This is a genomic window from Burkholderia sp. PAMC 28687, from assembly GCF_001577465.1.
Lineage (GTDB): Bacteria > Pseudomonadota > Gammaproteobacteria > Burkholderiales > Burkholderiaceae > Caballeronia.
The window spans coordinates 2982829-3039205 of the sequence record NZ_CP014505.1; the positions used below are offsets into that span (position 1 = coordinate 2982829).

Sequence of the window (56377 nt, forward strand, 5' to 3'; positions counted from 1 at the left end):
AAATCCTGATTGTGCTTGGGCAAGCCCGCGACGCTCGCCACGTCGAAGAGACCCGCCACGCCGAAGATCGAGTTCATCACGACGCGCATGATGTCCGACACGCCGTCCGCAATCCGCAACTGCACGAGATTGTTCGCGGCCGTGTAGATATCGCCGATATTGCCAAAGAAGTTCGTCACGCTGTCGCGCACCGGCTGCGGCGTGATGAACACATAACCCTTCGCAATCGGCTTGAGCGCGACCTGGTCGATCTTGTCGTTGATCGTGAACATCGTCCGGTTATAGCTTTCGAACGGATCGCCCTTCGTGGGCGTGGTCACAGTCGCGCACCCGGCAAGCACCGCCACCGCGAGCACCACGGCCGCGTTCTTTACGCGCATTGCCTGCATTTTGTTCTTCTCCTTATTGTCGCTGACCCGAAGGCTGGCTTGTACTGCGAAATATGCCTGCCTTCGGCTGCCTGAATTTTGCCGGATCAATAAGTCCGGATCATTGACCTGCGGCGCTTGCGCCCATTGCGCTAGCCGCGCCCGGGAACGCCGGAGCCGCGGGCGTTGCAGCGGCTGGCGCTCCAGCGCCAGGCGATGCCGGCTTGGATGCGCCCGAATCCGCCGCCTTGTTGTACAGGAACTGCCCGATCAGGTTCTCGAGAACCACGGCCGATTGCGTCATCGAAATCGTGTCGCCGCTCTTGAGCATCTGGTCGTCGCCGCCTGGCTCGAGCCCGATGTACTGTTCGCCGAGCAAGCCCGACGTCAGGATCTTCGCCGACGAATCCTTCGGAAACTGATACTGCTTGTCGATATCGATCGTGACCTGCGCCTGATACGTATTCTGGTCAAAGCCGATATTCGCAACACGGCCCACCGTCACGCCCGCGCTTTTCACCGGCGCACGCGGCTTCAATCCGCCGATATTGTCGAACTTCAGCTTGACCGGATAGGTCGGCTGAAACGACATTGCGTTCATATTGCCGGCCTTCAGTGCAAGGAATAACAGCGCCACGAAACCCAGCACCACGAAGAGGCCGACCCAAAAGTCGAGAGCAGCAGTCTTTTTCATCGTCTTCCCAAAGAATCTTGTCGCAGTTTTTTGCGTGAAGGTCTGTGCCCTTCACAACGTCTGCGACCCGGTAATCGGGCCGCAGGCCGAAACGTCAGTTGAACATCAGCGCGGTCAGCAAAAAGTCCAGTCCGAGCACGGCAAGAGACCCGTACACAACCGTTTTTGTGGTCGCGCGCGATACGCCTTCCGGCGTGGGCTGCGCTTCGTAGCCCTGGAACAGCGCGATGAACGTGACCGCAAAGCCGAACACAATGCTCTTGATCACGCCGTTGCCGACGTCGCTCCAGACATCCACGCCGCCCTGCATCTGCGACCAGAACGCACCGGAATCCACGCCGATCATCAGCACGCCCACTACATATCCGCCGAAAATGCCGACCGCGCTGAAAATAGCCGCCAGTACCGGCATGGCGATGATCCCGGCCCAGAAACGCGGCGCCACGACCACCTTGAGCGGATCGACGGCCATCATTTCCATGGCGGTGAGTTGCTCACCCGCCTTCATCAGGCCGATTTCCGCCGTCAGCGACGTTCCCGCGCGGCCGGCAAACAACAGGGCCGTGACCACGGGACCCAGTTCACGCACGAGCGACAGCGCCACCAGCAGCCCAAGTGCTTGCTCGGAGCCGTACCGGTTGAGGGTTAGATAGCCCTGCAAACCCAGCACGAAGCCGACGAACAAGCCCGACACGCCGATAATCAGCAGCGAATAATTGCCGACGAAGTGGATCTGTTTCGTGACAAGGCGCGGGCGGCGCAGCAACGGAAAGAATTCGACGACCAGGCGCAGGAACATGCGCGTCGCGTATCCGATCGTGCCGAAGCTGCCGAGCACCGAGCGTCCGATGGCGCTGATCATGCCTTTGCTCCGATACCAAAGTCCGCCGCGAGCGGCGTCGTGCTTGGATAGTGAAATTTGAAGGGACCGTCGGGCGCGCCGTCGATGAATTGCCGCACCGAGGGTTCCTGCGACGCCCGCAATTCCGCCGGCGTGCCTTCCGCCAGAATCCCGCCGTTCGCGATGAAATACACGTAATCGGCAATGGCGAACGACTCCGGCACATCGTGCGTGACGAGAATGGACGTCGCGCCCAGCGCGCTGTTCAACGTGCGGATGAGGTTGGCCGTAATGCCGAGCGAAATGGGATCGAGGCCGGCGAACGGCTCGTCGTACATCATCAGTTCGGGGTCGAGCGCGATCGCGCGGGCAAGCGCCACGCGGCGCGCCATACCGCCCGATATCTCCGATGGCGACAGATCCCGCGCACCGCGCAGCCCGACCGCATTGAGCTTCATCAGCACGAGGTCACGCAGCAGTTCCTCGGGAAGATCGGTGTGTTCCCGTAACGGGAACGCGACATTGTCGAAAACAGTCTGGTCGGTGAAGAGCGCGCCGAACTGGAACAGCATGCCCATTTTCCGGCGCAGTTCGTAGAGGCCGTCGCGCGTCTGCGCGCCGACGTCCTTGCCGCCGAAAAGCACCTGGCCTTTTTGCGCCTTCACAAGTCCGCCGATCAGGCGCAGCACGGTCGTCTTGCCACAGCCGGAGCCGCCCATGACGGCCACGACCTGACCGCGCTTGAAGCGCATGTTGAGTTTCGACAGGATGAGCCGGTCGCCGTAGCCGAAATCGACGTCGCGAAGCTCTAGCAAAGTCTCGGGAGAAGCTAACACAGGGGCTGACAATCCTTTTACGCAAGAGGCCGAATTATAGGGCCTGTGCGCTTGCAGCGACGTGACGGTCCCTTTCGACTGATCAAAACATATGAAGTATTTTCCGATTCGGCTGCATTATCGCGCGAATTCCTGTTGCAGCGCAGAAATGGCGGACGCGAGCTCTGGCGCCTCTGTAATGGCGCGAACGACTGCTGCGCTTCCTACACCGGTCGACAACACTTGCTGCAGCACGGAACAATTCACGCCGCCAATAGCAACAAGCGGAACAATGCCGTCGAGCAAGCGCACATATCGTGCCAGACGTGACAAACCTTGCGGCGCGGTTGGCATGACCTTGGTCGTTGTCGGAAATACCGCACCAAGCGCAAGATAGCTCGGTTTGAAATGCAGCGCCTTCAGCATTTCGTAGTAACCGTGCGTCGACAGCCCGAGGCGCAGCCCGGCTTCTGCGATGGCGTTCAGGTCGGCCGTATCGACGTCTTCCTGCCCAAGGTGGACGCCGTAAGCGCCGGCGCGGACCGCTGCCTGCCAATGATCGTTGATGAACAACTGGGCGTCATGTTTGGCGCCCGCAGCCACCGCACGCTCGATTTCCTGCTTCAAATCACCAGAATCGGCCGATTTACGGCGCAATTGCACCGTCCTCACTCCGTGGTCTAGAACCTGTTCAACCCATTCCGCGCTTGGCAGCACGGCGTACAGGCCCAGCCGGTCCGGGCAATGCGGGAAGGGCTTCGACGGTGCGGACGGCAAATTTGCCACCTTCGGGAAGGTGTAAAAGTCCACGGGCCAGGCATCGAGTTCGTCCAGGTTCGATGGGCGCCAGGCGAGCGCCAGCACAAGCGCGTCGTGCGGTTCGAATCCGCAATCCAGGAACGCGGCCAATGCTGCGAGCCAGTCGTCCGACCATTCGCCATCGAGCGCGTATTCCACGCCATCGAGCTGCAGCGTCGCGTGGCCCGCGGTGGCGGCCAGCAAGCCCACGCCATCCGCCGCCTCTGTGGAGGAACCGCCGCCCACGATCAAATCCCCCTTCAGCGGACGATCCGGCGCGCTCAAGCAAATCCGCCATTGCTTCGATGCCGCCGGCCAGTCCCCCAGGCGCCGGCGAATTCGCTCGGCGGCTTCCAGGAGTTCGTCGGCGGGTGGCCAGAATATTTCTCGATCCTGCGACAACAAACTCATGCAGCACTCCCGTCTTGATGCCAGAACGGCATGCCGACAACCGGCGTGCTCGCCTGCGCGCTATCGCGCTCGGCCATTGGACCTGCCAGATAGGCCATCCGCCCCGCCTCGACGCCCAGCGCAAACGCGCGGGCCATCTGCGGCGGAAACGTGGCCTGCGAGACGGCCGTGTTCAGCAACACGCCGTCGAAACCCCATTCCATTACCTGACACGCATGCGACGGCACGCCCAGACCGGCATCGACGATAAGCGGCACATCCGGCAACCGCTCACGCAACGTGCGCAATCCGTAGGGGTTCGTCACGCCCTTCCCCGTGCCGATCGGCGCGCCCCACGGCATCAGCGCCTCGCAGCCGACATCGAGCAGACGCCGGCCGATCACCAGGTCCTCTGTGCAATACGGCAGCACCTTGAAGCCTTCGCGGATCAGTATTCCGGCGGCTTCGACCAGGCCAATCGGGTCGGGCTGAAGCGTGTAGTCGTCGCCGATGAGTTCGAGCTTGAGCCAAGGAGTATCGAAGAGTTCGCGCGCCATTCGCGCTGTGGTGAGCACTTCGTCCACCGTCTGGCAGCCCGCTGTGTTCGGCAGCAATGCGACGCCGTGGCGCTTCAAGACATCGAAAAAACCGGCTTCACCCGTGTTCGACTGGCGCCGCAATGCGACGGTGACCATGCCGGGACGGGCGGCATCGATGGAATCCGACAGCGATTGCAACGACGGATAGCGCGAGGTCCCCAGCAATACGCGGCTCGGGAAAGACGTGCCGTAGAGCGTGAGGGTATCGGCGGTGGTGATCGTGGAGGTCATGATCGATCCTTTTATGAATGCTCAGCCGCCGGCGACCGGCGAGACGATATCGAGCTTGTCGCCGGCATTGAGCGCCTTCGATGCATGCTCGCCGCGCGCCACGAACTGGCCGTTCAGGGCCACGGCGAACGGCGGCTTCGCGCCGAAAGCGGCAAGCGCGTCGGTGACGGTGGCGGCATCGGAGACGGAAAACGGCTGCTGGTTGATGTGAATGTTCATCATGAATCTCAAAGCACGGACGCCGCGTGTTCGCAGCGCAGCAACGCGGACCAGCGGGCCTGCTGGCGCCAGTCATCGAAGGAATCGGGGTTATTGATCGCGCCGCCGAGCAACGCTTCGGCGAGCGCGCGGGCGGTGTCCGCGACTTCGGGCGCGATCATGTAGCCGTGCCGGTATAAACCATTCACGCGCAAGGTTCGTGCGCCGTCCCAGACAACCGCCGGCCGGTGGTCCGGCAAGGTCGGGCGGCATTGCGAATTCAGCTCGAGAATGCGCGCCTCGCCAAAACCCGGATGCACCGCGAACGCGGCGCTCAGCAGTTCCAGCGCGGATCGCACGGTGACCGGCGACATGTCTTCGCCCTCGACTTCGGTCGCGCCGATCACGTACAAATCGTTTTCCTTCGGCGCGATGTAAAGCGGATAACGCGGGTGCAGCAAACGCACCGGCCGCATCAGGCCGATACCCGGCGCATGCACGCGTGCGACTTCGCCCCGGATGCCTCGCAACGCCGGCCACGCGGGTTTGCCGCCGAGACCACGGCAATCGATGACAAAACGCGCGTCCGGCATCGTATCGATCGTTGTGTTCCAGTGAAGCTCGACGTTGCGCTCCGCGAGTCCTGCCGCGAGTGCAGTCAGGACCTGGCGGTTATCGAGCTGGCCTTCATTGGGGAGCAGCCAACCCTGCGGGAAACGTGTGCCGAGCGATGGTTCGGCGGCCGCGACCTGAGCGCCGGACAGCTTGACGAAGCCGTCCTGAAACAACGCCGGTGGCGCATTCGCCCGCAAGCGGCGTTCGAACAGCGGCGCCTCGGCGCGATCGCCAGCATGCCAGACGACCAGCGTGCCATTGCGCTGGAAGAACACCGGTTGTGGCAATTGCGCGATCAACTGCGGCCAGCGCTCAAGCGACGCCGCCCCGAGTTCCGTGATCAGCAATTCGGCGCTGGCCGCTTCGGCGAGCGGCGCGAGCATCGCCGCGGCCACCCAAGCCGCCGACTGGGTGCCCGCTGCATCGCCTCGTTCGTACAACGCCACGCGATGCCCCGCGCCCGCCAGCAGCCACGCGATCAGCCGCCCGCACAGGCCGCCGCCGACGACGGCAAAGTCGGGCTGGGCAGACACGAACGGATTGGATCGCATAACAGTATTCACGATGACGATGCCTCCTCAGCAAACGCTGCAGAACGGACAGGCGCGCACGAAGCACAAGGAAGTCGATGTCGGGAGAAATGCCCGTTTCGAGCCCTGACTGAACGCGCGGCGCATCAAACATGTTCAGGGACGAAACCACGGCGAGAATGCAGCCGGCGCGCACGAAATGCGGATTGCGGGCCAGCCAGAACTGGAAGAAACAGAAAACCCCATGCGGGTTTCCGGAAACTTCCCTCGCCGGTATTACCCGGATCGGGTGCAAAGGGACTCTCTCAGCCTCGCCGCGCGTTTCTCCACTTTTTCAAACCCGGAGACGCGTGCCGAAGCACCCCTGTTTCGTCAACAATCATTAAAACATAAAAACGAAACGACCCGCAAACAAGCGGCTCTCATACTAGCGACCCGAACAGGGAAAAAGCCCGCCTTTCTTCCCTTTCGTTGGAGCCCGGCGCACTCTGGCACAATGCCGCGAACGCCGATGCATGTTGCAATTGCACGGATACAGCGAGAATTAAGGAGCAGTTAAGGCGCGCCCGAAACAATGCTCCGGCGCGCGCCGCCTTTGCTGATTGCGTACGATCCCAGGCCACCGCCAAGTTACAAACCTGCCGCCGAGCCGGCACGTCCTCAGGAAGCTCATGACCATCACACCTCCAGGCAACACAGAACAAAACGCCGACAAAGTGTCGGCGTGGAGTCTCATCAAGCCTTATTGGGTATCTGAAGAACGCGGCATTGCGTGGCTTTTGCTGGTTGCGATCATCGCGATCAACATGACGGTCGTGTACATCAACGTCCGCCTGAACAAGTGGAACGGGGACTTCTACAACGCGCTGCAGACCAAGAACGTCCACGACTTTCCGCACCTGCTGATGATCTTCACCGGTCTTGCGTTTGCGTACATCCTGCTCGCGGTTTACGGCCGGTATTTGCGGCAGATGCTCGGCTTCCGGTGGCGTCAATGGCTGACACATCGCTACCTCGAACAATGGCTCGGCGACAAAGCCTTCTACCGCATAGAACGCGATCGTCTCGCCGATAACCCCGACCAGCGGATCAGCGACGACCTCCAGTCGTTTGCCACGACGACGCTGGCGTTATCGCTGGATTTGCTGTCCACGCTCGTGACGCTCGCCACGTTCATCACCATCCTGTGGTCGCTCGCCGGCGCGTTGAGTTTCTCCGTGTTCGGCACGGCCGTCACCATTCCGGGCTACATGGTCTGGGCCGCTGCGGGATATGCCGTCATCGGGTCGCTCCTGATGCAACGCTTCGGCCATCCGTTGGTATCGATCAATTACCAGGCGCAGAAAGTGGAAGCAAACTTCCGCTTCGGCCTCATCCGCATTCGCGAAAACGCCGAGCAGATCGCGTTCTACGATGGCGTCGCGACCGAGACCACGACCGCCAAGGGCATCTTCCAGACGATCCGCCAGAACTACTGGCAGATCATGAAATACACCAAGCGGCTCACCTTCGTACTGGCGTTTTATAGCCAGGTAGCGAACATCTTCCCGATCATGGTCGCCGCGCCCCGCTACTTCGCCGGGTTTTATTCGCTCGGCGTGCTGATGCAGATCAGTTCGGCGTTCGGCACGGTCAGCGACTCGTTTTCGTGGTTCATCAATAGTTACTCGACCTTGGTCGAATGGCGCGCGACCGTGAACCGGCTGCGCGAGTTCAAGCGCGTGATGCGCTCCACGCACATCAAGGAAGCGATTTCGCCGGCAACCGTGCATGGCGGCATCAACCTGCATTACGCGAGCACGGATGCGCTGATAACGAAGGGATTGAAACTGGCCTTGCCCAATGGCAAGCCGCTCGCCAGCGTCGCCGATGTCACCGTCAAGCCGGGTTCGCGATGGCTCGTGCAGGGTCCATCGGGTTCAGGCAAGAGCACGTTGATGCGCGCGCTGGCCGGCTTGTGGCCGTTCGGCGATGGCACCATCGATGCGCCCGTCGATGCAAAGCTGATGTTCATCCCGCAGCAAAGCTACTTGCCGATCGGCACGTTGAAGGCGGCGCTGAGCTATCCGTCGGAGGCGTCCATTTTCTCCGATGACGCCTGCCGCGAAGCGCTGCGCGTCTGCAATCTGGCTGCGTACGGCACGCGGCTGGAAGAGTCCGGTCATTGGGCGAAGATGATGTCGCCGGGCGAACAGCAACGGCTTGCTGCGGCTCGAGTGCTGCTGCACAAGCCGGACTTCATCTTCCTCGACGAAGCGACCAGCGCCCTCGATGCCGAGAACGAGATGCTGATCTATACGGCGTTCATCGACGCCTTGCCGAACGCCGCGATTGTCAGCGTCGCGCATCGGGAATCGGTCTCCGGGTTCCATGAAAACCGGATCGATATCGAGCGCGCGGCGGTGGAAAGTATCCCGGCGTAGCGCACCGGTTATTGCGTGTTTGGAAAAGCGGGCGCTTGCTGACCCGCTTTTCGCATTTTTGGACGCCGTAGAATGTCTCGCCGCCCTTGCAGAAGCGGGCATTGAACAGGAGACGGGATGCGAGCGTTCGAGTGGTTCACCGAGTTGACGACGCGCGAGCGCCGCACGCTTTACGCCGGGTTCGGCGGCTATGCAGTCGATGCCTTCGACTTCATGATCTACTCGTTTCTCATTCCCACGCTGATCGCCACGTGGGGCATGACCAAGAGCGAAGCCGGGATGATCGCGACGAGTTCGCTGATTTCATCGGCGATTGGCGGATGGCTCGCCGGCATTCTCTCCGACCGATACGGCCGCGTGCGTGTGCTGCAGTGGACCATCGGCTGTTTTGCGTTCTTCACGTTTCTATCCGGCTTCACCCATTCGTTCGGGCAGTTGCTTGTCACGCGTACGCTGCAAGGCGTGGGCTTTGGCGGCGAATGGTCGGTCGTGACCGTGATGATGGCCGAGACGATCCGCTCGCCGCAGCATCGCGCGAAAGCGGTCGGGACCGTGCAGAGCAGCTGGTCGTTCGGATGGGGCGCGGCCGCCATTCTCTACTGGGCGTTTTTCGCGTTGCTGCCGGAGGATACCGCGTGGCGTGCGTGCTTCTGGATCGGTATCGTGCCGGCGTTGTGGATACTTTATATTCGCCGCAATGTCAGCGATCCCGATATCTTCCTGGCGACGCGTCGCGCCCGCGATGCCGGCACTGAAACGGCCACGTTCTCCGATATTTTCAAAGGCCCTTATCTCAAGACAACGATACTCGGCAGCGCGTTATGCACCGGCATGCTCGGCGGTTATTACGCGATCACCACGTGGCTGCCCACCTACCTGAAGACCGAACGGCATTTGTCCGTGTTCAACACGAGCGGTTATCTCGTGGTGCTGATCGTCGGCTCGTTTCTTGGCTATGTGTTCGGCGCGATTCTTTGCGACAGGATCGGACGGCGTGCGTCGTTCGTGCTGTTTGCCATCGGCTCATTTTTGCTCGGCATGATCTACACGATGATCCCCATCACCGATCACGCCATGTTGCTGCTCGGCTTTCCGCTCGGCATTGTCGTGCAAGGGATTTTCGCGGGCGTGGGGGCGTATTTATCAGAGTTGTATCCGAATGCGATTCGCGGATCGGGACAGGGATTTTGCTACAACCTCGGACGCGGGCTTGGATCGTTCTTTCCGATTCTTGTCGGCGTGTTTTCGCAAGGCATGTCGCTCGTCAAGGCAATAGGCGTGGTCGCGGGGACAGGGTATTTGCTGGTGATCGTCGCGGCGTTGTTGTTGCCGGAGACAAAGGGGAAGGCGCTGAGTTGAGGCCGCCTTTTTTTCTTTTTGCGCGGCCTCGTTCGGCTTGGCTGCTTAATCCACCTCGAAGATCTCGCGTCCGTTCGTCGGCTGCACCGGGCGTTGATTTCCATTATAGAAATGATGCATGGCATCGAGTTGCTGCTTTGTGATCGTCATCGGTTCCTTGAACTCGATCCACGTCACACCTTCCGTGCAAGGCGGCGTTGTGAGTGATCCACTGTAGGTGTAATAACCCTTGTTTTTAGGTAGCAAGTCGAGTGGATTTACCGTCACGGCAGTCACTTTCATCTCAGCACCCGCCTCGTTTGGGACGCGATCGAGCATCGCCTGGATGACAGGGTTCGCGCGCTCGCCGAGCTTGAATTGCACGGCTAATACGAGCAGCCTGCCATCGGCGGAACTGTGCACAAGGTGAGCGTCCATCACGCTTTCCTTGCCAGCGAAACGCTCTTCGCCTGGCGAGTGGAAGTGGAATTGAACGAGTTGATAGGCGTGATCGCCGAGGGTGATGCTGTCAGTGCCGGGCGTTGCGTTGAACTGAACCGCGTGACCGGTATTGACGATATCGATGGGAAGCGGCGCATAGTTGATCTTGAGGCGCGGCATGTCGGCGGGCGCCTTTTTCGCGCCTTCGATGTTGATCGGCGATTCAGCGCGGCCGCTTTCGCATGCGTGGAAGGCTTCGCTCAAAGCGCCCCAGTGCGCGGGGCCGTGGTTGCCGGTATAGGTCCAGCCGTGGTTTGTTTCTGCCGCGGATGTCGTTAGTGAAACGAAGGCGGTAATTAGGATTGCGCCGCTGGACTTCCACTTGATCTTGGTCATGCCGTACCCCCGGAAATGTGAGGGCGTTAGCATGCGCCGGGGTTAGAGCGGGGGATATCGGAGAAGTCGTAATAGCGGGTTGTGGAAATGGAAACGGTGCCGACCGCCAATAAAAAACCGGGCTCACCCTCGAGCCCGGTTTTAACAAACCGCAACGATAAACCAAACCCTTATCGCGGCAATTCGCTAGACCCCATCAAAAATGCATCGACCGAACGTGCGCACTGCCGGCCTTCGCGGATCGCCCACACGACCAGCGACTGGCCACGGCGCATGTCGCCGGCGGTGAAGACCTTCGGCACCGACGTGAAGTACGCCTTCTCGCCTTCGGTCAAAGCCTTCACGTTTCCACGCGCGTCTTTATCGACGCCAAACGCTTCAAGAACCGGCGAGGTAGGCTGCGTAAAGCCCATTGCGAGCAGCACCAAATCGGCCTTCATTTCGAACTCCGATCCCGCCACTTCCTGCATCTTCCCGTCCTTCCATTCCACGCGCACGGCAATCAGCTTCTCGACCTTGCCGTTCTTGCCTTCGAAGCGCTTCGTCGCTACAGACCAGTCGCGCTCGCAACCCTCATCATGCGACGACGACGTACGCAACTTGATCGGCCAGTACGGCCAGACGAGCGGCTTGTTCTCGACTTCAGGCGGCTGCGAAAGCAACTCGAACTGCGTCACGCTCTTCGCGCCATGCCGGTTCGATGTCCCTACGCAATCCGAACCCGTATCGCCGCCGCCGATCACCACGACATGCTTGCCCTTGGCAATCAACTGATCGGCAACCGTATCGCCGGCGTTGACCTTGTTCTGCAGCGGCAGGAATTCCATCGCGTAATGGATGCCCTGCATTTCGCGACCCGGCACCGGCAGGTCGCGCGGCGTTTCGGAACCGCCGGCAATGACGACGGCATCGAATTGTTCGCGCAGTTCGTCGGGCGTGATGGTTTCACGCGCCGTGTTCGCAATATGCCCCGGCAACGGATCCTTGCCGATAAACACATTCGTCCGGAACGCCACGCCTTCGGCTTCCATCTGGCGCATGCGGCGATCGATGAGCCATTTCTCCAGCTTGAAATCAGGAATGCCATAACGCAGCAACCCGCCAATGCGATCGTTCTTCTCGAACACCGTCACCTCGTGACCGGCGCGCGCAAGTTGCTGCGCAGCGGCCAATCCCGCAGGACCCGATCCAACCACGGCCACCTTCTTGCCGGTCTTGTGCTTCGACGGCAAAGGTGCAACCCAGCCTTCGGTCCAGGCTTTATCGATGATCGCGTGTTCGATCGACTTGATGCCGACGGCATCGTCATTGATACCGAGCGTGCACGCCGACTCGCACGGCGCCGGGCAAATGCGGCCCGTGAACTCGGGAAAGTTGTTCGTGGAATGCAGCACTTCAATGGCCGACTTCCAGTCCTGACGGAATACCAGATCGTTGAAATCCGGAATGATGTTGTTCACCGGACAGCCGTTGTTGCAGAACGGAATGCCGCAATCCATGCAGCGCGCGCTCTGGATCTTCGCGTTCTCGTCCGACAGTGCGTGAACGAATTCCTTGTAATGCTTGACGCGGGCGAGCGGCGCTTCATACGTCTCATGCTGGCGCTCGAACTCGAGAAAACCGGTTGCCTTGCCCATATGGTTCTCTTTCTCTGTATTGGGGGTTGATCCACCCCTCGGCGTCTGGCGCCGAAGGGCCGTACTAAGGATTAAGAAAGCTCAGGCGGCGATCGCGTCTTTCGCTTTCTTCGCGCCCAGCTCGCCGAGCGCCCGCTTGTATTCCGTCGGGAAGACCTTCACGAACTGACGGCGCGACGCATCCCAGTTCTCCAGCAAAGCCTTCGCGCGCGGCGAACCGGTGGTCTGGAAGTGCCGCTCGATCAGCCCCTTGAGCAACGCTTCGTCGGTCTGGCCGGTATGCCACAAAGCGCGGTCGACCGTACGCTCCTGTTCGGCTTGCTGCAGGACCGGATCGAGCGCGACCATCGCCTTGTTGGCCTTGCCGCCGAACGTGCCGTCCGGATCGTAGACAAACGCCACGCCGCCCGACATGCCCGCCGCGAAATTGCGCCCCGTTTCTCCGAGCACGACAACCGTGCCGCCAGTCATGTATTCGCAACCGTGATCGCCCGTGCCTTCGACAACCGCCGTCGCGCCCGAGTTACGCACGGCGAAACGCTCGCCCGCGACGCCGCGGAAATACGCTTCACCTTCAATCGCGCCGTACAGGACCGTGTTGCCGCAGATGATGTTTTCTTCCGACTTGCCACGGAAATCGTTCGTCGGGCGAATGATGATGCGGCCGCCCGACAAACCCTTGCCGACGTAGTCGTTGCCATCGCCGACGAGATCCAGCGTGATGCCCTTCGCCAGGAACGCGCCGAAACTTTGCCCAGCCGTACCCTTCAACTGGATATGGATGGAGTCATCGGCGAGACCGTCATGGCCGTGCTTGCGCGCGACGAGCCCCGACAACATTGCACCGACCGTGCGGTTCACGTTGCGTACCGGCTGGATAAACGAGACGTGCTCGCCCTTCTCGATCGCGGCCCGCGACTTCTCGATCAACACGTGATCCAGCGCCTTCTCAAGACCGTGGTCCTGCGTCTCGACGTGCTTCGTCGCGATGCTGCCGTCGTTCGGCACTTGATAGAACACCTTCGAGAAGTCCAGACCCTTCGCCTTCCAGTGCTCGACGCCCTTCTTCGTATCGAGCAATTCGGCGTGACCGATCAGGTCATCGAACTTGCGGATGCCCAGTTGCGCCATGATTTCCCGCACTTCTTCCGCGATGAAAAAGAAGAAGTTCACGACGTGTTCCGGCTGTCCCGTGAACTTGGCGCGCAGAACCGGATCTTGCGTTGCAACACCGACCGGGCACGTGTTCAGGTGACACTTGCGCATCATGATGCAACCCTGCACGACGAGCGGCGCGGTCGCGAAACCGAATTCATCGGCGCCGAGCAGCGCACCGATCACCACGTCGCGGCCGGTTTTCATCTGACCGTCGGCCTGCACGCGGATACGCCCGCGCAGACGATTGAGCACGAGCGTCTGCTGCGTTTCAGCCAAACCCAGTTCCCACGGCGTGCCCGCATGCTTGAGCGATGACAACGGCGAAGCGCCCGTGCCGCCATCGTGGCCTGCGATCACGACGTGATCCGCCTTTGCCTTTGCAACGCCAGCGGCGACGGTTCCAACGCCCACTTCCGACACGAGCTTCACCGACACGCTCGACGACGAGTTTACGTTCTTCAGATCGTGAATGAGCTGCGCCAGGTCTTCGATGGAATAGATATCGTGGTGCGGCGGCGGCGAGATCAGGCCCACGCCCGGCACCGAATAGCGCAACTTGCCGATGTAATCGCTGACCTTGTGGCCCGGCAGTTGTCCGCCTTCGCCAGGCTTCGCGCCCTGCGCCATCTTGATCTGGATCTGATCAGCCGACGACAGATACTCGGCCGTCACGCCGAAACGTCCCGACGCCACCTGCTTGATCTTGGAGCGCAGCGAATCGCCATCCTTCAGCGGGATGTCGGTGACGACTTCGTCGCCGATGACCGAGCGCATGGTGTCGCCGTTCTTGATCGGAATGCCGCGCAGTTCGTTGCGATACCGGTTTGCATCTTCGCCGCCTTCACCCGTGTTCGACTTCCCGCCGATACGGTTCATGGCCACAGCCAGCGTCGCGTGCGCCTCCGTGCTGATGGAACCCAGCGACATCGCGCCCGTCGCAAAACGCTTGACGATTTCCTTCGCCGGTTCCACTTCATCGAGCGGAATCGCCTTGGTGGGATCGACCTTGAACTCGAACAGGCCACGGAACGTCATGTGACGCTTCGTCTGGTCGTTGATCAGGTGCGCATATTCCTTGTACGTCTGGTACGAATTGCTGCGCGTGGAATGCTGCAGCTTGGCGATGGCATCCGGCGTCCACATGTGCTCTTCACCGCGCACGCGATACGCATATTCACCGCCGGCATCGAGCATGGTCGCGAGGACCGGGTTCTCGCCAAACGCCTCACGATGCAAACGGATCGCTTCCTCGGCCACTTCGAAGATGCTGATACCGCCAACCTTCGATGCCGTGCCCTTGAAGTACTTCTCGACCAGATCGCTCGACAAACCGACGGCTTCGAAAATCTGCGCGCCCGTGTACGACATGTACGTGGAGATGCCCATCTTCGACATGACCTTGTACAAGCCCTTGCCCACGGCCTTCGTGTAGTTGTAGATGGCTTTGTCGGCGGAAAGATCGCCTTTCAGGCCTTCCGCCATTTGCGCGAGCGTTTCAAGCGCCAGGTACGGATGCACGGCTTCCGCGCCGTATGCAGCCAGCAACGCAAAGTGATGCGTCTCGCGCGCCGATCCCGTTTCCACGACCAGGCCCGTGCTCGTGCGCAGGCCATGCTGCACGAGATGCGTATGAATGGCGGACGTGGCGAGCAGCGCCGGAATGGCGAGATTGTCGCGATCCATCTTGCGATCCGACACGATCAACATGTTGTAGCCGGACTTCACTGCATCCACGGCTTCCGCGCACAGCGAGGCGAGGCGTGCTTCAACGCCTTCGTTGCCCCACACGACCGGATAGCAGATGCTCAGTTCGTACGAGCTGAACTTGCCGCCGGTGTATTTGTCGATGGCGCGAATCTTCGCGATGTCCTTGAAGTCGAGCACGGGCTGCGAGACTTCGAGACGCATCGTGGGGTTGATGTTGGTGGTGTCGAGCAAGTTCGGCTTCGGGCCGACGAACGACACCAGCGACATCACCATGTTCTCGCGGATCGGGTCGATCGGCGGGTTTGTCACTTGCGCGAACAACTGCTTGAAGTAGTGATACAGCGTCTTGTTCTTGTTGGACATGACCGCCAGCGGCGAGTCGTTGCCCATTGAACCGACGGCTTCTTCGCCCAGTTGCGCCATGGGGGCCATCAGGAACTTGACGTCTTCCTGCGTGTAGCCGAACGCCTGCTGACGATCCAGCAAAGCCGCGGCTTCGCGACGCTGGGTATCGACTTCTTCCGCCTTAGGTTCGATCTCGTCGAGCTTGATGCGCACAGCGTCGATCCAGCTCTTGTACGGCTTGCCGTTCGCGAGGTTGTCCTTGAGTTCCTTGTCGTCGATGATCCGGCCTTGCTCCATGTCGATCAGGAACATCTTGCCCGGCTGCAGACGCCACTTCTTCACGATCTTCGATTCCGGCACAGGCAGCACGCCCGCTTCCGATGCCAGGATGACGAGGTCGTCGTCCGTGATCACGTAGCGCGCCGGACGCAGGCCGTTACGGTCGAGCGTGGCGCCGATCTGGCGGCCATCGGTGAACGCGATTGCGGCGGGGCCGTCCCACGGCTCCATCATGGCCGCGTGATATTCGTAGAACGCGCGACGGTTGTCGTCCATCAGCGTGTGCTGTTCCCAGGCTTCGGGAATCATCATCATCATGGCGTGGACGAGCGGATAACCCGCCATCACGAGCAATTCGAGGCAGTTATCGAACGATGCCGTGTCCGACTGGCCCGGATAGATCAGCGGCCAGAGTTTCGGCAGGTCGTCGCCCAGCACGTAGCTTGCGATCGCGCCAGTACGCGCGTTCAGCCAGTTGACGTTGCCCTTCACGGTGTTGATTTCACCGTTGTGCGCAATCATGCGGTACGGGTGCGCGAGTTCCCACGCAGGGAACGTGTTCGTGGAGAAACGCTGGTGCACGAGCGCAAGCGCCGACACCGTGCGGTCGTCCTGCAGGTCGCGGTAATACACGCCGACCTGGCCGGCCAGCAACAGACCTTTATAAACGATGGTGCGCGCTGACATCGACGGCACGAAGTATTCCTTGCCGTGCTTCAGCTTGAGCGCCTGGATGCGGTGGCTGGCGGTCTTGCGGATCACGTACAGCTTCCGCTCGAGCGCGTCGGTCACGACAATGTCCTTGCCGCGGCCGATGAAGATCTGGCGGATCAGCGGTTCGCTTGCTTTCACGGTCGGCGAAATCGGCATGGTGGCGTCGACGGGGACATCACGCCAGCCGAGCACGATCTGGCCTTCCGCCTTCACCGTGCGTTCGAGCTCCTGCTCGCACGCCAGACGCGATGCGTGTTCTTTCGGCAAAAAGATCATGCCGACGCCGTACTCGCCTTCCGGCGGCAACGTCACGCCCTGCTTCGCCATTTCCTCACGATAAAACCCGTCGGGGATCTGGATCAGGATGCCCGCGCCGTCGCCCATCAGCTTGTCGGCGCCAACAGCGCCCCGATGGTCGAGGTTTTCAAGGATCTTCAGACCCTGCTGGATGATTTCGTGGCGCTTCTTGCCTTTGATATGCGCAACGAAGCCAACGCCACACGAGTCGTGTTCGTTCTCAGGGTCGTACATGCCCTGAGCGGCGGGAGCGGAACCGAGAGTCGGCGGCAATTGATCGTTCATGGGTCACCGTGTTCTGTGGGGGGCCGAGAGCGGCCGTTGAACATGCTTTATGCGTTGCTCGTGCCACGGTCAGGGCAAGACCTGGAACCTGACGATCGACACGAAGCCGGTCGTACAACGGACGCAATGCGTCCCGAACCGCCGGAAAACGAAATATACGCGATCAATCAAACAGTTGGCAATGAAAACGCTATGATCTGGCACCTATTATCGAGTTGGTGCATGAAAACTTGATTTAATTGGTGTCACATCAAGTTCGATGAAAATAAAACGGCATGCCGATTTTTATCGTCATGCCGTTGGTTCATTCTTCAGTTCTTGCTCAAAAGTCCGTTATTGCGTCTGTGGTGTTTCGCGAATCTTGCGGGGCCGGCCACGGGGCAGCGGCGAGACGCGCCGGTTGGCTGCGCGCGCCGCCCATTCGCGGTAAGAATCGCTGCCGAGCACCCAGCCCTTGAGTGTCGCTTGAAGGAGACGGTTGGCTTCGCGTTCATCGAGCGGTTGCTCGCACAGCTCGAGATAAGCGCGCTGGCGCTCGAACGGAGTGTTGCCGAGCTTCCAGAAAAGCGCATGGTCGGTGATCAGGCTGTCGAGCGTCAGGCCGATGTGATGCCGGTAGCTCGACCACTTGTAGTCTTGCGGCGTGCCCGCGAGACCCGCCTGCACCGGCGCCATCTCGACCACGCGGCTTGCGAGCAGGAAGTAGGTTTCACCTTCGATCACCGTTGCGCGGTAGCGGCCCTCCCATAGCGTGCCGCGACGGGCGTACCGTCGGTTGAAGTGCGCGACGTAGCGCCTGCCGACCGCCTGCATCGCTTTGGGCAGACTTGCTTCGTCGCGGGGCGTGACGAGCAGGTGCACCGCGCCGGGCATGAGCGCGTAGGCGTGGATGGCGAGATTGTGGTCGCGGGAAGCCGTGCGCAGACATTCGATAAAAAGCTCGTAGTCCGGAGCATCGATGAAAGCGGGCTGCTGGTCGAGACCGCGCAAGATGACGTGCTGCGGCTGTTCGGGAACGTAGAGTCGTGCAAGCCGTGCCATTCTGGATTTTCCGTTGGTCGGGCGTTGATCGGTTTCGGGGAGTTCCGGCGGCGCTCCGGGGGTCCGTCTAAACGATATTCTGGGCCACCTTGAATTTTTTCGTTGAGATGCCGGCGATTCGCATCGACGAGGGAACTCAGGTGTACGAGACAGTTTTACGTATAGCGCTAACCCATTTGGAGCCGGCATTCCTCTTAGGGAAAACGCTTTGCGGTGAAACGTGGTTTGTTTCAATTGTTCTGTTCATAATTAGCGTGCTTTCTCGGAGGAGCACTCAATGAAAATAAAACAGGTAGTGACGGGGGTTGCAGCATTTACCTGCATCACGGGCGCAGCACATGCCCAGTCGGCAAATACTTTTTACTTCACCACAGGCTGGTTCCACTTTGCACCGCTCTCGAGCAGCGGTCCGCTCAAGGAGACCAGCGTGGGTGGATCGCCGGTTGGTATCGAGGTGCCCAACACGGGCGCCAGCCTCTCGAATGGTGATACGGCAGGTTTCACTGCGGGCTACTTCGTCACCGACCATATCGCCGGCGAGTTCGTACTCGGCATTCCGCCCAAGTTCGATCTCAAGGGTGACAAGAGTTACTCCGGTTACGGCACGATCGGAACGGCCAAGCAATGGAGTCCGACGTTTCTTCTGAAGTATTACTTCATGCAACCACAGGCCAAACTGCGCCCGTACGTGGGGATTGGCGTAACGCGGGTGTGGTTCACCGACGCCAAGATCACGAATACGGGATTTGAAAGCAACGTGCTGCATGGTCCGACCGACGTATCCACGGATCGTTCCTGGGCTCCCGTGTTTAATGCAGGTCTTACTTATTCGTTTTCGGAACACTGGTTCGCTGGCTTCTCACTCTCCTTCGTGCCCTTGCATGCCACTGCCAAGCTGACCACGCAAGCCCAGACGCCCGTTGGACCGCTGACCGTCAAGACCGAGGCGAAGCTCAGGCTGAATCCGATCGTGACGTATTTGAACGTTGGATACCGGTTCTGACGCTCCGGGTTGAAGCCATAGCAAGCAATAGCAAGAAACAAGCGCCGTCGCGGGTGAAACGCGGCGGCGCTTTGTATTCATCGGCTTGTAAAAATGACCCGGATATTGTGTCAGCAGGTAGGTGCCAGCGCACTTTCTACCCTTTCGTCCTCTTTTCAATTGATCAAACGCCTTGTGCGGCAAGGCTTCAGCGCGCATTGTTGAACCCGACAAGTGAACCGGCATCCAACTTGCTCACCTCTAGCGTTTCCGCCAACTTAAGGTTGCGGCCCATCCACGATTCATCCATCGACGGAGCGATCCTATGAACGCCTTTCCCAATACGCGAGACGCCATCGGAGATTCATGGAACTCCACCAGCCGCCGTGCTCGCCGGATTTCACGGCACAGCAGCGACGCGGCGCAGGATATCGGCGGCGAACTTCGCACGCTGATTTCAAAGATTGAAGAAACGTTGTCAGAAGGGACATCGGCGGATGTCGCCGCATTGCGTACTCAGTTGAGCAAAAGCGTGGATTCGGCGCGCGCCCGCTTGAACGACACTCAAGACGCAGTACGCGCCCGCGCCAACGCAGCGCTGACCGATGCGGACACCTATATTCACGAAAAACCCTGGCAGACCATTGCCCTGGTCGGTGGCCTCGCGCTCGTCGCGGGCGTGCTGCTGGCTCGCGCCCGATAAGTTTCAGCGATGCGAAAAAACGCGCCGGGAAATTCCCGGCGCGCGTTTTTATTTGTCGTCTGCTGACGGAATTATCCGAGGAAGTCCACGCCAATCACATCGATACGATCCGTACAGATCGCATCCACGCCCCACTGCGCGAGTTCGCGAGCGCGGGCCGGTTCATTGACCGTGTAGGCGAGAATCCGCAAGCCTGAGTCCTTGATCTCGCGGACCAGGGCCTCATTGAGCGTCGTGTGGTCCGCATGCAACGACACGCATGACAGCGCGGCGGTCTGCGCGCGCCAATCGGCGGGAATCTCCTCGTAGAGCATTCCGCGCGGCAAATCGGGCGCGGCTTCGGCGGCGGCCTTGAGTGCATCGTACGAAAACGATGACAACAGCGGCGCCGGCTCGGCATTGGCCCATAAGCGCGCCGCCTCTTGCGCGACCAGAACGCCGGTTTCCACGTCGCGCCCTTCGCACGGCTTGATTTCGATGTTCGCGGCAAGGCCGTGCGAGAAACAACGCTCGGCGACCTGCGCGAGCGTCGGCATGCGTGCGCCGGCGAAACGCGGATCGAACCACGTGCCGGCATCGAGCAGCTCGATTTCCTCATAGCGCATCGCTTTCGCGGGTCCGCGACCATTCGACGTCCGGTCCACCAGGTCGTCGTGCAGCAGGAACACGACGTTGTCAGCCGATAACTTCGCATCGAATTCGATCATCTTCAGGCCGAGCCGTGCGCCGGTATCGATTCCGTCCAGCGTGTTTTCCGGCGCGACCTTGCCGCCGCCGCGATGCGCGACGATGCGCGGATAAGGCCAGATTTTCATCGTAATTCGTCCTTTTTCAGTTCACGCGCCGCCCGGTCTGCGGATCGAAGATATGCAGGCGATGCGCCGGCAGCGCCACTTCCAGCGCCTCGCCACGTGCCGGCCGATGCTCGTGCGGCAAACGCACCGCGACGTCGTGATCGCCCCAGCGGCCGTGAGCGAGGTTGTCGGCGCCAAGCAGCTCACAGGAATCCACGGTAAGCGACACATGCGCGCTCTGCTGCTCCGGCAGCATGTGTTCCGGCCGGATGCCCAGCGTCCACTCGCGGCCCTTCAGGTCCTGCGTCAGCGCATGCATGCCGGCGAGCGGGAGGCGCGGCCCATTGCCGGCGACATCGAAAGTCGAACCGTCATCCGACACGCGTCCTTGCATCAGATTCATGGCCGGCGAGCCGATAAAACTCGCCACGAAAACAGTCGCCGGGCGTTCATAGACTTCGGTCGGCGGTCCGATCTGTTCCGCGTAGCCGCGATTCATCACGATCACGCGCTCCGCGAGCGTCATGGCTTCGATCTGGTCGTGCGTGACGTACAGGCTCGTGGTCGAGAGCCGGGCGTGCAGCCGCTGAATCTCCAGCCGCATCTGCACGCGCAGCTTTGCGTCGAGATTGGAGAGCGGTTCATCGAACAGAAACACGGCCGGTTCGCGCACGATCGCGCGGCCCATCGCCACGCGTTGCCGCTGCCCGCCCGACAACTCGCGCGGTTTTCTCTGCAGCAGCGGTTCGAGCTCCAGGATCTTCGCCGCGTTCTGCACACGCCGGTCGATATCCGACTTGCCCACGCCGCTGATCTTCAGCGCGTACGCCATGTTCTGCGCGACGCTCATGTGCGGATACAGCGCGTAGTTCTGGAACACCATCGCGATGTCCCGATCCTTCGGCTCGAGCTTGTTCACCACCTTCTCGCCGATGGAAATCGTCCCTTCGGACACGCTTTCGAGTCCCGCCACCATCCGCAGCAACGTGGATTTTCCGCAGCCCGACGGACCGACCATGACGACGAATTCGCCATCGGCCACTTGCACGTCGATGCCGTGCAAGACGAATTGCTTGCCATCGTATGTTTTCTTGACGCCTTGAAGGCTTAGTGCAGCCATCGACCCGCCTTCATTTCAGTGCGCCCGCGACCGTCGCAAAATGCGCGACCGCGATGCCCGGTTCATAGAATTTGTGCAGCAACTCGCGCCATTTTTGATAATCGGCGGAATTGCGAAAGCCGTCCTGATGCGCCGCGACGGTTTCCCAGCGGACCAGCAGAACGTATTGCGAACCGTTGCCGGCGTCGGCGCCGCGCACGAGTTCATGCGAGAGGTATCCCGGCTGCGCCGAGATGATCTTCGCGGCTTGCGCGAACGCTGCTTCGAACGCAGCTTCCTCGCCGGCCTTGACCGGCAATTGAGCGACTTCAAGGATCATTGAGTGAGCTCCATTATTTTTCGGAATCGACAAGACCACGCACGAACCAGCGCTGCATGCTCAGCACGACAGCGAGCGGCGGCAACATGGCGAGCAACGTCGCGGTCATCACGAGATGCCACTCGGTGGCCGTGTCGCCCGAACCGATCATGCTCTTGATGCCGACGACCGCGGTTTGCATCGACTGGTCGCTGCTGATCAGGATGGGCCACAAGTACTGGTTCCAGCCGTAGATGAAGGTGATCACGAAGAGCGCGGCAATGTTGGTCTTCGAGAGCGGCAACACTACGTCCCAAAGGAAACGCAACGCGCCGGCGCCGTCGATGCGCGCCGCCTCCATGAGTTCATCGGGCAGCGTCATGAAGAACTGGCGGAACAAGAACGTCGCCGTCGCCGATGCAATCAGCGGCAGCGTCAACCCCGCGTACGTATTGCTCATGTGCATCGATGAAACCACTTGCACCGTCGGAAAGATCCGTACTTCCACCGGAAGCATGAGCGTGATGAAGATGAGCCAGAACGCGAGGTTCTTGAACGGGAAACGGAAGAACACGATGGCATACGCGGACAGCATCGAAATGACGATCTTCCCGATGGAAATCACGAGCGCCATGACCAGGCTGTTCATCAGCATGCGGCCAAACGGACTTGCCGCGCTGCCGCTGCCATGCGTCCAGATGTGCGCGACGTTCTCGAACAAATGCGTACTTGGCACGAGCGACAGCGGCACGTTGAAAACTTCCGCTTCGCTCATGGTGGCCGCGCAAAACGCGATGTACACCGGAAACACGACCAGCACCACGCCCACGATCAGCACCGCGTGGCAAAAGAGGTCGAAACCGCGACGGTTTTCGATCATGAGTACTGCACCCGACGTTCAATGAAACGGAATTGCACGACGGTCAGCGCCACCACGATCACCATCAGCACGACGGACTGCGCGCCGGAACTGCCGATATCGAGGCCCTGGAAACCTTCGGCAAAGATCTTGTAGATGAGGGTCTTCGTGGATTGCGCAGGGCCGCCGCCGGTTGCCGCATCGATGACCGGGAAGGTATCGAAGAAGGCGTAGACCACGTTCACGGTCAACAGGAAGAAACTCGTTGGCGACAACAACGGCAACGCAATTCCGAAGAAACGCCGGACGGGACCTGCGCCGTCGATAGCCGCCGCTTCGATCAGCGAGCGCGGAATGGCTTGCAGCCCGGCGTAGAAGAACAGGAAGTTGTAGCTCACCTGTTTCCACACGGATGCCAGCACCACGAGGAACATGGCCTGCGAGCCGTTCAACGCATGGTTCCAGACAATGCCGTATTTCGCGAGCGCATACGTCACCAGTCCAATACTCGGATTGAACAGGAACGACCACAACACGGCGGCAATGGCCGGCGCCACCGCGTACGGCCAGATCAGCAGCGTCTGATAAGTCTTGGCGCCGCGCGTCACGCGATCGGCGCATGCCGCAAGCAGCAGCGAAATGACGAGCCCCGATACGGTGACGAGCGTGCAAAAGATGATCGTCGTGTTGAACGACGACAGATACAGCGGATCCGTGAAGATCTGCTTGAAGTTCGCCAGCCCGACGAACTCGCTCGACGTCCCAAAAGCATCCTGCGTCTGCGTGGCCTGCCACAACGCTTCACCCGCCGGCCACAGGAAAAAGATCGCGGTGATCGCGAGTTGCGGCGCGACCAGCAGGTAAGGCAGCAGGCTTGTATTGAACCGCGATCGTTTTTCCATGGCGCGCTCTTAGCTTCCTGCCTTTTCGAATCGGCGCAGCAGATCGTCGCCGCGCGATACGGCTGAATCCAGTGCGTCCTTCGGCGTCTTCTTTCGCGCCCAGACTTGTTCGAGCTCCTCGTCGACGATCGTGCGGATCTGCGGCATGTTGCCAAGACGCAGGCCTTTCGTGAACGGTAACGGCGGCTTGTTCAACATCTGCTTGATGGCGGTATCGGCGCCGGGATTCTTGTCATAGAAACCCTGCTTTTGCGTCAGCTCGTACGCGGCTGTCGTGACCGGCAGATAACCCGTGTCCTGATGCCATTTGGCCGCAACCGCCGGCGACGTCAGATACGCCAGGAACTTGGCGACGCCCTTGTACGTTGCCGCGTCCTTGCCCGACAGCACCCAGAGACTCGCCCCGCCGATGATCGCGTTTTGCGGTGCGCCCTTCACGCTTTCGTCGTACGGCATCATGCCCGTGCCGAAGCTGAACTTCGCGTACTTCTTGATGTTGGCAAGCGAGCCCGACGAGTTGGTCACGATGCCGCAATCGCCGCTGTAAAACTTCGATACCGCTTCGTCCTTCCGGCCAACGTAGGTGAACGTGCCGTCCTTGGCCATGTTCTGCAGGAATTGAATGTGCGCGATCTGCAGCGGCTTGTTGAATTCGAGCACGGCGTCGGTGCCGTCAAAACCATTGTTCTTCGATGCAAACGGCGCACCGTGCCACGCGCTGTAGTTTTCAAGCTGAATCCAGCTCTGCCAGCCCGACGAATAACCGCACATGCCGGCCGCTTTCAGCTTCTTCGAATCGGCTTCGAGTTCGCCCCATGTTTTCGGCGCATGCGTCGGATCTATGCCGGCCTTCTTGAACGCGTCCTTGTTGTAGTACAGCACGGGCGTGGAGCTGTTGAACGGCATCGAAATCAACTGGCCCGTCTTGGCGTCGCTGTAATAGCTGGCGATGGTCGGCACGAATGCTTTTTCGTCGAGCGGAACGCCGGCTTGCTTGAAGACATCGGACACGGGAATCACGGCTTTCTTGGCCTGGATCATCGTGGCCGTACCGACTTCATAGACTTGCAGGATGGCCGGCGCGTTGCCGCTGCGGTACGCCGCGATCCCGGCCGCCAGCGTCTGGTCGTAGCTGCCCTTGAAGACCGGCACGATCTTGTAGTCGCTTTGCGACTTGTTGAAGTCGTTCGCGATGTCGTTCACGCGTTCGCCGAGCGCGGATTCCATTGCATGCCAGAACTGGATTTCTGTTGCGGCCTGCGCCTGGCTTGCGCCAAACGTCAAAGCGGCAGCGAGGGAAATGGCGCTGACCAGCAGCTTGCGACTACTCATGAGTTACGTCTCCTTGGACCCGGGTGAAGTGTGCGTGTCTTGCGCGTGAGGGAAGCTCGAAAAACCCTCGAATGCGCGATTCTAGTTATCGTCGATGACGAACAGACGTCCGTATTCCTTCAGCGCGTACCGGTCCGTCATGCCCGCAATGTAATGCGCGATCAGCCGCGCCTGCGTTGTGTTCCCGGCGGCCGCGCCGCCGTGAGTATCGTTCGCCGATTCTTCCGTGACCAGCGCACGCGCCTGGTAATCGGGCGGCAACAGGCGCGGGTCGTCAATGAACGCCTTGAACAGGCCGCTCACCACGCGCTGCGCCTTGTTCGCCATGCGCATCACGCGGTAATGGCGATACAGGTTCTTGTACAGGAAGCGCTTGAGTTCGGCAGCCTGTGCCGCGACGGCGGCCCCGTGCGTGACGAGGGCGGGTGCATTGCGAACGTCTTCGATGGATTGCGGATTGACGCGCGCCAGGTTCTCGCTCGTCGATTCGATCAGGTCCACGATCAGCGTGTTGATGATCCGCCGAATGGTCTCGTGAATCAGCCGGCGTCCTTCGATATCCGGATATTCAGCGCGCGCCGCTTCGTAATGCGTCTGCCAGAGCGCCACGTTCGAGAGCTGCTCGAGCGTGATCAGGCCGGAGCGCAGGCCGTCGTCGACATCGTGATTGTTGTACGCGATCTCGTCGGCCACATTCGCGATCTGCGCTTCTATCGACGGCTGTTTGCGCTTTAAAAAGCGTTCGCCCAGTTCGCCGAGCTTCAGCGCGTTTTCACGCGAACAATGCTTGAGAATGCCTTCGCGTGTTTCGAAGCACAGGTTCAAGCCATCGAATGCGCCATAGTGTTCTTCGAGTTCGTCGACAACCACGAGGCTTTGCAAGTTGTGTTCGAACCCACCGTGCTCGCGCATGCATTCGTTCAGCGCGTCCTGTCCTGCATGGCCGAACGGCGTATGGCCGAGATCGTGCGCGAGCGAAATGGCTTCCACCAGATCTTCGTTCACGCGTAGATTGCGCGCGACCGAACGCGCGATCTGCGCGACTTCGAGGCTGTGTGTGAGGCGTGTGCGAAACAGGTCGCCTTCGTGATTCACGAAAACCTGAGTCTTGTATTCGAGCCGTCGAAAAGCAGTCGAATGAACGATGCGATCGCGGTCGCGCTGGAATTCACTGCGTGCGACGGGCGCTTTTTCTTCGAAGCGGCGGCCGCGAGATTCGGCGGAATGCGCGGCGTACGGCGCGAGATGCGCCTCGAGTGCGAATGACGTCGGTGTGATGCTGGAAACCTGAAATGTCTTGTCGCTCACCGGCTGCTCCGAATCATCGTCATGTCCTGCCTGGCAATCGCCGCGCTTGAACGCAGCATCAACCGCGTCCGATCAGCGGCCATTGGCCCGAGTCGATCTCTTGCCCTTTCGTTCGTTGGTTCTTTGTTCTTCTTTAGCCGCGGTCAAGACTCGCGCGGCACTGGGGATGTCGCGGAGCGTGGCCGCTCAGATGCTGGCCGCGAGTGTCGCACGCACGGCGTCGTCCGGGGCGCCGGTGATCTCGGTTTCACCGAAATGCTTGAGCAGGATGAACTTGATCTCGCCCGCCTCAGCTTTTTTATCGACTTTCATCAAGTCGATATATCGTTGCTCACCCAGCGCCGGGGCCTTCACCGGCAATTTGGCGTCTGCGATCACGCGAACCAGGCGCGCACGCGATTGTTCGTCCAGCCGGCCAAGCCGCACCGACAGATCCGCAGCCATCACCATGCCCGTACCGACCGCCTCGCCGTGCAGCCATTCGCCATAGCCGAGGCCAGCTTCGATCGCGTGGCCAAACGTATGGCCGAAGTTGAGAATCGCGCGCAGGCCGCCTTCGCGTTCGTCGGCGGCAACCACCGACGCCTTCACCTCACACGAGCGCTTGACCGCATGCGCGAGCGCGGTGGCGTCGCAGTCGTTGAGCGCAGGCGTGTTCGCCTCGATCCAGTCGAAGAATTCGCTGTCGGCGATCGCGCCCGTCTTGATCACTTCCGCGATACCGGCAGCAAGTTCGCGCGGCGGCAGCGTGCCCAACACGCCGATATCCGCGATCACCGCTTGCGGCTGATAAAACGCGCCGATCATGTTCTTGCCAAGCGGATGGTTGATGCCCGTCTTGCCGCCCACCGACGAATCCACCTGCGAAAGCAGCGTGGTCGGCACCTGGATGAACGGGATGCCGCGCATGTAGCTCGCCGCAGCAAACCCGGTCATGTCGCCGATCACCCCGCCGCCCAGCGCAATCAGCGTGGTCTTGCGGTCGGCGCGCTCGGTCAGGAGCGCGGTGAAAATCTGATTGAGCGTGTCGAGATTCTTGTGCGCCTCGCCATCCGGAAGAACGACGGTCGTGACTTTCTTGCCAAGCGGCGCGAGCGCGGCGCGCAGCGCGTCGCCATGAAGCGGATCAACGTTGGTGTTGGTGACGATGGCAACCGATGACCCCGCAATATGCGGCGCGTACAGTTCCGTTTGGCCAATCAGTCCTGCACCGATATGGATGGGGTAGGCGCGATCGCCCAGTTCAACGTTGACGGTAATCATGGCCGACATTATGACGTAGCCGGCTTGGCGATGCCGGCCATCTCCAGTTGCATCAACACCATGTTGACGAGGTTGTTCACCGTCGGCCGCCCCGTTTCCACGATGAAATGCGCGCACTCCTGATACAACGGATCGCGCGTCTTGTAGAGCGCTTCCAGCTTGCCGCGCGGGTCGTCGGTTTGCAGAAGCGGCCGGTTTTTATCGCGGCGGGTGCGCTGCCAGAGCTCGTGCGGCGTCGCGCGCAGGTAGATCACCAGGCCGCGATTCTTCAGATGATCGCGATTTTCGGGGCGGAGAATCGCGCCGCCGCCCGTGGCGAGGACGATATTCTCGCGTCGTGACAGCTCATCGATCACGTCCGCCTCCCGCTGCCGGAAGCCTGCTTCGCCCTCGACTTCCCAGATCACGGGAATGCGCGCGCCCGTGCGCGCCTCGATTTCGAGGTCGGAATCGATGAACGAACGCTGCAAGCGGCGCGCAACCGCCCGCCCCACGGTGGTCTTGCCTGCTCCCATGAGTCCGACGAAAAATACGTTCGAGTTCGTTTGCCCGGCTTCCAACTCGCTTACCTTTGCATTGATTCCGGTCCCGATTCTGGTCCCGTTCGTGCGGGAGCTTAAAGGCAAAAGGGCCGCTTTGTCGAGCCGGAAAGCCTCGCCGAAGGCTTGCCACAGGCTTTGCGGCGACCTTCACAAGCGCGCCGGGACGATGTGCGGGGTGATAAAAATGACCAGTTCGCTGCGCGAATTCCGGCGCGCGGTGTGACGAAAAAGCCAGCCCAGTCCCGGGATTTTACCGAGCAACGGGACGCGGGTGACGTCGTCGCGCTCGTCGCTCGAATATATTCCGCCGATCGCCACCGTGCCGCCGTCCTCCACTTCCACTCGGGTCTGCACGTGTTTTGTGTTGATCGCAGGCCCCGCGGCAGTCTGCTCGCCGACACTATCCTTCGATACATCCAGGTCCAGGATCACATGCCCATGCGGCGTGATTTGCGGTTCGACCTCCAGTTTCAGCGCCGCGCGGCGAAATTGCACGCCCGACACGCCGTTGCCGACCTTCGCCTGATACGGCAATTCCGTGCCCTGCTCGACAATCGCTTTCACGCGATCGGCCGTGACCACGCGCGGGCTCGACACGATCTCGCCGCGCCCTTCCGTTTCGAGTGCGCTCAGCTCGATGTTCAGCAGCCGCGTCGCCTGGGCGGCGAAAAGCGTGAGGCCGGCGGTGGCTGCATCGAATCCGCCGATAGGCCGCGCCGACAGATCGAGCACCGCGCCGTCCGTACCCGCTACCAGCCCGCGCGCGGTGCCCTCGCCGGTGGCTATCATCGACAGCCTCGCGCCCAGGTTGCGCGAAAACCCGGTTTCACCTTCCACGATGCGCGCCTCGATCATCACTTGTGGCGTCGGCTGGTCGATCCGCGCGATCAGCTCGGCGATCTCCGCGACGCGTGCATCAAGGTCCGTGACGAACAGCAGGTTCGTGCGTGCGTCGGCCATGACGGAACCGCGCTTCGACAACACCCGCTGGTTGCCCGAGCCGGTAAGCAGCTTCCTGACGTCGTCGGCGCGCGGGTAGCGCAGGACAAACGTACGGCTGCCAAGCGGCTCCAGGTCCGCGGCACGCGCATGGGCCTCGTAGCGCAGACGCTCGCGCGCCGCGAGTTCGGCCATCGGCGCGACCCAGATCACGTCGCCGTGGCGCTCCATTGCAAGGCCGTGGACGTCGAGAAGCGTATCGAACGCGCGCCGCCAGGGGACATCGATCAGATTGATCGATACTTGCCCGCGAATCTTGTCACTCGCCACGATATTCACCCCTGAGAACTTCGCGAACGTCTGCAGTACCGCGCCGAGGTCCGCATTCTTCAGGTTGAGCGAGATCGGTTTGCCATCGTCGTTGGCCGCATCTGCGCGATCAGGCGCGCTACGGCTCATGCGCTCCATGGGCGGCAAAGGCGTGGGCGGGCCTTCGAGCGGCGGGGCATCGGGGGTGGAAGGGGCTATGGCGGGCGCAGCGCCCTTCGCCGGAGCGAGCCACGCGCCATCCTCCCCGGACGGCTCCGCTGGAACGTCCGCCGATGTGTCCTCGGCGAACTGATCGGTGGGCAGCGTCAACGGAAAGCTGGCCGGCAAGGGCGGGAGCGGAGCAATCGCGGCGTCCACGCCAGCAGACTGCAGCAACAGGATTGACGCGCTGCTCCAGGCAATCATCCGGCGACAAACCCCGCGCTCCGCCTGTGCCATTACACGCATGCACCTCATGGCCGATCCTCGGCAAAAGCAATCGTCCGCACGACGCCATCGCTACGACGCAAATCGATCGAGCGCGCACGCACGCTGCCGAGCCATTCGTCGCCGACCGCTTGACCCGGTGTATATCCGTCGATGCCCGCAGCGGTTTCCAGCAGCGCCATGGAACGGCTTCGGCTCCGCAGCGTGCCGACCAGAAGCATCGCGCCTGCATCGCCGGGGCCGGTGCCGTTTTTCACGCCGAAGGGGTCAATGGCGAATGCGTCCCGCCGCGACGGTTCTGGACGTGCAACAGCCGGCAGGTCCTCAAAGACCCGCAGCGTTGCGTCCAGGCCGAGCGAATTGCTAACCAATACGTCCCGTTTGATCTGCACGTCAGCGGGTACGACCAGACGCGGCAGCCCCTCGAGCGCTTCCATGAAACGCCGGATCTCACCAAACGAACCTTCCGCGCGAAACCGCAGCGGCCGCTCGCTCTCGAGGCCCTCGCCCTTTTGCACCGATGGTTCTATGGTTCCGATCCGCAATCCGCTTTGAGCGGCGAGCGCGGTGATCTCGTGAAGCGCGTCAGCGACGGTCCAGCGTGATCGGCGTGCGTCCTCGCCCGAGCGCGTGCGCATCGCCGGCAATTCGTTGGTCACTGTGCGGGCACGGTCAAGCCGATGCCTGGCGTCATCCAGCGCCGAGCGGCTTGCTTGCGTGCCGCCCATATCGGATGAGCGCCATAGCGTAGTGCCCAATGCAAACACCAGCGCGACCACGACAACGCCCGTCACTGCAAGTCGAAAGTTGCTCCAGGCATCGAGTGGCTCGGAGAGGAGCGCAAGAAGGTTGGCATATGAAGGTTTCATCGCGTGCTGCTCCGGACGCCAGGTTTGGAAGCCGATGGTGAGAGCGCCCGCTTGCCAGCCTTCAACGGTTTCGCGTTCTTGGCACTCCCAACGCCATCCGCCCATCGCACGAGCGCGATGAAGTCGTAAGCGCCGGACCTGTCCACCCGCACGTTTTTCACAGGCGAAACGACTCGCCGGCGCATTTCGACAACCTCGACAGCACCCACGCCCGGCACATCTTCAAGCGCCTTGAGCCACGCTGCAGCGGTGTGGGAATCCGGTGCACTCGCGGCAAGCTCGACTTCGCTCACTCGCTGCGTCACGCGCTGCAAACCAACCCTACCCTGCGATGCCCCTTGCGCCAGCGCGTCGAGCAAACCGAGAAATCGCGCACGCGGCTCGGCGATCGGCACGGCGGCACTTTCGGCGCGCTTGCCCAAGGCTTCCCGCTCGGCCAGACGCGCGTGCTCCGCCAAAGGCGCGCTCAACCTGGCCAACGCCTGATCGAGCGCCACACGTTGCTCATCCAGATGAGCACGCGTCAGCGCCTCCCATCCGGCCATTGCGCCGACCGCGCCACATCCGGCAACGCTCGCGCCGGCGAGCAACGCCAACGCACGATTGCGCGCACGACGCCGCGCGCCCGGCCGATAAGGCAGCAAATTAAAAGCATGCAAACCAGCCGCGCTCATGGCATCACCTCACGCAGTCCGAGTCCCAGCGCAACGGCGAACAAGGGCGAATGCGCGAGGCGGTCGTCCACACGCTGCGCTCCATTGCAAAACGGCGCGCATTCGAATGGCATGACCGGGCATCCGAACGTGACCGTCAGCATTTGTGTAGACACCCCCGCCCGATTCAGCAGCTCAATATCCCCGCCCACATAAATCCAGTGCACGCGAGGCCCATTGCCGACGAGATCTGTCAACGCCTCGATCGCGCTCGAGTATTCCGGCGATGGATACCGCATCTCGTTCTCCACGCCATCCTCGCCGATAACCCACGCATGCAGCCCCGAGCTCTCGATCCAGCACGCGACAAACCGCTCCTCCCGGTCGATTTCCATCGCAGCCGAATAGCACAACGCACGCAAGGCGGCGCCCGGCTCGCCATCGATGGCGCTCAGCACAATGTCGGCGCCCGCCGCGGCCTCTACGCGCGACTCCACGTAGCGCCGGGCCGTGGCTGCGATGGAGACCTCGGTCGCACCGTCGTCACGCTCGTAGATCGACCAGTCCACAGACAGCGCCCCACGTTCGATACCCGCCAGGCGCTCGGCCTCGGCCAGCACGGCCGGCTCGAGCACGCCGCGTGGATCGTGACCAAGCTTCTGCTTTTCATTCGACAGCTTTTCAAGCAATACCCGCGTGGTGAGCGTCGCCGATGCAGGCAACGCCATCGCACAACGCAGCGAGCGCAGCGCGCCCCGCGCCGGCAGCCGCGAAAACGCTTCGCGCAACGCCGCGGAGATCGCAGCACCATCGACGAAATCGCCGCTGACCACCGCCCCCCTCGGCAACAAGACCTCTTCCAGCCGCTCGACGCAAACCGGCCGGTTGGCCTGCAGCCGCTTGCTGACCACGGCCAGTCGCACCGCCCGCTCGGTTATATCGATACCCGCAGCGAACCGCCGGGTCACCGTCACCACTGATCCACGCAACGCCGTCTGCGCACCCATGCTCTACCTCTCCTGTCCGGCCGCGCACCGAACCGTTCGGGCGCTGGCAATGGAAGAATTGTGGGCAGCAGGCGTGGTTGTCACCACTCAGCCAAGTGGCTAACGTCAAGGTCCCGGCCGGTTTAAAACGGCGGCATTCTGGCGCCAATGCGCGCGCCGCAAACGTTAGACTTGGTCATTCAGTCAACGCTTATTCCGACAAAAATCATCGCTTCCGAGACCTCCGCGCAACACCCGAGTAAGCCGGCCGAAAGCCGCAAAGTCGGGCGGCTATAATCGCGGGACCGTTTTTTGGTGGTGCCATGCAATCTCAGTCTCCGTCGTCCCCGCCGTCCCGTCAGTCCGAACCTGGCAAGCGCCGTCCGCTCTGGATCAGGCTTCTGCTCGGGCTGATGATTTGCATTTTTGGATTGATCGCCAGCGCCGTACTCGTCTTGGGTTACGCGCTCGTCGTGGCGCAGCCGAACCTGCCGTCGCTCGACGCGCTCACTGACTACCGTCCGAAAGTGCCGCTGCGCGTGTACACGGCGGATCACGTGCTGATTGGAGAATTCGGCGAGGAACGGCGCAGCGTGGTGCGCATCCAGGACGTGCCGGACTATCTCAAGAAAGCGGTGCTCGCCATCGAGGACGCCCGTTTCTACGATCACGGCGGCGTCGACGTGACCGGCATCCTGCGTGCCGGCGCGGTTGCATTGACGAACGGCCATGCATCGCAAGGTGCGAGCACGATCACCATGCAGGTCGCGCGCAATTTCTTCCTGTCGAGCGAAAAAACCTATACGCGCAAGATTTACGAAATGCTCCTCGCGTACAAGATCGAGCGGGCGCTCACCAAGGACCAGATTCTCGAGGTCTACATGAACCAGATCTACCTGGGACAGCGTGCATACGGTTTCGCGAGCGCCGCCCGGGTTTATTTCGGCAAGGACATCAAGGACATCACGCTCGCTGAGGCCGCAATGCTCGCCGGCCTGCCCAAAGCGCCGTCGGCGTACAACCCAGTCGTCAACCCGAAGCGCGCGAAGGTTCGCCAGCAGTACATTCTCGAGCGCATGTACGAGTTGCGTTACATCACGCGGGAACAGTACGAGGAAGCCGCGAAGCAGCCGCTGGTGGTGAAAGGCGCGGGACGTGAGTTCAGCGTGCACGCCGAGTACGTGGCTGAAATGGTCCGCCAGATGATGTATGCGCAGTATCGGGAAGAGGCTTATACGCGTGGGCTGAACGTGGTGACGACCATCGATTCCGCCGATCAGGACGCGGCCTACCGTGCGCTGCGAAAAGGCCTGATGGATTATGAACACCGGCATGGGTACCGGGGGCCGGAAGGTTTCATCGATTTGCCGGCTGATGCCGACGATCGCGAACAGGCGATTGACGACGCGCTCGTCGACCATCCGGACAACGGCGAGATTGTTGCAGCCGTCGTGACCTCGGCGAACGTGAAGCAGGTAAAGGCGAGTTTTATCGATGGCAACGTGGCCACGGTTGAAGGCAACGATTTGCGCTTCGTCGCGAGCGCGCTCAGCACGCGCGCGCAGCCGAGTCAGCGCCTGCGCCCTGGCGCCATCGTGCGCCTGATGAAAAACGAAGACGACAACTGGATCATCACGCAGCTTCCGCAGGTGGAAGGCGCGTTCGTTTCCGTCGTGCCGCAGGACGGCGCAATCCGCGCGCTTGTCGGCGGCTTCGATTTCAACAAGAACAAGTTCAACCACGTCACACAGGCGTGGCGCCAGCCGGGTTCGAGCTTCAAGCCTTTCATCTATTCGGCATCGCTTGAGAAAGGCTTGTCGCCCGCGACCATCATCAACGACGCGCCGCTTTATTTCAGCGCCGGAGAAACAGGCGGCCAGGCGTGGGAACCGAAGAACTACGGCGGCGGGTTCGACGGACCCATGCCCATGCGTACCGCGCTGATGAAGTCGAAGAACCTGGTGTCCATCCGCATCCTGAACAACATCGGCACGAAGTACGCGCAGGGCTACGTGACGAAGTTTGGATTCGATGCCGCGCGCCAGCCCGCCTATCTGCCCATGGCGCTGGGCGCCGGCCAGGTCACCCCGCTGCAGATGGCGACGGGTTATTCGGTGTTTGCAAACGGCGGGTATCGTGTGAATCCGTATCTGATCGCCGATATCACCGACCCTCGTGGCGCGGTGGTCTCGCATCCGCAACCGCTGGTTGCCGGCGAAAGTGCACCGCTCGCCATCACGCCGCGTAACGCATACGTGATGAACAGCCTGCTGCAAAGCGTGGCACAACGCGGTACCGGCGCGCGCACCAACCAGTTGAAGCGCTCGGATCTCGCGGGCAAGACCGGAACGACCAACGACTCGCACGACGCCTGGTTCGCCGGATACCAGCATTCGCTGGTCGCGATTTCGTGGATTGGCTACGACTCGCCGCGCAGTCTCGGCGACAAGGAAACGGGCGGCGGACTCGCGTTACCAGTGTGGATGGAATATATGAGCCGGGCATTGCGCGGCGTGCCGGAGTACAAGTCGAGCATGCCGCCCGACGTGGTGTCGCTTGGCGGCGAGCTGTATTTCGATGACCTCACGCCGGGACATGGATTCGTTGCGACCATCGGCGTGAGCCAGGCGCCGCCGGAAAGTGCGAGCGGCGCATCGCCGGCAGCGCCCGCACCTCAGGTCGGCGACCAGGAAAAGCAGGACATCATGAATCTGTTCAAGGGCGGCAATTGAAGACGTGAAGACGCGCCGGCCTGAGCTTGATTTGAAACCGGGTTCAGGCTGAAAAGCGGACCGGCTCGCCGGCCTGTTCGCTTGCGCACTGACTGAGCGCCTCGAAAAACTCGCTGCCATCGCGCGTATTGCGCCACGCGCCGTCCACATATTTGTAGTGGAATCCGCCCGATTTCGCCGCAAGCCACAACTCGTGCATCGGCGGCTGCAAATTGACGATCAGCTTCGTGCGATTTTCGAATTCCAGCGTGAGCACATTGCCGCTGCGCTCGAATTCCACGTCGGCATCCAGGCTGTCCACATCGCGCTCAATGGCCGCCAGCGCGGCCTCGGCGAGCGTCAGGTATTCGTTGTCGGTCATGCTAAACTCCGTCGATTAATTATTCAGGGACAGTGATGCAAGTCGTCTTCAGGATGAGCGCGATTGTAGCGGCTTTGGCCATTTCCGCCGGGACGCTGCTCACCGCGTGTGGTCAGCGCGGACCGCTGTATATGCCCGCCGTTCCGCCCATTCCGCCGCGTCCCGCCAGCATGCCGCCGTTGCCCGCAACCCATGCCGTCGCACCGGCCGCGGCATCGTCGGCATTCGACTCCGGTGACGTCCCCGACACCTCCGGCGAAGCCCTTTCGCTCTCGCCCGACGACAATTTGAAACCGTCCGCGTCAGTACCCAAGGCCGCGTCAGCCGGCGACTAAATTTTTGCCACGCCGCGTTTGCGATTGTTTGTGCGACTGTTTGTGCAATTCATAGCGCGATTCAAATGACGCGTGCGCGTCAGCCGGACCAGAAAAGTCATGACCCAATCCATATTCTCGCGCGCCGATGGCGTGCTTCAAGTCGAAGGCGTTTCGGCGGCATCGTTAGCCGAACAGTTCGGCACGCCGCTGTACGTGTACTCGCGCAGCGCGCTGACCGACGCCTATCAAGCTTACGCCGATGCGTGCAAAGGCCGCCGCGCCACCATCCACGTCGCGGTGAAAGCAAACAGCAATCTGGCCGTGCTGAACGTGTTCGCGCGTTTGGGCGCGGGCTTCGACATCGTCTCGTCAGGGGAACTGGCGCGCGTGCTTGCAGCGGGCGGCAAGGCGGAAAACACCGTGTTTTCGGGCGTGGGCAAGTCGGTGTGGGAAATGCGTGAAGCGCTCGATGCCGGCGTCAAATGCTTCAACGTCGAGTCAATTCCTGAGCTGCACGCACTCAACGAAGTCGCCGGGTCGGCCGGCAAGAAGGCGCCGGTTTCGTTGCGCGTAAATCCCGATGTCGACGCAAAGACGCATCCGTATATTTCCACGGGTCTGAAGTCGAACAAGTTCGGCGTAGCCTTCAGCGACGCACGCGCGACCTACGCGCAAGCCGCGGCCATGTCGAACCTGAATGTCATTGGCATCGATTGCCATATCGGTTCGCAGATCACGGAAGTGAGTCCGTACCTCGACGCCGTCGACAAGCTGCTTGATCTCGTCGAGCAGATCGAAGCAGACGGGACGAAGATCCATCACATCGATGTCGGCGGTGGACTCGGCATCACCTACGACGACGAGACGCCGCCTGCCATCGGTGAATTCGTGAAAGCGGTGCTCGCGCATATCGAGAAGCGCGGACATGGCGAGCGTGAAGTGTATTTCGAGCCGGGACGTTCGCTGGTTGGCAACGCGGGGCTGTTGCTCACGCGCGTGGAATATCTGAAGCCGGGTGCGGAGAAAAACTTCGCTATCGTCGATGCCGCCATGAACGACCTCGCGCGTCCCGCTATGTATCAGGCGTTTCACCGCATTGAAGCGGTGGGAACGAGCGCGGCGAAGGCCGAACTCTACGACGTGGTCGGTCCCGTGTGTGAAAGCGGCGACTGGTTGGGGAAGGACCGCTCGCTTGCCATCGAACAAGGCGACCTGCTTGCGATCTTCTCGGCCGGCGCGTACGGGTTCGTCATGAGCTCGAACTACAACACGCGCCCGCGCGCCGCCGAAGTGATGGTCGATCACGAACGCCCGCGTCTCGTGCGTGAACGTGAAGAAGTGAAGGATCTGTTCGCTGGGGAATCGATCTTTCCGGAGTGAGTTTTCGGCGCAATAGAAAAGGGCGACGCTCGGCATGGCGTCGCCCTTTTTGCATTTTGCAGCCTCAAGCCGTACGAGCTTTGGTCATTCTTCCGCGCAGCCAGACAATCACGCGCCAAGCCAGCAACACGACCACGATCGCCCCATAGATCTTCGGCAAGATCAGATCATGCTTGCCCGCTTTCATCCACCAGAAATGCAGGATGGCGAGCGCGGCGATCGGGTAAATCAGCTTGTGCAGCGTCTGCCAGCGGCGGCCGAGTTTCCTGACCATCGCTTTCGGCGATGTGATCGCGAGCGGAATCAGCAGCACGAACGCCGCGAACCCGACCATGATGAACGGCCGCTTGGCGATGTCCTTCAGGATGGCGAAGACATCGAACCATTTGTCGAACCAGATGTACGTTGTGAAGTGCAGCGCTACGTAGAAGAACGCGAACAGTCCAAGCATGCGGCGAAACCGCAGCAGCGCGTTGAGTCCTGTCAGACGGCGAACCGGCGTCACAGCAAGCGTGATGCACAGAAAAACAAGCGTCCAGAGACCGGTCGATCGCGTGATGAACTCGATCGGATTCGCGCCCAATCCGCCCGTAAATCCAAGCAAGACAATGCGCGCAAGCGGATACACGCCGCCCAGGAATACAGCGACTTTTGCCGGCTTGATCCAGTTCGTCTTTGCGGCCGGTGCGGCGGTGCGCACGGCGGGTCGGGGCTTTACATCGGAAGCCGAAGCCATCCGTTGCTCCTTAGAAGTTGGCCTTGAGGTTCATGCCCTGGTACAGCGATGCAACCTGATCGCCATAACCATTGAACATCAACGTCTTGCGTTTCGGCGTGAAAAATCCGTCTTCGCCGATGCGCCGCTCGGTCGCCTGGCTCCATCGCGGATGGTCGACGTTCGGATTCACGTTCGAGTAGAAGCCATACTCGGCGGGCGCATATTCGTTCCAGCTCGTCTTCGGCTCTTTCTCGACGAAACGAATCTTCACCAGCGACTTTGCGCTCTTGAAGCCGTACTTCCAGGGCACGACGATCCGCACGGGCGCGCCGTTCTGGTTCGGCAGCACCTCGCCGTATAAACCCACCGTCAGCAAGGTCAGCGGGTTCATGGCTTCGTCCATGCGCAAACCTTCCGAATACGGCCAGTCGAGAATCGGCGTGGACAATCCCGGCATCTGCGACGGATCGGCAAGCGAGATGAATTGCACGAACTTGGCGTTGCCCGTCGGCTGTGCACGCTTGACGATCTCGGCGAGCGGAATGCCGATCCACGGAATGACCATCGACCAGCCTTCCACGCACCGCAGCCTGTAAATACGCTCTTCGAGCGGCGCGAGCTTCAGGATTTCATCGATGTCATACACCTTCGCGTTCTTGACCTCACCTTCCACCGAAATCTTCCACGGACGCGGGCGCAGCGAATGCGCGTTTTGAACGGGATCACCCTTGTCCGTGCCGAATTCGTAAAAGTTGTTGTAGCTCGTGATGTCCTTGAGTGGCGTGACCTTGTCCATCGCGACAAACTTCGTGTTCGTGGTCGCCACGAGCTTCTGGCCCTTTGCATCGGGCGATGTCATGGTTGCGAACGCTTCACCGTTGACGCCGACCAGACCGGTCGCGGCAAGCGCGCCTGCGGCTTTCAACACACGGCGGCGATTCTCAAAGAACGCACGCGGCGTAATTTCGCTGCGGGGGATTTCATCGCCGAAAAGACGGCTATTGTTCTTGATCAACATCTCGATGCTCCTCAATGCGTTGCGCCCGGCGTGGGCGCTGCCGCTCTACTAGCTATATTCGTGGCAAACACCCATTTGGTTTCACGTATTCCGCCCTGGCAATAAAAAAACCGCCAGCAGATCATGCATGGCGGTTTTTAAACTGGGCTTAACGTAAAAGTTACAGCTTGCCGTAGCTGTGAAGTCCGGAGAGGAACATGTTGACGCCAAGGAAAGCGAAGGTCGTGACCAGCAAACCGGTCAGCGCCCACCATGCAGCAACCGATCCGCGCAGGCCCTTCATCAACCGCATGTGCAGCCACGCGGCGTAATTCAGCCAGACGATCAAAGCCCACGTTTCCTTCGGGTCCCAGCTCCAGTAACCGCCCCACGCTTCCGCGGCCCACAGCGCGCCGAGAATGGTCGCGATGGTGAAGAACGCGAAACCCACCGCGATCGACTTGTACATGACGTCGTCGAGCACTTCGAGCGATGGCAGGCGATCCGCCAGAATGCCGCGCTCCTTGACCAGGTAGGTCACGCCGACCATTGCCGCCAGCGCAAAACTGCCATATCCGATGAAGTTCGCCGGCACGTGGATCTTCATCCACCAGCTTTGCAGCGCGGGGACGAGTGGCTGGATTTGCTGCGCATCGCGGGAAATCGAATACCACATCAGGAAGCCGACGGCCGCGCTGATCACGAGCAACACGAACGCGCCCATGGCGCGCGTGCTGTAATGCTCTTCGTAATACAAATAAAACAACGACGTGATCAGGCAGAACAGCACGAACACTTCATACAGGTTCGAGATGGGGATATGCCCGACGTCCGAGCCGATCAGATACGACTCGTACCAGCGCACCATCAGCCCGGTGAAGCCCATAAGCACGGCCACCCATGTCATCTTCGAGCCGATCGCGCCGCCGGTTGCCGATCGTGTGACCAGGCCAATCCAGTAGAACACGGTTGCCAGAACGAGCAGCGCGCTCATCCAGAGGATGGCGGACTGGCTGGACAGGAAGTACTTCAAGAAGAAGTTGGTGTCGGCGCGGGCGAGATCCGAGTGATAAAGTTGCAACGACGACAGCGACAGCAGCGCAATGCACGCAATCAGCAGCCGCACCGGTTTCCAGCGCCACCCGAGCACCACGAACGTCGGCACGGCGGCGCAAAGCACCAGCTTGTCGTAATAGTTCATGAACGGGTGGTACCGATACAGCGCGAAACCCGCGCCGGCGACCATCGCGAGCGCGAATAGCCAGTCGGTTACACCCAGGCGCTTGAGAAACGGCCGTTCGTCGAACAGGTCGGAATCGACGGGTACTTTGCCCGCGCGCTGCTGCGCCTGTTTTGACTGCGAAGAGGCTTGTGTGAGGTCCATGTTCTTACCGAGTTGAATCGTGCGAGCCGGCGGACTTCGTGTCCGGGGGCGGTTCCGACGTTGGCGATGACGCCGATGGCGCCGCCGGCTGCGATTTGACACCGAGTGCAGCGCCTATCGCGTCGCGCGTTTGCGCGAATTCTTTCTCGAAATCGAGCGTCCGGCGCGCGGTGGACATTGCCATCAACACGCTGGTGCCGCCCGTTGCCGAATCTTTGAGCCAAAACCAGAGACGACGTTCCCGGACGTAAAACATCGAGAAAATGCCGAGTACCAGCAGGGCGCTGCCAAGATACACCACTTTTTTACCCGGCGCGCGTGTCAACTGGAACACCGACGCCTGGATCTGTTTGAACGAGTCAAGTTGCAAGAAAACGGGCGAGCCATACAAAAAGCTGTCTGAAAGCGCATTGATCGACGACTGCACGAACTGCGTGTTCTTCGCATCCGCCTGCGCTTCCGGCATGCCGTTCTGGGCGCGCGAGATTTGCCACAAGTCCCACGTCGCGCCTTCCAGCATGCGCAGCAATAAGCCGGCCGCTTTTTCCTGCTCGCCCTTCGGCACCGATTTATCGATGAAACCCGCGATCGCCTGGAATCCGCCGACAGTTGCGCCGGGTTGAGCCGGAACGCCCGCTTCGTCAGCGCCCGCGAACAGGTTCAGCACGCGCAATGCGCTTTCTTCCAGATGGTTCTGCAGGTCGGCGTTGGCTTCCGGCACGGAACGCTGCGCGAAACGATGCGCCGCTTCGACTCGCATAGCGGGCGTTTCCAGCGCGGCGCGCAGGTTCATCCATTGTTTGATCGAGCTTTGTTCGTCGGCGGGGATGCGCAGATAGCGGAACGGGTCGTTCGGGCTCAGGCGCATGCCGGCGAGGAACATCGGCTGGCCTTGTACGTCGACGGGCAGCATGTAGTTGTTGAACTCACGCGCCTGTCCGTCCGTGCCGCGCACCTTGTATTGCACCGATGGCCCCACGTTGCGCAAATCCGTCGGCCGCGATGTCTTCGCGCCGGAGCCGAGGCGTTCGTCGAATGCCTGACGCAGCGTTTGCGTCTTGCCGACACCGCGTGCGTCGATCGTGCCGTTGCCGTCCGTGATGTTTTCGACGTTGATCGCGCGGAAATCGGTGAACTCGACGCTTTCACCCTGCCCGCCGATGATCTGCGGGCTCATGGGCGCCGTTCCGCCAATCGCGCCCTCGAAAGGCACTGTTTTCGTGCTGCCGCCGGACATGGGCCAGGCGGTCAAGGAAAGTTTGGAGCCGCCGTCCTGGAAGCTCGATTGATAGATGGAAATGTTGTCGTAGGTGAACGGCTTGTTCACCTCCACACGCGCCGGAATGCGCTTGCCGGTCGCATGATCGATCACGACGATATCGCTTGCGAACAGCTTCGGCATACCCGTCGAATAGTAGTCGACGATGAATTTATCGAGCTGGATGGAAAACGGCAGATCCTGGATCAGCGAGCCGTCCTGCTGGTTCAGGATGGCGGTCGCGACGTGCTGCCCTTCCGGCACCCAGGCGTAACCGCGGAACGTAGGATTCGACGTTGACAACCGGTGCGACGCCGGGATGTCGTTGATGACCTCATTCGACGCAATCGGCGTTTTGTTGAAGAGCCACATTTGCAGCTTGATGGGCAGGTTGCTGTCGAGCAAACCGCCAATACAGATCACCACGATCGCCAGATGCGCCGAGATATAACCGAGCTTCGTCATCGCGCCGCGCTTCGCCGCGATCAGCGTGGCGCCGCTTTCCGTCTCGAGCGTCTTGAACTTGTAGCCCATCTTGCCCGACAGCCGTTGCAACTTGGCAGCGGTCTCGGCGCGCGAGTCCGGCACCGGCGGGTATTCGCCCTTGTGATGGAACGCGCGCAGGCTTCCCTCGCGCACCCGATCCTTCCAGCTCTTCATGTCCGCGATCATCTTCGGGCCGTTGCGGATCACGCACAGCGACACCGAGATCACCAGGAAAACCAGGATCAGCATGAACCACCACGCGCTGTACACGTTGTAGAGGCTCAGGCCGCGGAAAATATCCGCCCAGAACGGACCGAACTGGTTGACGTAATTCGGGTACGGATCTTCCTGCGTAAGCACGGTCCCGATGATGCTTGCTATCGCAAGAATCACAAGCAGCGCGATGGCAAAGCGCATCGAGCTGATTGTTTCGATGGCATGACGTACGCTGCTACGGCTCGACTTCGACTGCAATCCCGACGTGGTGACGCTCATTCAAACTCCGGCTGAACAGCAAAAAAGGGTGGAGACGCACCGGCACCAGACCGGCGTCCCACCCTTTTTCTTATTTGCACGCCGGTCTCGCTGGACCGGCTTCGTGATGCTTATGTATGCTGGGTTCGCACTATGCCGGACGCTTGTGACGTCCGGACGACGCTGCGCGCATCTTAAAGCAGACCCTCGCGCGGCGCAGATTACTACTTCAATGCAATCCCGCGATGTAGTCCGCCACCGCCTTTACTTCCGCTTCATTCAGGCGCAACGCAATGGTATGCATGGGCTCGCTGTTGTTGCGTGTTCCTTGGGCGAACGCGGTGAGCTGCGCCGCCGTGTAATCGGACCACTGCCCCGACAAGCGCGGATACTGAACCGGCACGCCCATACCTGTTGCACCGTGACACGCGGCGCAAGCGGGAACAGCTCTATCCGTTATGCCGCCACGATAAATCTTCATCCCGAGCGGCACGGTGTTCTTGTCCCGCGCGTAACCGGGCTTCGCTTTCTGCGTCTCAAAATACGCAGCCACGTTGACCATGTCCTGATCGTTCAAAGCGGCCGCCATACCGGCCATGATCGCGTTCTTGCGCGCCGGCTCTTTCGCGCCCGGCTGCGTCTTGTAATCCTTCAACTGCTTGACGATGTACTCGGCATGCTGACCCGCGAGCTTCGGAAACGCGCCGCCGGCGCTGTTGCCATCTGCTCCGTGACACGAAGCGCAGACCTGAGTGGCAATCGCCTGACCCCGCGCTATATCGGGCTTGGCAGGCGCAGCGGCCGCTGCGGGCTCCGCTGCATTGACCGTCTGCGCCGTGAGTGTCCAGCCCACCAACCCCGCTCCGAATGCTGCTGCTAATTCCAAGGCCATCAGAGTCTTGTACAGTCGGTTCATTCGCGTACCCTGTTATTCGTCTTGTGAGAATTGTGAGGTTCTGCAAAACGACGGTTACCGATGCACTGCAAGACACCCGACAGGGGACGCGATACGAGTTCGGTACGGGCAAAAAGATCACCCGCCGCGCGCCCCGAAATCTGCCTTCAAACCTGTCTCACTCCTTATCCCGCTTGGGTCTTGCGTGCCCTGGCTGGTCTTCGTACGACCGTCGTATTGTACAATAACTCGCTAAACGCAAAGACGCCAGTCGGGGCAAGCCCAGTATTCAGTGGCTCCTTACAGCTCGAGTTTCCACAGAATTTCACTTTCGGTCTTCCCATGTCGTCATTCCTGCTCCATCAAGCCCGTTTCTTTACAACGGTCAATCACTTACGCGATCTGCCTCCCACGCCGCAGCCGGAGATCGCGTTCGCTGGACGCTCGAACGCCGGCAAGTCAACGGCCATCAACCTGCTGTGCAATCAGAAGCGGCTCGCGTTCGCGAGCAAGACGCCCGGGCGCACCCAGCACATCAACTACTTCGCCATCGGCCCGGCAGACCAGCCCAAGGCCCACGTAGTGGACTTGCCGGGCTACGGTTATGCCGAAGTGTCAGGCAACGCGAAGCTGCACTGGCAGGCGTTGTTGTCCACGTACTTGCAAAGCCGCGCCCAGTTGGTCGGCATGATCCTGATGATGGATTCGCGCCGCCCGCTGACCGAGCTCGACAAGATCATGCTCGAATGGTTTGCGCCCACCGGCAAGCCAATTCACGCGTTATTGACGAAATGCGACAAATTGACGCGTCAGGAAAGCATCAATACGCTGCGCGCGACCAAGAAAGCGTTCGAGGAATATACGGCGTCCGGATATCGCGGCGAACTGACGGTCCAGCTCTTTTCGGCACTAAAGCGCGTTGGCCTCGACGAAGCGCACGAGAAGATCGAAAGCTGGCTGATTCCCAAGGCGATTGAAGAAAGCGACCCGGCAGACGAGGCGCAGTAAGCCCGTTTCCAGCTGTCCACGTTCCTGCCATAAAAAAACCCGCCGCATGACGGCGGGTCAAACAGCCTGATCGAATCCTTTACGAATCACCACAGGCACCCGCTCAGGGAGGAGAAGCGGGGAGGTCGGCGCCAGGCGCCTCACTCGATCGGTATGATATACCATTGTCTCGAAATGGTTCTGGAGCTGCCCCGCCTGGCGTCTCAGCCGCCTCCGACGCACGCGCCATCTGGCCGAGCCGCCTCTTCCCGTTAATTTCCCAATTTCAAAAATTCCCGAGTACACGTCATGAGCTTTTATCCGCATCATCGTCCGCGCCGCATGCGCCGGGACGACTTTTCGCGCCGCCTGATGCGTGAAAACCTCTTGTCGACCAACGACTTGATCTATCCGGTGTTCATCGTCGAGGGGACGAATCTGCGTCAGGCCGTGCCTTCAATGCCAGGCGTCGAGCGCACGTCCGTCGACCTGCTGATGAAAGTCGCCGAGCAGTGCATGGAACTGGGTGTGCCGGTTATTTCGCTCTTCCCCGCCATCGAGCCGTCGCTGAAGACGCCCGACGGCCGCGAGGCGACCAACCCCGAGGGCCTCATTCCGCGCGCCGTGCGCGAGTTGAAGAAGCACTTCCCCGAACTGGGCGTGCTCACCGATGTCGCGCTGGACCCGTACACCAGCCACGGCCAGGACGGCGTCCTGGACGAACAAGGCTACGTCATCAACGACGAAACCAGCGAGATTCTCGTCGACCAGGCTCGTACGCAAGCTGAAGCGGGCGTGGATATCGTCGCGCCTTCGGACATGATGGATGGGCGTATCGGTGCGATCCGCGAAATGCTCGAAAGCGATAGCCACGTGCACACACGCATCATGGCGTACGCGGCGAAGTTCGCATCGGCGTTCTATGGTCCGTTCCGCGATGCCGTCGGCTCGGCCACGAATCTCGGCAAGAGCAACAAGATGACCTACCAGATGGACCCGTCCAATTCCGATGAAGCCATGCGCGAAGTCCGCATGGACATTGAAGAAGGCGCCGACATGGTGATGGTCAAGCCGGGCATGCCGTACCTGGACATTGTGTATCGCGTGAAGGAGGAGTTTCGTTTTCCGACTTATGCGTATCAGGTCAGCGGTGAGTACGCCATGATCAAGGCCGCCGCGCAAAATGGCTGGCTCGATCACGACAAGACCATGATGGAATCGCTGCTGGCGTTCAAGCGCGCGGGAGCAGATGGCGTGCTCACGTACTTTGCTTTGGACGCTGCCCGGATTCTGCGGGCTTCGAAATAGTCGGCATGATGGGAACGAAAAAGGCTACGCAATGCGTCGCCTTTTTCGTTTTCCGTACCGTTAATGTTCTACGTCGTAGGCGCCCCAAGCTTGTCGAGGCTCTGCAAAAACTTGTCGGCCGATTCGTAGCCTACTACGCGTGCGACTTCATTGCCCTGGGCATCGAAGAAGATGATGCCCGGCGGTCCGAAAAGCTTGAAACGCTTGAGCAGGGCTTGGTCGTCGGTATTGTTCGCAGTCACATCCGCGCGCAGGAGATTGAGCCGTGCCAAGCGTGCGCGCACTCTCGAATCACTGAACGTGAGGTGTTCCATCTCTTTGCACGAGACGCACCAGTCGGCGTAGAAATCGAGCATTGCCGGACGTCCAGCGGCTTTCACCGCGAGATCAAGTTGCTCCAATGACTTCACCGGCGCGAAGGTTTCGCCCGGAGCCGATGCTTGCGTGGCGACCGCTGTTCCGGCACCGGCGCGAGCCGTGAAGACGGCAAGGGGACGCAGCGGGTCGGTCGACCCGGCAGCGAGGCCCACAAGCAGCGCCGCGCCCCAAATGGCGAGCAGCGCACCGAATCCACGTCCGAGCCGCCTCCAGACAGATATCCCTGCTGCACCCGACGAAAACAACCCGAGCTCGGCCGCAGCAATCAGCAGCCACAACGCAGCCAGCGCCATCTGTACGACGGCGCCCAGGACCGGCCAGACGATCCACAAGGCCGCTGCGAGCAGGATCACGCCGAAGAAAACCTTGACGCCGTCCATCCAGTTGCCGGCGCGCGGCAGCAACGTCCCGGCGCCGAGGCCGATGATGAGGAGCGGCACACCGAGTCCGACACCCATCGAAAAGAGCGCAGCGCCGCCGAGAAACGCGTTGCCCGTATGCGCGATGAACGCCAGTACGGCAAAAAGCGGCGCAGTCATGCACGCACCGACCACGAGCGCCGACAGCGCGCCCATGACGATCACGGCTACGACCTTCCCGCCCGAACGCTTCTGCGAGGCCTCGTTGACGCTGTTCTGCCAGCGCGCGGGCAGGGCGATATCCATGCCGGCGATCAACGTCAGCGCAAAGACCGCGAGCAGCACGCCGAATGCGCCGAGTACCCAAGGATTCTGGAGCCATGCGCCGAGGCTTTGTCCGATCATCGCCGCGAGCACGCCGAGCGCGGTGTACACGAGCGCCATGCCGAACACATACGCGGCCGATAACCCGAACCCGCGCGACCGCGTAACGCGTGCACCTTCGCCGATGATGATTGCCGAAAGGATCGGGATCATCGGATAGGAGCACGGCAGCAAGCTCAACACGACGCCCGCAACGAAGTACAACCCGACGATCGCAAAAAAACCGCCGCTTTCAAGCAGCGATTGCGCGTAGTCCGCGTTGGTCGCGCGGTCGTACCAAGGTACGTCACTGACGCTGGTTGCGGGCGTGAGCGCGCCTGCAGAACCGGCCGCCTGCAACGCAGCGCCAGTCACGTGATAAACATGATCCGCAGGCGGATAGCAGATACCCTGATCGGCGCATCCTTGCGACGTCACCACAATGTCGAACGGACCTGATGCCTGTTTCACCGGGATCCGGATCAGCAGTTCTCCGCGATAGGTCTCCACGTCCTTGTTGAAGGTTTGATCGAAGTGGACTTTCCCGGGCGGCAGTTGTGCTTCGCCCAACGTCGCCGTGCCGCTTTTTACGGCAAACGCAAAACGCTCGCGGTACATGTAATAGCCGTCTGCGACCTTATATCGCACATCGATTTCGCCTGGCTTTTCGCTTGCGCTGAATTTGAAGGCGACGGACGGATCGAGAAAATCGTCGGCGGCATGCGTAATCGAAATCGAACCGAAGACCAGGACGAAGCACGACAGCAACATGAGCGCGGCGTCGACAACACGGCGCGCGCAAAAATCGAAGGGCTTATACATTAATAGGACGTTGAGTTTCCGCGATGACCCAATGTCCATAGGCCGCCGATGCGTCGGCCTGCCACGAGACAATTTCAGGTGTTTCATAAGGATGATTCGACTCTATGAACCGCGCGAGTTCATCGCCGCGCGCCAGACTCGTCTTGAAGAGCATTTGAAGCTCGTCAGCCGCCTCGACCTTCCCGTTCCACCGATACCGCGACTTGACCATGCCCAGCTCGGTCACACAGGCTGCGAGCCGTGCGTCGATAACCTGTTGCGCCAGCACCGATGCGGCGTCACTGTCAGGTAGCGTCGTAAGAACGAGGACGACGGGCGTGTTCACGAAAAGCTCCAATGCAGTCGATATGGACGCAATCGTAGCACTGCAAGCCAACGGCCAACATTCAGCCGATCGGCCTGGCGGTGTGGCGCCCTAAAGCAGATCCACCGAGCGTAAAAAAAGCCAAGCAAGGCTTGGCTTTTTTGTCCAACAACCGCTCAAAATCTTATTCGGCTTCTTGAACGTCGTCAGCTTCAGCGAGTTCCGGACGATCCATCAGCATGACCAGCGCCATCGGCGCGTTGTCGCCTTGACGGAAGCCGAACTTCAGGATGCTCAGGTAGCCACCCGGACGCGTTTCGTAACGCGGGCCGAGTACGTCGAACAGCTTTGCGACGGAATCACGATCGCGCAGGCGATTGAACGCCAGACGACGATTTGCCAGCGACGGCTTCTTGCCGAGCGTGATCAGAGGCTCAACGACTTTACGGAGTTCTTTGGCTTTCGGCAGCGTCGTCTTGATGACTTCGTGCTCGATCAGCGAGTTCGACATATTACGGAGCATAGCCAGACGGTGGCTGCTCGTGCGGTTCAGTTTCCGCAAACCATGTTTATGGCGCATTTTGAATTTCCAGATTAATCAAGTTTAGATCCAGCTCTTCTATTACGTCTCTTAAGCGCCTTTTCAGGCAACTCACGAGCGCACGGGCCGGTCGTAGAAAAAGCAAGATGCGGATTTTAAAGGAAAATCCGCATCTTTGCCAGTCAAGCGTGCAGCTTGTACTTACTTGTCGAGACCAGCCGGCGGCCAGTTTTCGAGCTTCATGCCCAGCGTCAAACCACGCGATGCCAAGACTTCCTTGATCTCGTTCAGCGACTTGCGACCGAGGTTAGGCGTCTTCAGCAATTCGTTTTCCGTGCGTTGGATCAAATCGCCGATGTAATAGATGTTCTCAGCCTTCAGGCAGTTCGCCGAACGAACCGTGAGTTCGAGATCATCGACCGGACGCAGCAGGATCGGATCGATCTGCGGCGCACGCGACGGTGCTTCTGCCGCTGCTTCCGTGCCTTCCAGAGCCGCGAACACCGACAACTGGTCAACCAGGATACGGGCTGACTGACGAATCGCTTCCTCGGGCGAAATCACGCCGTTGGTTTCGATGTTCATCACGAGCTTGTCGAGGTCGGTACGTTGCTCGACACGAGCGCTTTCAACAGCGTAGCTCACGCGCAGAACCGGCGAGAACGACGCGTCCAGCACGATGCGGCCAATGATCTTCGCCGAATCTTCGCCGTAACGACGCACATTGCCCGGCACATAGCCGCGGCCCTTTTCAATCTTGATCTGAACGTCGAGCTTGCCGCCCTTCGAAAGATGCGCAATCACGTGACCCGGATTGATGACTTCGCAATCGTGAGCGAGTTCGATATCCCCGGCCGTAACAACACCTTCGCCGTCCTTGCGCAGCGTCACCGTGACTTCGTCGCGGTTATGCAGCTTGAAAACGACGCCCTTCAAATTCAGCAGCAGGTTGACCACATCTTCTTGCACGCCGTCGAGCGTAGAATACTCATGCACGACGCCTGCAATCGTCACTTCGGTCGGCGCATAACCAATCATCGACGACAACAGCACGCGCCGAAGCGCGTTACCCAAGGTGTGACCATAGCCCCGTTCGAACGGCTCCATGACCACTTTCGCGTGGCTGTCGCCAAGCGATTCGACTGCAATAATCTTGGGCTTCAACAAACTGGTTTGCATAGGTTTTCCTTTTCAATACCCTCGGCTCGTTACGCCGATAAGGCTGACCGGTGACAACCCGAAAATAAACAGCCGAGGCAACCCCTTGCCTTCCGCAATCAGGGTGCCCCGGCCGCTAATCCGATTAACGCGAATACAATTCGACGATCAGGCTTTCGTTGATATCGCCAGCAATGTCAGCGCGATCCGGCATGGCTTTGAACGTGCCTTCGAACTTCTTGGCATCGACCGTCACCCAGCTCGGCATTCCGCCTTGCTCAGCCAGGTTCAGCGCTTCCAGAATACGGACTTGCTTCTTCGACTGTTCGCGAACAGCAACCACGTCGCCTGCCTTAACTTGCATCGACGGAATGTTGTTCACTACGCCGTTCACCGTGATCGACTTGTGGCCGACCAGCTGACGCGCTTCAGCGCGCGTTGAGCCGAAGCCCATGCGGTATACGACGTTGTCCAGACGCGACTCGAGCAATTGCAGCAGGTTTTCGCCCGTCGGGCCCTTGCGGCGATCAGCTTCAGCGAAATAACGGCGGAACTGACGTTCGAGGACGCCGTAAATGCGCTTGACTTTTTGCTTTTCGCGCAACTGCGTGCCGTAGTCAGACGTACGAGCGCCCGACGTACGACCATGCTGACCCGGCTTGCTGTCGAGCTTGCACTTGTCGGCGAGCGAACGGCGTGCGCTCTTCAGGAAAAGATCAGTACCTTCACGGCGGGACAGCTTGGCTTTAGGACCGGTATAACGTGCCACTTTGCATCCTTAATAATTGATCACGCGAAATACGTTCGCGCTAGTTCGAACTCGATGGATCGAACGGTGGGCTTAGTCAGTATTCTTAACGCAGATTTCATAACGCAAGCAACCTGTCGACGCGCGAGCGTCAACAGGTCAAAGCGTTACGCGACGCCTTAGATACGACGACGCTTCGGCGGACGGCAACCGTTGTGCGGAACCGGTGTCACGTCGGAGATTGCGGTGATCTTGATGCCAAGACCATGCAGCGCACGCACCGCCGATTCACGGCCAGGACCGGGGCCCTTGATCCGCACTTCGAGGTTCTTCACGCCGTATTCCATCGCCACGCGGCCAGCCGATTCGGCTGCGACCTGAGCTGCAAACGGGGTCGATTTACGCGATCCCTTGAAGCCCTGGCCACCCGACGTAGCCCAGGCGAGTGCATTGCCCTGGCGATCGGTGATCGTGATGATGGTGTTGTTGAACGACGCGTGAACGTGAACTACGCCCTCGGCGACGTTCTTCTTGACCTTCTTGCGAACGCGTTGCGCCGCGGAGTTGTTCGAAGCCTTAGCCATTACGTTTTCCTGTAACTATATTCCGCTTACTTCTTCAGCGATTGCGCTGCACGACGCGGACCCTTGCGGGTACGGGCATTCGTACGTGTGCGCTGTCCACGCATGGGCAAGCCCTTGCGATGGCGAACGCCACGGTAGCAGCCCAAGTCCATCAGGCGCTTGATATTCATCGTCACTTCGCGACGCAGGTCGCCTTCTACGATGAACTTACCCACTTCTTCTCGCAGCTTTTCGAGGTCTGCGTCAGTGAGGTCTTTGACCTTCTTCGAAAACTCCACACCAGACGAGACGCAAATGTTGCGTGCGCGCGTGCGGCCTACACCGAAAATTGCCGTGAGGCCGATTTCAGTATGCTGGTGATTCGGGATGTTAACCCCTGCGATACGAGCCATTGTTTTTCCTCAAACAAAAAGCGCAAGCAAAAGCGCGGCGTTCAGCCTTGACGCTGTTTGTGGCGCGGATCAGAGCTGCAAATCACGCGCACAACGCCCTTGCGCTTGATGATCTTGCAATTGCGGCAAATGCGCTTAACCGATGCCATCACTTTCATGATATTACCCTTTTTTCAAATCACTTCGCCCGTAACACGATCCGTGTACGAGACAGATCGCAAGGGGTCAACTCAACCGTTACCTTGTCGCCCGGATCTGTATCCAGTGACGGCAGAGCTATCCTTCAACTCGTGCCGCCCCTGACCACGGTCCTTATCAGCGCATCGGGACGTTGCTGCCTTTGAAGTTCGCCTTCTTGAGCAGCGATTCATACTGTTGCGACATGACGTAAGACTGAACCTGCGCCATGAAATCCATCGTGACCACCACAATGATCAGCAGTGATGTTCCACCGAAGTAAAACGGTACGTTCCAACGCAGCACCAGGAACTCTGGCAGCAAGCAAACGAACACGATGTAGATCGCACCAGCCAGCGTCAAACGCGTCAGGATCCGATCGATATACCGCGCCGTCTGGTCGCCCGGACGAATCCCGGGAACGAATGCACCACTCTTCTTCAGGTTGTCGGCCGTTTCTCTGCTGTTGAACACCAGCGCGGTGTAGAAGAAGCAGAAGAAAACGATCGCCATCGCGTACAGCAACACGTACACCGGCTGGCCAGGCTTGAGCGCCTCGGCAACGTTGTGCAGCGTGTTCGCGAACCAGCCGGTCCGCGTACCTGAACTGAACCAGTTCAGAATAGTTGCCGGGAAGAGGATGATCGACGACGCGAAGATCGGCGGAATCACACCCGACATGTTCAACTTCAGCGGCAAATGCGAAGACTGACCGCCGTAAATCTTGTTTCCGACCTGACGCTTTGCGTAGTTCACCAGGATCTTGCGCTGGCCGCGTTCGATGAAAACCACCACGAACGTAACCGCCGCAATCAGCACGACGATGATGATCGCCGAGATGATACTCATGGAGCCGGTGCGAACCAGCTCAAAGAGACCACCGATTGCGTTCGGGAAACCCGCCGCAATACCGCCGAAAATGATGATCGAAATGCCGTTGCCCAGTCCGCGTTCCGTGATCTGCTCACCCAGCCACATCAGGAACATCGTGCCGGTCACCAACGTCACTACCGTCGTCAACCGGAACACCATGCCAGGATCGATAACGAGCCCAGCCTGATTTTCCAGCGCCACCGCAATACCAAACGCCTGGAACGTAGCCAGCACAACTGTGAAGTAACGCGTGTACTGCGTGATCTTCCGTTGTCCTGCCTGCCCTTCTTTCTTCAGCGCTTCCATTTGCGGCGAAACGATCGAGAGCAGCTGCATGATGATCGACGCCGAGATGTACGGCATGATCCCAAGCGCGAAGATCGTGAACCTGGACAGTGCGCCACCCGAGAACATGTTGAACATGCCAAGGATGCCGCCTGACTGACTCTGGAAAAGCTTCGCCAGCTGATCCGGGTCGATACCCGGCACCGGAATATGCGCACCGATACGGTAGACGATCAGCGCCAGCAGCAAGAACATTGCACGCCGACGCAAATCGCCGAACTTCGCAGCGCTTCGACCGGATTTTGCGAGACTCGGGCTATTAGCCAAGAACCTTCTCCGATGCTTTCGCTAACAACGACAACACGCGCACGTTACTCAGCGAACGAGCCGCCAGCGGCTTCGATCGCAGCACGAGCACCCTTCGTAGCGGTGAGGCCCTTAACCGTGATCTTGCGCGTCAGTTCGCCCGTCTTGATGATCTTTGCGCTCGTAATGAGCACGCCGAGCAGACCGGCTTGCTTCAAAGCCAACAAATCGACTTCGTCGACCGGCAGCTTTTCGATATCCGACAGGCGCACTTCACCAACGAACTCACGCGTCAGCGAGCTAAAGCCACGCTTCGGCAGACGACGTTGCAAAGGCATCTGGCCGCCTTCGAAGCCGACTTTATGAAAGCCGCCCGAACGCGATTTCTGACCCTTGTGACCACGACCTGCAGTCTTGCCGAGGCCGGAACCGATACCGCGACCGACGCGACGCTTTGCGTGCTTCGCGCCTTCTGCCGGCTTGAGGTTATTCAAATCCATATTCAACTCCTTGATCCCTGGTCAGCCGCTTAGCTGAGGACTTTGACAAGGTACGAGACCTTGTTAATCATCCCGCGCACTGCCGGCGTGTCCTGCAGTTCGCTGACCGAGTTGAGTCGGCGCAGGCCCAGACCACGCACCGTTGCACGATGCGTTTCGCGGGTCCCAATCAGGCTCTTCACGAGCTGAACCTTGACAGTTTTTTCAGACATGGTGACCACCTGGCTTAGCCCAAAATATCTTCGACGGACTTGCCGCGCTTCGCCGCGATGTCACCCGGCGTCGACTGCTTACGCAGGCCGTCGAGTGTTGCACGAACGAGGTTGTACGGATTCGTCGAACCGTGGCTCTTCGCCACAACGTTTTGAACGCCCATCACGTCGAACACTGCGCGCATCGGGCCGCCGGCGATAACACCCGTACCGTCCTTGGCCGGAGCCAGGAGAACAGCGGATGCGCCATGCTTACCGTGCACTTCGTGTTGCAGCGTACCGTTCTTCAACGGCACCTTGAACATGTTGCGGCGTGCTTGTTCCATTGCCTTTTGAACAGCAACCGGAACTTCCTTCGCTTTGCCCTTGCCCATGCCGATGCGGCCATCGCCATCGCCAACCACGGTCAGTGCGGCAAAACCGAGAATCCGGCCGCCCTTCACAACCTTGGTCACGCGATTGACCGCGATCATTTTTTCACGGAGGCCGTCGTCGCGTTCTTCAGCCTTCACATTCGCTTGCATCTTTGCCATGACGAATTCTTCCCTTAGAACTTGAGTCCGGCTTCGCGTGCCGCATCAGCCAGCGCTTTCACGCGGCCGTGGTAACGGAAACCTGAACGGTCGAAGGCGACGGATTCGACGCCGGCAGCCTTGGCTTTTTCAGCAATACGCTTACCGACAGCGATCGCAGCGTTGACGTTGCCGCCCTTACCGGTCTTGTCGGCCAGTTCGGCACGCACTTCAGCTTCGAGCGTCGACGCGCTTGCCAGCACCTTGGTGCCGCATGCCGAGAACACTTGCGCATAGATATGCGTGTTCGTGCGATGCACAGCCAGACGTGCGACCTGCAGCTCAGCGATCTTGACGCGCGTCTGTTTAGCGCGGCGCAGGCGAGATTGAGTCTTATCCATGATTGCGCACCCTTACTTCTTCTTCGTTTCTTTGAGGATGACGACTTCGCCGAAGTAGCGTACGCCCTTGCCCTTGTAGGGCTCCGGCGGACGGTAACCGCGAACTTCCGCAGCGACCTGGCCAACTTTCTGCTTGTCGATCCCCTTGATCACGATTTCGGTTTGCGTCGGGGTTTCAACCTTGATGCCTTCCGGCATCGCGTGCACCACGGGGTGCGAGAAACCCAGCGACAGATTCAGCTTGTCGCCCTGCGCCTGCGCGCGATAACCAACGCCAACCAGCGTCAGCTTGCGCTCGAAACCCTTCGTAACGCCATTCACCATGTTCGCCACGAGGGCGCGCATCGTGCCCGACATCGCATTCGCTTCACGGCTTTCATCAGCCGGGGCGAAGTTGAGCGTGCCGTTGTCGTTTGCTACCGTAACAAGCGGGTTGGCCGCTTGCGTAATCGTACCCAGCGGGCCCTTCACGGTGATTGCTTCGCCGCTGAAGGCCACTTCCGCGCCTTGCGGCAGCGTAATCGGGCTTTTACCTACTCGAGACATGTTTCTTCTCCTTTTCGGCTTAAGCGACGTAGCAGAGGACTTCGCCGCCGACGCCGGTCTGGCGCGCCTTGCGGTCGGTCATCACACCCTGGGGCGTCGACACGATTGCAACGCCGAGACCGTTCATCACAACCGGAATGTCGTTACGACCGCGATACACACGCAGACCAGGCTTCGAGACGCGTTCAATGCGCTCGATAACCGGACGGCCGGCGTAGTACTTCAACGCGATATTCAATTCCGACTTCGCACCTTCAGACTTCACTGCGAAATCGTCGATATAACCTTCGTCCTTCAAAACCTGCGCAATCGCAACCTTGACTTTCGACGAGGGCATTGTCACCGACACTTTCTCAACCATCTGCGCATTGCGGATGCGAGTCAGCATATCGGCGATAGGATCACTCATGCTCATTTACGTATCTCCTATTACCAGCTCGCCTTGGTCAGGCCAGGGATTTCGCCGCGGAAAGCGATTTCGCGAATCTTGCTGCGTGCCAATCCGAATTTGCGGAACGTACCACGCGGACGACCCGTGATCGCGCAGCGGTTACGCTTGCGAGTGGGGTTCGAGTTGCGGGGCAGTTGCTGCAGTTCGAGACGAGCGGCATAACGCTCTTCGTCCGACTTGCTCGCGTCATCGATGACCGCCTTCAGCGCAGTACGCTTGGGAGCGTACTTTGCAGCAAGGCGTGCACGCTTCTTTTCACGTTCGATCAGTGCCAGTTTAGCCACGGTAACCTCAGTTTCTGAACGGGAACTTGAAGCTGGCGAGCAGTGCCTTCGCTTCATCGTCAGTCTTCGCGGTCGTCGTGATGCTGATGTTCAGCCCACGAAGCGCGTCGATCTTGTCGTAATCGATCTCGGGGAAAATGATCTGCTCTTTCACACCGATGTTGTAGTTGCCGCGACCGTCGAACGCACGACCCGATACACCGCGGAAGTCACGAACCCGGGGGAGCGCAACCGTCACGAAACGATCGAGAAATTCGTACATGGCCTGGCCGCGCAGCGTAACCATCGCGCCGATCGGGTAGCCCTGACGAATCTTGAAGCCAGCGATTGCCTTGCGTGCCTTCGTGATAACCGGCTTCTGGCCAGCAATCTTCGTCAGGTCGCCAACGGCGTTTTCGATGATCTTCTTGTCGGCGACGGCTTCGCCAAGACCCATGT

The 56377-nt window shown here is 60.2% G+C and carries 57 protein-coding genes, 1 pseudogene and 1 riboswitch (2 of these 59 running past the window's edge); of the genes and pseudogenes, 9 read left to right on the plus strand and 49 right to left on the minus strand.

Translation table 11 applies throughout. The features are described 5' to 3' along the window. From AX768_RS13905 to AX768_RS13940, 8 genes are all read right to left on the minus strand, one after another. Positions 1 to 389, minus strand: partial view of an MlaA family lipoprotein gene (locus AX768_RS13905; protein ID WP_062000448.1) — the 5' end (the start) only. The gene continues 541 nt to the left of window position 1, outside the view; only the first 389 of its 930 coding nucleotides appear in the window; it begins with the start codon at positions 387 to 389; the stop codon falls past the left edge of the window. Between the two features lie 100 nt (positions 390 to 489). Beyond that, entirely contained in the window at positions 490 to 1062 is a 573-nt protein-coding gene (mlaD, locus tag AX768_RS13910; RefSeq protein WP_062000449.1) for an outer membrane lipid asymmetry maintenance protein MlaD, read from the minus strand. A 94-nt stretch (positions 1063 to 1156) separates the two neighbouring features. Beyond that, entirely contained in the window at positions 1157 to 1924 is a 768-nt protein-coding gene (mlaE, locus tag AX768_RS13915; RefSeq protein ID WP_056355557.1) for a lipid asymmetry maintenance ABC transporter permease subunit MlaE, read from the minus strand. Continuing rightward, on the minus strand, positions 1921 to 2739 hold the full coding sequence (locus tag AX768_RS13920) for an ABC transporter ATP-binding protein (RefSeq protein WP_062000450.1): 819 nt from the start codon (positions 2737 to 2739) through the stop codon (positions 1921 to 1923). The genes mlaE and AX768_RS13920 overlap by 4 nt, the downstream gene beginning before the upstream one ends. 117 nt (positions 2740 to 2856) lie before the next feature. Continuing rightward, positions 2857 to 3927 (minus strand): thiamine phosphate synthase, encoded by a 1071-nt coding sequence (thiE, locus tag AX768_RS32030; RefSeq protein WP_082778833.1) that lies wholly within the window; start codon positions 3925 to 3927, stop codon positions 2857 to 2859. Beyond that, positions 3924 to 4736 carry a thiazole synthase gene (locus AX768_RS13930; protein WP_056355552.1) on the minus strand — a complete coding sequence of 271 codons (813 nt, stop codon included), beginning with the start codon at positions 4734 to 4736 and terminating at the stop codon, positions 3924 to 3926. The genes thiE and AX768_RS13930 overlap by 4 nt, the downstream gene beginning before the upstream one ends. A 21-nt stretch (positions 4737 to 4757) precedes the next feature. Continuing rightward, entirely contained in the window at positions 4758 to 4955 is a 198-nt protein-coding gene (gene thiS, locus AX768_RS13935; RefSeq protein ID WP_062000997.1) for a sulfur carrier protein ThiS, read from the minus strand. 8 nt (positions 4956 to 4963) lie between these two features. Further along, positions 4964 to 6100: an FAD-dependent oxidoreductase gene (locus tag AX768_RS13940; protein ID WP_062000451.1), complete on the minus strand. Its 1137-nt coding sequence runs from the start codon at positions 6098 to 6100 to the stop codon at positions 4964 to 4966. A gap of 224 nt (positions 6101 to 6324) precedes the next feature. Continuing rightward, positions 6325 to 6455, minus strand: a riboswitch (TPP riboswitch). A gap of 295 nt (positions 6456 to 6750) precedes the next feature. Here AX768_RS13940 and AX768_RS13945 point away from each other — a divergent pair. Then, positions 6751 to 8502 carry an ABC transporter ATP-binding protein/permease gene (locus AX768_RS13945; protein ID WP_062000452.1) on the plus strand — a complete coding sequence of 584 codons (1752 nt, stop codon included), beginning with the start codon at positions 6751 to 6753 and terminating at the stop codon, positions 8500 to 8502. A 117-nt stretch (positions 8503 to 8619) separates the two neighbouring features. Further along, complete coding sequence (locus tag AX768_RS13950) at positions 8620 to 9861, plus strand: MFS transporter (protein ID WP_062000453.1); 1242 nt, start codon at positions 8620 to 8622, stop codon at positions 9859 to 9861. 45 nt (positions 9862 to 9906) lie between these two features. On the opposite strand, the gene AX768_RS13955 is transcribed toward AX768_RS13950, so the two are convergent. The 4 genes from AX768_RS13955 to AX768_RS13970 form a co-directional block, all read right to left on the minus strand. Beyond that, the gene (locus tag AX768_RS13955; RefSeq protein ID WP_062000454.1) at positions 9907 to 10677 is read right to left on the minus strand and encodes a carbonic anhydrase; all 771 of its coding nucleotides are present in this window, start codon (positions 10675 to 10677) and stop codon (positions 9907 to 9909) included. Positions 10678 to 10847: 170 nt separating this feature from the next. After that, entirely contained in the window at positions 10848 to 12314 is a 1467-nt protein-coding gene (locus AX768_RS13960) for a glutamate synthase subunit beta (protein ID WP_062000455.1), read from the minus strand. A gap of 81 nt (positions 12315 to 12395) precedes the next feature. Then, complete coding sequence (locus AX768_RS13965) at positions 12396 to 17099, minus strand: glutamate synthase-related protein (protein ID WP_062000456.1); 4704 nt, start codon at positions 17097 to 17099, stop codon at positions 12396 to 12398. Positions 17100 to 17432: 333 nt separating this feature from the next. Then, entirely contained in the window at positions 17433 to 18140 is a 708-nt protein-coding gene (locus tag AX768_RS13970; RefSeq protein ID WP_062000457.1) for a transposase, read from the minus strand. A gap of 277 nt (positions 18141 to 18417) precedes the next feature. Between AX768_RS13970 and AX768_RS13975 the strand changes: the two genes are divergently transcribed. Both AX768_RS13975 and AX768_RS13980 read left to right on the plus strand, forming a co-directional pair. Continuing rightward, a complete protein-coding gene (locus AX768_RS13975; protein ID WP_062000458.1) occupies positions 18418 to 19143 on the plus strand; it encodes an OmpW/AlkL family protein in 726 nt (241 codons plus the stop codon). Between the two features lie 304 nt (positions 19144 to 19447). Beyond that, on the plus strand, positions 19448 to 19825 hold the full coding sequence (locus tag AX768_RS13980; protein WP_062000459.1) for a DUF883 family protein: 378 nt from the start codon (positions 19448 to 19450) through the stop codon (positions 19823 to 19825). Positions 19826 to 19896: 71 nt separating this feature from the next. On the opposite strand, the gene ugpQ is transcribed toward AX768_RS13980, so the two are convergent. The 13 genes from ugpQ to pilM all read right to left on the minus strand — a co-directional run bounded on the left by ugpQ (position 19897) and on the right by pilM (position 32467). Beyond that, on the minus strand, positions 19897 to 20640 hold the full coding sequence (gene ugpQ / locus AX768_RS13985; protein WP_062000460.1) for a glycerophosphodiester phosphodiesterase: 744 nt from the start codon (positions 20638 to 20640) through the stop codon (positions 19897 to 19899). 16 nt (positions 20641 to 20656) lie between these two features. Continuing rightward, the gene (locus tag AX768_RS13990) at positions 20657 to 21739 is read right to left on the minus strand and encodes a sn-glycerol-3-phosphate import ATP-binding protein UgpC (RefSeq protein ID WP_062000461.1); all 1083 of its coding nucleotides are present in this window, start codon (positions 21737 to 21739) and stop codon (positions 20657 to 20659) included. A 10-nt stretch (positions 21740 to 21749) separates the two neighbouring features. Further along, a complete protein-coding gene (locus AX768_RS13995) occupies positions 21750 to 22058 on the minus strand; it encodes an antibiotic biosynthesis monooxygenase family protein (protein WP_062000462.1) in 309 nt (102 codons plus the stop codon). 13 nt (positions 22059 to 22071) lie between these two features. Beyond that, on the minus strand, positions 22072 to 22917 hold the full coding sequence (gene ugpE, locus AX768_RS14000; RefSeq protein WP_062000463.1) for a sn-glycerol-3-phosphate ABC transporter permease UgpE: 846 nt from the start codon (positions 22915 to 22917) through the stop codon (positions 22072 to 22074). After that, the gene (ugpA, locus tag AX768_RS32785) at positions 22914 to 23798 is read right to left on the minus strand and encodes a sn-glycerol-3-phosphate ABC transporter permease UgpA (RefSeq protein ID WP_062000464.1); all 885 of its coding nucleotides are present in this window, start codon (positions 23796 to 23798) and stop codon (positions 22914 to 22916) included. The genes ugpE and ugpA overlap by 4 nt, the downstream gene beginning before the upstream one ends. 9 nt (positions 23799 to 23807) lie before the next feature. Further along, the gene (ugpB, locus tag AX768_RS32790) at positions 23808 to 25130 is read right to left on the minus strand and encodes a sn-glycerol-3-phosphate ABC transporter substrate-binding protein UgpB (protein ID WP_062000465.1); all 1323 of its coding nucleotides are present in this window, start codon (positions 25128 to 25130) and stop codon (positions 23808 to 23810) included. Between the two features lie 81 nt (positions 25131 to 25211). Next, complete coding sequence (locus AX768_RS14015; protein WP_062000466.1) at positions 25212 to 26438, minus strand: deoxyguanosinetriphosphate triphosphohydrolase; 1227 nt, start codon at positions 26436 to 26438, stop codon at positions 25212 to 25214. A gap of 186 nt (positions 26439 to 26624) precedes the next feature. Further along, complete coding sequence (aroB, locus tag AX768_RS14020; protein ID WP_062000998.1) at positions 26625 to 27701, minus strand: 3-dehydroquinate synthase; 1077 nt, start codon at positions 27699 to 27701, stop codon at positions 26625 to 26627. Between the two features lie 8 nt (positions 27702 to 27709). Then, entirely contained in the window at positions 27710 to 28216 is a 507-nt protein-coding gene (locus tag AX768_RS14025) for a shikimate kinase (protein ID WP_372237077.1), read from the minus strand. A gap of 174 nt (positions 28217 to 28390) precedes the next feature. Then, entirely contained in the window at positions 28391 to 29950 is a 1560-nt protein-coding gene (locus tag AX768_RS14030) for a type IV pilus secretin PilQ (RefSeq protein ID WP_062000468.1), read from the minus strand. Between the two features lie 14 nt (positions 29951 to 29964). Beyond that, positions 29965 to 30807, minus strand: a complete 843-nt coding sequence (pilO, locus tag AX768_RS14035; protein ID WP_062000469.1) for a type 4a pilus biogenesis protein PilO — start codon at positions 30805 to 30807, stop codon at positions 29965 to 29967. Further along, a complete protein-coding gene (locus AX768_RS14040; RefSeq protein WP_062000470.1) occupies positions 30804 to 31481 on the minus strand; it encodes a hypothetical protein in 678 nt (225 codons plus the stop codon). Before AX768_RS14040 ends, pilO begins: the two co-directional genes overlap by 4 nt. Continuing rightward, complete coding sequence (gene pilM, locus AX768_RS14045) at positions 31478 to 32467, minus strand: type IV pilus biogenesis protein PilM (protein WP_062000471.1); 990 nt, start codon at positions 32465 to 32467, stop codon at positions 31478 to 31480. Before pilM ends, AX768_RS14040 begins: the two co-directional genes overlap by 4 nt. A 302-nt stretch (positions 32468 to 32769) precedes the next feature. Between pilM and AX768_RS14050 the strand changes: the two genes are divergently transcribed. Further along, positions 32770 to 35178 carry a penicillin-binding protein 1A gene (locus AX768_RS14050; protein ID WP_062000472.1) on the plus strand — a complete coding sequence of 803 codons (2409 nt, stop codon included), beginning with the start codon at positions 32770 to 32772 and terminating at the stop codon, positions 35176 to 35178. 43 nt (positions 35179 to 35221) lie between these two features. Here AX768_RS14050 and cyaY read toward each other — a convergent pair whose 3' ends face one another. Continuing rightward, entirely contained in the window at positions 35222 to 35539 is a 318-nt protein-coding gene (cyaY, locus tag AX768_RS14055; protein ID WP_062000473.1) for an iron donor protein CyaY, read from the minus strand. A gap of 35 nt (positions 35540 to 35574) precedes the next feature. On the opposite strand from cyaY, the gene lptM reads away from it, so the two are divergent. Together lptM and lysA are read left to right on the plus strand one after the other, a co-directional pair. Beyond that, a complete protein-coding gene (gene lptM / locus AX768_RS14060; RefSeq protein ID WP_062000474.1) occupies positions 35575 to 35874 on the plus strand; it encodes an LPS translocon maturation chaperone LptM in 300 nt (99 codons plus the stop codon). Between the two features lie 99 nt (positions 35875 to 35973). Next, complete coding sequence (lysA, locus tag AX768_RS14065) at positions 35974 to 37236, plus strand: diaminopimelate decarboxylase (protein WP_062000475.1); 1263 nt, start codon at positions 35974 to 35976, stop codon at positions 37234 to 37236. Positions 37237 to 37300: 64 nt separating this feature from the next. Here the strand turns inward: lysA and msrQ are convergent, their stop codons facing one another. The 5 genes from msrQ to AX768_RS14090 all read right to left on the minus strand — a co-directional run bounded on the left by msrQ (position 37301) and on the right by AX768_RS14090 (position 43469). Then, positions 37301 to 37972 carry a protein-methionine-sulfoxide reductase heme-binding subunit MsrQ gene (msrQ, locus tag AX768_RS14070; protein WP_062000476.1) on the minus strand — a complete coding sequence of 224 codons (672 nt, stop codon included), beginning with the start codon at positions 37970 to 37972 and terminating at the stop codon, positions 37301 to 37303. A gap of 10 nt (positions 37973 to 37982) precedes the next feature. Further along, positions 37983 to 38972, minus strand: a complete 990-nt coding sequence (msrP, locus tag AX768_RS14075; RefSeq protein ID WP_062000477.1) for a protein-methionine-sulfoxide reductase catalytic subunit MsrP — start codon at positions 38970 to 38972, stop codon at positions 37983 to 37985. A gap of 160 nt (positions 38973 to 39132) precedes the next feature. Continuing rightward, on the minus strand, positions 39133 to 40335 hold the full coding sequence (ccsB, locus tag AX768_RS14080; RefSeq protein WP_062000478.1) for a c-type cytochrome biogenesis protein CcsB: 1203 nt from the start codon (positions 40333 to 40335) through the stop codon (positions 39133 to 39135). Between the two features lie 4 nt (positions 40336 to 40339). After that, complete coding sequence (locus AX768_RS14085; protein WP_062000479.1) at positions 40340 to 42574, minus strand: cytochrome c biogenesis protein ResB; 2235 nt, start codon at positions 42572 to 42574, stop codon at positions 40340 to 40342. A 208-nt stretch (positions 42575 to 42782) separates the two neighbouring features. Further along, positions 42783 to 43469, minus strand: coding sequence for a c-type cytochrome (locus AX768_RS14090; protein ID WP_062000480.1), 687 nt, complete (start codon positions 43467 to 43469; stop codon positions 42783 to 42785). Positions 43470 to 43790: 321 nt separating this feature from the next. On the opposite strand from AX768_RS14090, the gene yihA reads away from it, so the two are divergent. Together yihA and hemB are read left to right on the plus strand one after the other, a co-directional pair. Beyond that, a complete protein-coding gene (yihA, locus tag AX768_RS14095) occupies positions 43791 to 44456 on the plus strand; it encodes a ribosome biogenesis GTP-binding protein YihA/YsxC (RefSeq protein WP_056355450.1) in 666 nt (221 codons plus the stop codon). Between the two features lie 288 nt (positions 44457 to 44744). Next, positions 44745 to 45743: a porphobilinogen synthase gene (hemB, locus tag AX768_RS14100; protein ID WP_062000481.1), complete on the plus strand. Its 999-nt coding sequence runs from the start codon at positions 44745 to 44747 to the stop codon at positions 45741 to 45743. Between the two features lie 68 nt (positions 45744 to 45811). Here hemB and dsbD read toward each other — a convergent pair whose 3' ends face one another. The 18 genes and pseudogenes from dsbD to rplE all read right to left on the minus strand — a co-directional run. Then, positions 45812 to 47665, minus strand: coding sequence for a protein-disulfide reductase DsbD (gene dsbD / locus AX768_RS14105; protein ID WP_082778837.1), 1854 nt, complete (start codon positions 47663 to 47665; stop codon positions 45812 to 45814). Then, on the minus strand, positions 47658 to 47990 hold the full coding sequence (cutA, locus tag AX768_RS14110) for a divalent-cation tolerance protein CutA (RefSeq protein ID WP_062000999.1): 333 nt from the start codon (positions 47988 to 47990) through the stop codon (positions 47658 to 47660). Before cutA ends, dsbD begins: the two co-directional genes overlap by 8 nt. A 163-nt stretch (positions 47991 to 48153) precedes the next feature. Further along, on the minus strand, positions 48154 to 48549 hold the full coding sequence (gene rplQ, locus AX768_RS14115) for a 50S ribosomal protein L17 (protein WP_056355441.1): 396 nt from the start codon (positions 48547 to 48549) through the stop codon (positions 48154 to 48156). Between the two features lie 162 nt (positions 48550 to 48711). Continuing rightward, positions 48712 to 49689 (minus strand): DNA-directed RNA polymerase subunit alpha, encoded by a 978-nt coding sequence (locus tag AX768_RS14120; protein WP_062000482.1) that lies wholly within the window; start codon positions 49687 to 49689, stop codon positions 48712 to 48714. Between the two features lie 124 nt (positions 49690 to 49813). Further along, positions 49814 to 50437: a 30S ribosomal protein S4 gene (gene rpsD, locus AX768_RS14125; RefSeq protein ID WP_062000483.1), complete on the minus strand. Its 624-nt coding sequence runs from the start codon at positions 50435 to 50437 to the stop codon at positions 49814 to 49816. A gap of 158 nt (positions 50438 to 50595) precedes the next feature. Continuing rightward, complete coding sequence (gene rpsK / locus AX768_RS14130) at positions 50596 to 51000, minus strand: 30S ribosomal protein S11 (protein ID WP_006052224.1); 405 nt, start codon at positions 50998 to 51000, stop codon at positions 50596 to 50598. Between the two features lie 26 nt (positions 51001 to 51026). Continuing rightward, positions 51027 to 51392 carry a 30S ribosomal protein S13 gene (rpsM, locus tag AX768_RS14135; RefSeq protein ID WP_062000484.1) on the minus strand — a complete coding sequence of 122 codons (366 nt, stop codon included), beginning with the start codon at positions 51390 to 51392 and terminating at the stop codon, positions 51027 to 51029. Positions 51393 to 51433: 41 nt separating this feature from the next. Continuing rightward, positions 51434 to 51550 carry a 50S ribosomal protein L36 gene (rpmJ, locus tag AX768_RS14140; protein ID WP_004199844.1) on the minus strand — a complete coding sequence of 39 codons (117 nt, stop codon included), beginning with the start codon at positions 51548 to 51550 and terminating at the stop codon, positions 51434 to 51436. A 20-nt stretch (positions 51551 to 51570) separates the two neighbouring features. Then, positions 51571 to 51645 (minus strand): annotated as a pseudogene (gene infA, locus AX768_RS32795) (translation initiation factor IF-1); the annotation flags it as partial. 62 nt (positions 51646 to 51707) lie between these two features. Beyond that, on the minus strand, positions 51708 to 53054 hold the full coding sequence (gene secY, locus AX768_RS14145; RefSeq protein ID WP_062000485.1) for a preprotein translocase subunit SecY: 1347 nt from the start codon (positions 53052 to 53054) through the stop codon (positions 51708 to 51710). Between the two features lie 44 nt (positions 53055 to 53098). Next, the gene (gene rplO / locus AX768_RS14150; RefSeq protein ID WP_062000486.1) at positions 53099 to 53533 is read right to left on the minus strand and encodes a 50S ribosomal protein L15; all 435 of its coding nucleotides are present in this window, start codon (positions 53531 to 53533) and stop codon (positions 53099 to 53101) included. A gap of 29 nt (positions 53534 to 53562) precedes the next feature. Then, entirely contained in the window at positions 53563 to 53745 is a 183-nt protein-coding gene (rpmD, locus tag AX768_RS14155; protein ID WP_056355429.1) for a 50S ribosomal protein L30, read from the minus strand. Positions 53746 to 53759: 14 nt separating this feature from the next. Further along, on the minus strand, positions 53760 to 54278 hold the full coding sequence (gene rpsE, locus AX768_RS14160; RefSeq protein WP_031361566.1) for a 30S ribosomal protein S5: 519 nt from the start codon (positions 54276 to 54278) through the stop codon (positions 53760 to 53762). A 14-nt stretch (positions 54279 to 54292) separates the two neighbouring features. Then, positions 54293 to 54658 (minus strand): 50S ribosomal protein L18, encoded by a 366-nt coding sequence (gene rplR / locus AX768_RS14165; protein WP_056355425.1) that lies wholly within the window; start codon positions 54656 to 54658, stop codon positions 54293 to 54295. Positions 54659 to 54670: 12 nt separating this feature from the next. Next, on the minus strand, positions 54671 to 55204 hold the full coding sequence (gene rplF, locus AX768_RS14170) for a 50S ribosomal protein L6 (protein WP_062000487.1): 534 nt from the start codon (positions 55202 to 55204) through the stop codon (positions 54671 to 54673). 19 nt (positions 55205 to 55223) lie between these two features. Next, on the minus strand, positions 55224 to 55619 hold the full coding sequence (gene rpsH, locus AX768_RS14175; RefSeq protein WP_031361569.1) for a 30S ribosomal protein S8: 396 nt from the start codon (positions 55617 to 55619) through the stop codon (positions 55224 to 55226). A gap of 14 nt (positions 55620 to 55633) precedes the next feature. Next, complete coding sequence (gene rpsN, locus AX768_RS14180) at positions 55634 to 55939, minus strand: 30S ribosomal protein S14 (RefSeq protein WP_031361570.1); 306 nt, start codon at positions 55937 to 55939, stop codon at positions 55634 to 55636. A 7-nt stretch (positions 55940 to 55946) separates the two neighbouring features. Continuing rightward, positions 55947 to 56377, minus strand: the 3' portion of a protein-coding gene (rplE, locus tag AX768_RS14185; protein WP_035933066.1) for a 50S ribosomal protein L5. The gene runs 109 nt beyond the window's last position; 431 of the gene's 540 nt are visible here — the last part of the coding sequence; the start codon falls outside the window, past its right edge — the gene reads right to left on this strand; its stop codon occupies positions 55947 to 55949.

What these genes read in the sequence shown, in the direction of transcription:
- mlaD (WP_062000449.1), bottom strand. Translation starts at nt 1,062, where the DNA reads ATGAAAAAGACTGCTGCTCTCGACTTTTGGGTCGGCCTCTTCGTGGTG.
- mlaE (WP_056355557.1), bottom strand. Translation starts at nt 1,924, where the DNA reads ATGATCAGCGCCATCGGACGCTCGGTGCTCGGCAGCTTCGGCACGATC.
- thiE (WP_082778833.1), bottom strand. Translation starts at nt 3,927, where the DNA reads ATGAGTTTGTTGTCGCAGGATCGAGAAATATTCTGGCCACCCGCCGAC.
- AX768_RS13930 (WP_056355552.1), bottom strand. Translation starts at nt 4,736, where the DNA reads ATGACCTCCACGATCACCACCGCCGATACCCTCACGCTCTACGGCACG.
- thiS (WP_062000997.1), bottom strand. Translation starts at nt 4,955, where the DNA reads ATGAACATTCACATCAACCAGCAGCCGTTTTCCGTCTCCGATGCCGCC.
- AX768_RS13940 (WP_062000451.1), bottom strand. Translation starts at nt 6,100, where the DNA reads ATGCGATCCAATCCGTTCGTGTCTGCCCAGCCCGACTTTGCCGTCGTC.
- AX768_RS13945 (WP_062000452.1), top strand. Translation starts at nt 6,751, where the DNA reads ATGACCATCACACCTCCAGGCAACACAGAACAAAACGCCGACAAAGTG.
- AX768_RS13950 (WP_062000453.1), top strand. Translation starts at nt 8,620, where the DNA reads ATGCGAGCGTTCGAGTGGTTCACCGAGTTGACGACGCGCGAGCGCCGC.
- AX768_RS13955 (WP_062000454.1), bottom strand. Translation starts at nt 10,677, where the DNA reads ATGACCAAGATCAAGTGGAAGTCCAGCGGCGCAATCCTAATTACCGCC.
- AX768_RS13960 (WP_062000455.1), bottom strand. Translation starts at nt 12,314, where the DNA reads ATGGGCAAGGCAACCGGTTTTCTCGAGTTCGAGCGCCAGCATGAGACG.
- AX768_RS13965 (WP_062000456.1), bottom strand. Translation starts at nt 17,099, where the DNA reads ATGAACGATCAATTGCCGCCGACTCTCGGTTCCGCTCCCGCCGCTCAG.
- AX768_RS13970 (WP_062000457.1), bottom strand. Translation starts at nt 18,140, where the DNA reads ATGGCACGGCTTGCACGACTCTACGTTCCCGAACAGCCGCAGCACGTC.
- AX768_RS13975 (WP_062000458.1), top strand. Translation starts at nt 18,418, where the DNA reads ATGAAAATAAAACAGGTAGTGACGGGGGTTGCAGCATTTACCTGCATC.
- AX768_RS13980 (WP_062000459.1), top strand. Translation starts at nt 19,448, where the DNA reads ATGAACGCCTTTCCCAATACGCGAGACGCCATCGGAGATTCATGGAAC.
- ugpQ (WP_062000460.1), bottom strand. Translation starts at nt 20,640, where the DNA reads ATGAAAATCTGGCCTTATCCGCGCATCGTCGCGCATCGCGGCGGCGGC.
- AX768_RS13990 (WP_062000461.1), bottom strand. Translation starts at nt 21,739, where the DNA reads ATGGCTGCACTAAGCCTTCAAGGCGTCAAGAAAACATACGATGGCAAG.
- AX768_RS13995 (WP_062000462.1), bottom strand. Translation starts at nt 22,058, where the DNA reads ATGATCCTTGAAGTCGCTCAATTGCCGGTCAAGGCCGGCGAGGAAGCT.
- ugpE (WP_062000463.1), bottom strand. Translation starts at nt 22,917, where the DNA reads ATGATCGAAAACCGTCGCGGTTTCGACCTCTTTTGCCACGCGGTGCTG.
- ugpA (WP_062000464.1), bottom strand. Translation starts at nt 23,798, where the DNA reads ATGGAAAAACGATCGCGGTTCAATACAAGCCTGCTGCCTTACCTGCTG.
- ugpB (WP_062000465.1), bottom strand. Translation starts at nt 25,130, where the DNA reads ATGAGTAGTCGCAAGCTGCTGGTCAGCGCCATTTCCCTCGCTGCCGCT.
- aroB (WP_062000998.1), bottom strand. Translation starts at nt 27,701, where the DNA reads ATGATTACCGTCAACGTTGAACTGGGCGATCGCGCCTACCCCATCCAT.
- AX768_RS14025 (WP_372237077.1), bottom strand. Translation starts at nt 28,216, where the DNA reads ATGGGAGCAGGCAAGACCACCGTGGGGCGGGCGGTTGCGCGCCGCTTG.
- AX768_RS14030 (WP_062000468.1), bottom strand. Translation starts at nt 29,950, where the DNA reads ATGGCACAGGCGGAGCGCGGGGTTTGTCGCCGGATGATTGCCTGGAGC.
- pilO (WP_062000469.1), bottom strand. Translation starts at nt 30,807, where the DNA reads ATGAAACCTTCATATGCCAACCTTCTTGCGCTCCTCTCCGAGCCACTC.
- AX768_RS14040 (WP_062000470.1), bottom strand. Translation starts at nt 31,481, where the DNA reads ATGAGCGCGGCTGGTTTGCATGCTTTTAATTTGCTGCCTTATCGGCCG.
- pilM (WP_062000471.1), bottom strand. Translation starts at nt 32,467, where the DNA reads ATGGGTGCGCAGACGGCGTTGCGTGGATCAGTGGTGACGGTGACCCGG.
- AX768_RS14050 (WP_062000472.1), top strand. Translation starts at nt 32,770, where the DNA reads ATGCAATCTCAGTCTCCGTCGTCCCCGCCGTCCCGTCAGTCCGAACCT.
- cyaY (WP_062000473.1), bottom strand. Translation starts at nt 35,539, where the DNA reads ATGACCGACAACGAATACCTGACGCTCGCCGAGGCCGCGCTGGCGGCC.
- lptM (WP_062000474.1), top strand. Translation starts at nt 35,575, where the DNA reads ATGCAAGTCGTCTTCAGGATGAGCGCGATTGTAGCGGCTTTGGCCATT.
- lysA (WP_062000475.1), top strand. Translation starts at nt 35,974, where the DNA reads ATGACCCAATCCATATTCTCGCGCGCCGATGGCGTGCTTCAAGTCGAA.
- msrQ (WP_062000476.1), bottom strand. Translation starts at nt 37,972, where the DNA reads ATGGCTTCGGCTTCCGATGTAAAGCCCCGACCCGCCGTGCGCACCGCC.
- msrP (WP_062000477.1), bottom strand. Translation starts at nt 38,972, where the DNA reads ATGTTGATCAAGAACAATAGCCGTCTTTTCGGCGATGAAATCCCCCGC.
- ccsB (WP_062000478.1), bottom strand. Translation starts at nt 40,335, where the DNA reads ATGGACCTCACACAAGCCTCTTCGCAGTCAAAACAGGCGCAGCAGCGC.
- AX768_RS14085 (WP_062000479.1), bottom strand. Translation starts at nt 42,574, where the DNA reads ATGAGCGTCACCACGTCGGGATTGCAGTCGAAGTCGAGCCGTAGCAGC.
- AX768_RS14090 (WP_062000480.1), bottom strand. Translation starts at nt 43,469, where the DNA reads ATGAACCGACTGTACAAGACTCTGATGGCCTTGGAATTAGCAGCAGCA.
- yihA (WP_056355450.1), top strand. Translation starts at nt 43,791, where the DNA reads ATGTCGTCATTCCTGCTCCATCAAGCCCGTTTCTTTACAACGGTCAAT.
- hemB (WP_062000481.1), top strand. Translation starts at nt 44,745, where the DNA reads ATGAGCTTTTATCCGCATCATCGTCCGCGCCGCATGCGCCGGGACGAC.
- dsbD (WP_082778837.1), bottom strand. Translation starts at nt 47,665, where the DNA reads ATGTATAAGCCCTTCGATTTTTGCGCGCGCCGTGTTGTCGACGCCGCG.
- rplQ (WP_056355441.1), bottom strand. Translation starts at nt 48,549, where the DNA reads ATGCGCCATAAACATGGTTTGCGGAAACTGAACCGCACGAGCAGCCAC.
- AX768_RS14120 (WP_062000482.1), bottom strand. Translation starts at nt 49,689, where the DNA reads ATGCAAACCAGTTTGTTGAAGCCCAAGATTATTGCAGTCGAATCGCTT.
- rpsK (WP_006052224.1), bottom strand. Translation starts at nt 51,000, where the DNA reads ATGGCTAAGGCTTCGAACAACTCCGCGGCGCAACGCGTTCGCAAGAAG.
- rpsM (WP_062000484.1), bottom strand. Translation starts at nt 51,392, where the DNA reads ATGGCTCGTATCGCAGGGGTTAACATCCCGAATCACCAGCATACTGAA.
- rpmJ (WP_004199844.1), bottom strand. Translation starts at nt 51,550, where the DNA reads ATGAAAGTGATGGCATCGGTTAAGCGCATTTGCCGCAATTGCAAGATC.
- rplO (WP_062000486.1), bottom strand. Translation starts at nt 53,533, where the DNA reads ATGGATTTGAATAACCTCAAGCCGGCAGAAGGCGCGAAGCACGCAAAG.
- rpmD (WP_056355429.1), bottom strand. Translation starts at nt 53,745, where the DNA reads ATGTCTGAAAAAACTGTCAAGGTTCAGCTCGTGAAGAGCCTGATTGGG.
- rpsE (WP_031361566.1), bottom strand. Translation starts at nt 54,278, where the DNA reads ATGGCAAAGATGCAAGCGAATGTGAAGGCTGAAGAACGCGACGACGGC.
- rplR (WP_056355425.1), bottom strand. Translation starts at nt 54,658, where the DNA reads ATGGATAAGACTCAATCTCGCCTGCGCCGCGCTAAACAGACGCGCGTC.
- rplF (WP_062000487.1), bottom strand. Translation starts at nt 55,204, where the DNA reads ATGTCTCGAGTAGGTAAAAGCCCGATTACGCTGCCGCAAGGCGCGGAA.
- rpsH (WP_031361569.1), bottom strand. Translation starts at nt 55,619, where the DNA reads ATGAGCATGAGTGATCCTATCGCCGATATGCTGACTCGCATCCGCAAT.